This is a genomic window from Agrobacterium sp. SORGH_AS_0440 (assembly GCF_031453135.1).
In the GTDB taxonomy this organism is placed as follows: Bacteria; Pseudomonadota; Alphaproteobacteria; order Rhizobiales; family Rhizobiaceae; genus Agrobacterium; species Agrobacterium pusense.
Genome location: NZ_JAVIYR010000001.1, coordinates 1,355,001 through 1,412,671, shown reverse-complemented (window position 1 = coordinate 1,412,671; position 57,671 = coordinate 1,355,001). Strand labels below are relative to the sequence as shown.

49 protein-coding genes, 1 tRNA gene, 2 rRNA genes and 3 pseudogenes (1 of these 55 only partly in view) are annotated in these 57,671 nt (G+C 58.3%); 24 read left to right on the top strand and 31 right to left on the bottom strand.

Features of this window, described 5'->3' with window-relative positions; all coding sequences use genetic code 11:
• The 4 genes from QE453_RS06490 to QE453_RS06475 all read right to left on the bottom strand — a co-directional run.
• Positions 1 to 1,522: the 5' portion of a thiamine pyrophosphate-binding protein gene (locus tag QE453_RS06490; protein ID WP_309776542.1), read on the bottom strand. The gene continues 260 nt to the left of window position 1, outside the view; the window shows 1,522 of its 1,782 coding nt (coding positions 1-1,522); it begins with the start codon at positions 1,520 to 1,522; its stop codon lies off the left edge, out of view.
• A gap of 181 nt (positions 1,523 to 1,703) precedes the next feature.
• Positions 1,704 to 2,561 carry an SDR family oxidoreductase gene (locus QE453_RS06485; protein WP_022563535.1) on the bottom strand — a complete coding sequence of 286 codons (858 nt, stop codon included), beginning with the start codon at positions 2,559 to 2,561 and terminating at the stop codon, positions 1,704 to 1,706.
• Positions 2,562 to 2,639: 78 nt separating this feature from the next.
• Positions 2,640 to 2,819 carry a hypothetical protein gene (locus tag QE453_RS06480; RefSeq protein ID WP_006698694.1) on the bottom strand — a complete coding sequence of 60 codons (180 nt, stop codon included), beginning with the start codon at positions 2,817 to 2,819 and terminating at the stop codon, positions 2,640 to 2,642.
• Between the two features lie 112 nt (positions 2,820 to 2,931).
• On the bottom strand, positions 2,932 to 4,551 hold the full coding sequence (locus QE453_RS06475; protein WP_004438140.1) for an FAD-dependent oxidoreductase: 1,620 nt from the start codon (positions 4,549 to 4,551) through the stop codon (positions 2,932 to 2,934).
• 651 nt (positions 4,552 to 5,202) lie between these two features.
• Between QE453_RS06475 and QE453_RS06465 the strand changes: the two genes are divergently transcribed.
• From QE453_RS06465 to hutH, 6 genes are all read left to right on the top strand, one after another.
• Positions 5,203 to 6,315 carry an ABC transporter ATP-binding protein gene (locus QE453_RS06465; protein WP_037090984.1) on the top strand — a complete coding sequence of 371 codons (1,113 nt, stop codon included), beginning with the start codon at positions 5,203 to 5,205 and terminating at the stop codon, positions 6,313 to 6,315.
• Positions 6,312 to 6,962 (top strand): ABC transporter permease, encoded by a 651-nt coding sequence (locus tag QE453_RS06460; RefSeq protein WP_004438137.1) that lies wholly within the window; start codon positions 6,312 to 6,314, stop codon positions 6,960 to 6,962. The genes QE453_RS06465 and QE453_RS06460 overlap by 4 nt, the downstream gene beginning before the upstream one ends.
• The gene (locus QE453_RS06455) at positions 6,959 to 7,630 is read left to right on the top strand and encodes an ABC transporter permease (RefSeq protein WP_142186366.1); all 672 of its coding nucleotides are present in this window, start codon (positions 6,959 to 6,961) and stop codon (positions 7,628 to 7,630) included. Before QE453_RS06460 ends, QE453_RS06455 begins: the two co-directional genes overlap by 4 nt.
• 62 nt (positions 7,631 to 7,692) lie before the next feature.
• Positions 7,693 to 8,607: an ABC transporter substrate-binding protein gene (locus QE453_RS06450; RefSeq protein ID WP_044459746.1), complete on the top strand. Its 915-nt coding sequence runs from the start codon at positions 7,693 to 7,695 to the stop codon at positions 8,605 to 8,607.
• A gap of 100 nt (positions 8,608 to 8,707) precedes the next feature.
• On the top strand, positions 8,708 to 9,448 hold the full coding sequence (gene hutC / locus QE453_RS06445; protein ID WP_034498429.1) for a histidine utilization repressor: 741 nt from the start codon (positions 8,708 to 8,710) through the stop codon (positions 9,446 to 9,448).
• Positions 9,449 to 9,536: 88 nt separating this feature from the next.
• On the top strand, positions 9,537 to 11,024 hold the full coding sequence (hutH, locus tag QE453_RS06440) for a histidine ammonia-lyase (protein WP_111813485.1): 1,488 nt from the start codon (positions 9,537 to 9,539) through the stop codon (positions 11,022 to 11,024).
• Positions 11,025 to 11,088: 64 nt separating this feature from the next.
• Here hutH and QE453_RS06435 read toward each other — a convergent pair whose 3' ends face one another.
• Positions 11,089 to 11,835 carry a phosphate/phosphite/phosphonate ABC transporter substrate-binding protein gene (locus tag QE453_RS06435; RefSeq protein ID WP_142186689.1) on the bottom strand — a complete coding sequence of 249 codons (747 nt, stop codon included), beginning with the start codon at positions 11,833 to 11,835 and terminating at the stop codon, positions 11,089 to 11,091.
• Between the two features lie 20 nt (positions 11,836 to 11,855).
• The gene (locus tag QE453_RS06430; protein WP_022563528.1) at positions 11,856 to 12,890 is read right to left on the bottom strand and encodes a fatty acid desaturase; all 1,035 of its coding nucleotides are present in this window, start codon (positions 12,888 to 12,890) and stop codon (positions 11,856 to 11,858) included.
• Positions 12,891 to 13,024: 134 nt separating this feature from the next.
• On the opposite strand from QE453_RS06430, the gene QE453_RS06425 reads away from it, so the two are divergent.
• The 3 genes from QE453_RS06425 to glgX all read left to right on the top strand — a co-directional run bounded on the left by QE453_RS06425 (position 13,025) and on the right by glgX (position 16,727).
• Positions 13,025 to 13,861, top strand: a complete 837-nt coding sequence (locus QE453_RS06425; protein WP_006698704.1) for a helix-turn-helix domain-containing protein — start codon at positions 13,025 to 13,027, stop codon at positions 13,859 to 13,861.
• Positions 13,862 to 14,180: 319 nt separating this feature from the next.
• A complete protein-coding gene (locus QE453_RS06420) occupies positions 14,181 to 14,369 on the top strand; it encodes a DUF2934 domain-containing protein (RefSeq protein ID WP_004438121.1) in 189 nt (62 codons plus the stop codon).
• A gap of 282 nt (positions 14,370 to 14,651) precedes the next feature.
• The gene (gene glgX, locus QE453_RS06415) at positions 14,652 to 16,727 is read left to right on the top strand and encodes a glycogen debranching protein GlgX (protein WP_309776541.1); all 2,076 of its coding nucleotides are present in this window, start codon (positions 14,652 to 14,654) and stop codon (positions 16,725 to 16,727) included.
• Positions 16,728 to 16,837: 110 nt separating this feature from the next.
• On the opposite strand, the gene QE453_RS06410 is transcribed toward glgX, so the two are convergent.
• Positions 16,838 to 18,076: an amidohydrolase family protein gene (locus QE453_RS06410; protein ID WP_262622349.1), complete on the bottom strand. Its 1,239-nt coding sequence runs from the start codon at positions 18,074 to 18,076 to the stop codon at positions 16,838 to 16,840.
• 81 nt (positions 18,077 to 18,157) lie between these two features.
• Here QE453_RS06410 and QE453_RS06405 point away from each other — a divergent pair, with 81 nt between their 5' ends.
• A complete protein-coding gene (locus tag QE453_RS06405) occupies positions 18,158 to 18,556 on the top strand; it encodes a nuclear transport factor 2 family protein (RefSeq protein WP_034498438.1) in 399 nt (132 codons plus the stop codon).
• Positions 18,557 to 18,579: 23 nt separating this feature from the next.
• Here the strand turns inward: QE453_RS06405 and QE453_RS06400 are convergent, their stop codons facing one another.
• Entirely contained in the window at positions 18,580 to 19,284 is a 705-nt protein-coding gene (locus QE453_RS06400; RefSeq protein WP_006698708.1) for a GntR family transcriptional regulator, read from the bottom strand.
• 232 nt (positions 19,285 to 19,516) lie between these two features.
• Here QE453_RS06400 and QE453_RS06395 point away from each other — a divergent pair, with 232 nt between their 5' ends.
• The 6 genes from QE453_RS06395 (at position 19,517) to QE453_RS06370 (ending at position 26,019) form a co-directional block, all read left to right on the top strand.
• Entirely contained in the window at positions 19,517 to 20,356 is an 840-nt protein-coding gene (locus QE453_RS06395) for an ABC transporter ATP-binding protein (protein ID WP_006698709.1), read from the top strand.
• A 3-nt stretch (positions 20,357 to 20,359) separates the two neighbouring features.
• Positions 20,360 to 21,133, top strand: a complete 774-nt coding sequence (locus QE453_RS06390) for an ABC transporter permease (protein WP_006698710.1) — start codon at positions 20,360 to 20,362, stop codon at positions 21,131 to 21,133.
• Positions 21,134 to 21,162: 29 nt separating this feature from the next.
• Entirely contained in the window at positions 21,163 to 22,185 is a 1,023-nt protein-coding gene (locus tag QE453_RS06385) for an ABC transporter substrate-binding protein (protein WP_111813533.1), read from the top strand.
• 63 nt (positions 22,186 to 22,248) lie between these two features.
• Positions 22,249 to 23,853, top strand: a complete 1,605-nt coding sequence (locus QE453_RS06380) for a gamma-glutamyltransferase family protein (RefSeq protein WP_262622348.1) — start codon at positions 22,249 to 22,251, stop codon at positions 23,851 to 23,853.
• Between the two features lie 457 nt (positions 23,854 to 24,310).
• Positions 24,311 to 25,435, top strand: a complete 1,125-nt coding sequence (locus tag QE453_RS06375; protein WP_262622347.1) for a zinc-dependent alcohol dehydrogenase family protein — start codon at positions 24,311 to 24,313, stop codon at positions 25,433 to 25,435.
• A gap of 71 nt (positions 25,436 to 25,506) precedes the next feature.
• Entirely contained in the window at positions 25,507 to 26,019 is a 513-nt protein-coding gene (locus tag QE453_RS06370) for a 2'-5' RNA ligase family protein (protein ID WP_234826073.1), read from the top strand.
• A gap of 50 nt (positions 26,020 to 26,069) precedes the next feature.
• Here the strand turns inward: QE453_RS06370 and QE453_RS06365 are convergent, their stop codons facing one another.
• Positions 26,070 to 26,864 (bottom strand): SDR family oxidoreductase, encoded by a 795-nt coding sequence (locus tag QE453_RS06365; RefSeq protein WP_309776540.1) that lies wholly within the window; start codon positions 26,862 to 26,864, stop codon positions 26,070 to 26,072.
• Positions 26,865 to 26,985: 121 nt separating this feature from the next.
• Here QE453_RS06365 and QE453_RS06360 point away from each other — a divergent pair, with 121 nt between their 5' ends.
• Positions 26,986 to 27,927 (top strand): GlxA family transcriptional regulator, encoded by a 942-nt coding sequence (locus QE453_RS06360; RefSeq protein WP_197483830.1) that lies wholly within the window; start codon positions 26,986 to 26,988, stop codon positions 27,925 to 27,927.
• 68 nt (positions 27,928 to 27,995) lie between these two features.
• Here the strand turns inward: QE453_RS06360 and QE453_RS06355 are convergent, their stop codons facing one another.
• From QE453_RS06355 to QE453_RS06345, 3 genes and pseudogenes are all read right to left on the bottom strand, one after another.
• Positions 27,996 to 29,063 carry a lipocalin-like domain-containing protein gene (locus QE453_RS06355; protein WP_309776539.1) on the bottom strand — a complete coding sequence of 356 codons (1,068 nt, stop codon included), beginning with the start codon at positions 29,061 to 29,063 and terminating at the stop codon, positions 27,996 to 27,998.
• A pseudogene (locus QE453_RS06350) lies at positions 29,053 to 31,462 on the bottom strand (FtsX-like permease family protein). Before QE453_RS06350 ends, QE453_RS06355 begins: the two are co-directional and overlap by 11 nt.
• Positions 31,459 to 32,118 (bottom strand): ABC transporter ATP-binding protein, encoded by a 660-nt coding sequence (locus QE453_RS06345; protein WP_309776538.1) that lies wholly within the window; start codon positions 32,116 to 32,118, stop codon positions 31,459 to 31,461. Before QE453_RS06345 ends, QE453_RS06350 begins: the two are co-directional and overlap by 4 nt.
• Positions 32,119 to 32,444: 326 nt before the next feature.
• On the opposite strand from QE453_RS06345, the gene QE453_RS06340 reads away from it, so the two are divergent.
• Positions 32,445 to 33,596, top strand: coding sequence for a glucoamylase family protein (locus tag QE453_RS06340; RefSeq protein WP_309776929.1), 1,152 nt, complete (start codon positions 32,445 to 32,447; stop codon positions 33,594 to 33,596).
• A 104-nt stretch (positions 33,597 to 33,700) separates the two neighbouring features.
• On the opposite strand, the gene QE453_RS06335 is transcribed toward QE453_RS06340, so the two are convergent.
• From QE453_RS06335 to QE453_RS06325, 3 genes are all read right to left on the bottom strand, one after another.
• A complete protein-coding gene (locus QE453_RS06335; RefSeq protein WP_167497255.1) occupies positions 33,701 to 34,402 on the bottom strand; it encodes an SDR family NAD(P)-dependent oxidoreductase in 702 nt (233 codons plus the stop codon).
• Between the two features lie 12 nt (positions 34,403 to 34,414).
• Positions 34,415 to 34,945: a lipocalin family protein gene (locus tag QE453_RS06330; protein WP_072493660.1), complete on the bottom strand. Its 531-nt coding sequence runs from the start codon at positions 34,943 to 34,945 to the stop codon at positions 34,415 to 34,417.
• A gap of 152 nt (positions 34,946 to 35,097) precedes the next feature.
• Positions 35,098 to 36,030, bottom strand: coding sequence for an AraC family transcriptional regulator (locus QE453_RS06325; RefSeq protein ID WP_309776537.1), 933 nt, complete (start codon positions 36,028 to 36,030; stop codon positions 35,098 to 35,100).
• Between the two features lie 135 nt (positions 36,031 to 36,165).
• Here QE453_RS06325 and QE453_RS06320 point away from each other — a divergent pair, with 135 nt between their 5' ends.
• From QE453_RS06320 to QE453_RS06300, 5 genes and pseudogenes are all read left to right on the top strand, one after another.
• Positions 36,166 to 37,416, top strand: coding sequence for a sugar ABC transporter substrate-binding protein (locus QE453_RS06320; RefSeq protein WP_004438056.1), 1,251 nt, complete (start codon positions 36,166 to 36,168; stop codon positions 37,414 to 37,416).
• A gap of 67 nt (positions 37,417 to 37,483) precedes the next feature.
• Positions 37,484 to 38,347, top strand: a complete 864-nt coding sequence (locus tag QE453_RS06315; protein WP_004438055.1) for a carbohydrate ABC transporter permease — start codon at positions 37,484 to 37,486, stop codon at positions 38,345 to 38,347.
• Positions 38,344 to 39,162, top strand: a complete 819-nt coding sequence (locus QE453_RS06310; RefSeq protein WP_006698723.1) for a carbohydrate ABC transporter permease — start codon at positions 38,344 to 38,346, stop codon at positions 39,160 to 39,162. Before QE453_RS06315 ends, QE453_RS06310 begins: the two co-directional genes overlap by 4 nt.
• Positions 39,163 to 39,169: 7 nt before the next feature.
• Positions 39,170 to 40,216: an NAD(P)-dependent alcohol dehydrogenase gene (locus QE453_RS06305; protein ID WP_004438046.1), complete on the top strand. Its 1,047-nt coding sequence runs from the start codon at positions 39,170 to 39,172 to the stop codon at positions 40,214 to 40,216.
• Positions 40,216 to 41,266, top strand: a pseudogene (locus tag QE453_RS06300) (ABC transporter ATP-binding protein). The gene QE453_RS06305 and the pseudogene QE453_RS06300 overlap by 1 nt, the downstream one beginning before the upstream one ends.
• A 262-nt stretch (positions 41,267 to 41,528) precedes the next feature.
• On the opposite strand, the gene QE453_RS06295 reads toward QE453_RS06300, so the two are convergent.
• The 6 genes and pseudogenes from QE453_RS06295 to QE453_RS06270 all read right to left on the bottom strand — a co-directional run bounded on the left by QE453_RS06295 (position 41,529) and on the right by QE453_RS06270 (position 46,168).
• Entirely contained in the window at positions 41,529 to 42,203 is a 675-nt protein-coding gene (locus tag QE453_RS06295) for a 4-carboxy-4-hydroxy-2-oxoadipate aldolase/oxaloacetate decarboxylase (RefSeq protein ID WP_004438040.1), read from the bottom strand.
• A 99-nt stretch (positions 42,204 to 42,302) separates the two neighbouring features.
• Complete coding sequence (locus QE453_RS06290; RefSeq protein ID WP_004438038.1) at positions 42,303 to 43,139, bottom strand: ABC transporter substrate-binding protein; 837 nt, start codon at positions 43,137 to 43,139, stop codon at positions 42,303 to 42,305.
• 31 nt (positions 43,140 to 43,170) lie between these two features.
• Positions 43,171 to 43,932, bottom strand: a complete 762-nt coding sequence (locus QE453_RS06285; RefSeq protein WP_022563508.1) for an amino acid ABC transporter ATP-binding protein — start codon at positions 43,930 to 43,932, stop codon at positions 43,171 to 43,173.
• Positions 43,929 to 44,688: pseudogene (locus QE453_RS06280) on the bottom strand (amino acid ABC transporter permease). The gene QE453_RS06285 and the pseudogene QE453_RS06280 overlap by 4 nt, the downstream one beginning before the upstream one ends.
• On the bottom strand, positions 44,685 to 45,392 hold the full coding sequence (locus QE453_RS06275; protein ID WP_004438031.1) for an amino acid ABC transporter permease: 708 nt from the start codon (positions 45,390 to 45,392) through the stop codon (positions 44,685 to 44,687). The pseudogene QE453_RS06280 and the gene QE453_RS06275 overlap by 4 nt, the downstream one beginning before the upstream one ends.
• The gene (locus QE453_RS06270; RefSeq protein WP_279872966.1) at positions 45,389 to 46,168 is read right to left on the bottom strand and encodes an SDR family oxidoreductase; all 780 of its coding nucleotides are present in this window, start codon (positions 46,166 to 46,168) and stop codon (positions 45,389 to 45,391) included. Before QE453_RS06270 ends, QE453_RS06275 begins: the two co-directional genes overlap by 4 nt.
• Before the next feature lie 227 nt (positions 46,169 to 46,395).
• On the opposite strand from QE453_RS06270, the gene nac reads away from it, so the two are divergent.
• Complete coding sequence (nac, locus tag QE453_RS06265) at positions 46,396 to 47,301, top strand: nitrogen assimilation transcriptional regulator NAC (RefSeq protein ID WP_004438029.1); 906 nt, start codon at positions 46,396 to 46,398, stop codon at positions 47,299 to 47,301.
• A gap of 44 nt (positions 47,302 to 47,345) precedes the next feature.
• Here nac and QE453_RS06260 read toward each other — a convergent pair whose 3' ends face one another.
• From QE453_RS06260 to QE453_RS06215, 10 genes are all read right to left on the bottom strand, one after another.
• Positions 47,346 to 48,551, bottom strand: a complete 1,206-nt coding sequence (locus tag QE453_RS06260; protein ID WP_004438028.1) for a pyridoxal phosphate-dependent aminotransferase — start codon at positions 48,549 to 48,551, stop codon at positions 47,346 to 47,348.
• A 48-nt stretch (positions 48,552 to 48,599) separates the two neighbouring features.
• Positions 48,600 to 49,367 (bottom strand): 5-oxoprolinase subunit PxpA, encoded by a 768-nt coding sequence (locus QE453_RS06255; RefSeq protein ID WP_279873092.1) that lies wholly within the window; start codon positions 49,365 to 49,367, stop codon positions 48,600 to 48,602.
• 19 nt (positions 49,368 to 49,386) lie between these two features.
• A complete protein-coding gene (locus QE453_RS06250) occupies positions 49,387 to 50,382 on the bottom strand; it encodes a biotin-dependent carboxyltransferase family protein (RefSeq protein ID WP_044459726.1) in 996 nt (331 codons plus the stop codon).
• Positions 50,379 to 51,086 carry a 5-oxoprolinase subunit PxpB gene (pxpB, locus tag QE453_RS06245; protein WP_044459725.1) on the bottom strand — a complete coding sequence of 236 codons (708 nt, stop codon included), beginning with the start codon at positions 51,084 to 51,086 and terminating at the stop codon, positions 50,379 to 50,381. The genes QE453_RS06250 and pxpB overlap by 4 nt, the downstream gene beginning before the upstream one ends.
• Positions 51,083 to 51,499 (bottom strand): acetyl-CoA carboxylase, encoded by a 417-nt coding sequence (locus QE453_RS06240; RefSeq protein WP_153775290.1) that lies wholly within the window; start codon positions 51,497 to 51,499, stop codon positions 51,083 to 51,085. Before QE453_RS06240 ends, pxpB begins: the two co-directional genes overlap by 4 nt.
• Positions 51,496 to 52,878, bottom strand: a complete 1,383-nt coding sequence (locus tag QE453_RS06235; RefSeq protein ID WP_279872974.1) for an acetyl/propionyl/methylcrotonyl-CoA carboxylase subunit alpha — start codon at positions 52,876 to 52,878, stop codon at positions 51,496 to 51,498. The genes QE453_RS06240 and QE453_RS06235 overlap by 4 nt, the downstream gene beginning before the upstream one ends.
• Positions 52,878 to 53,306 (bottom strand): biotin/lipoyl-containing protein, encoded by a 429-nt coding sequence (locus QE453_RS06230; protein WP_044459934.1) that lies wholly within the window; start codon positions 53,304 to 53,306, stop codon positions 52,878 to 52,880. The genes QE453_RS06235 and QE453_RS06230 overlap by 1 nt, the downstream gene beginning before the upstream one ends.
• Positions 53,307 to 53,799: 493 nt before the next feature.
• Positions 53,800 to 53,876: transfer RNA gene (locus QE453_RS06225), tRNA-Met, on the bottom strand.
• A 219-nt stretch (positions 53,877 to 54,095) separates the two neighbouring features.
• Positions 54,096 to 54,210, bottom strand: a 5S ribosomal RNA gene (rrf, locus tag QE453_RS06220).
• Between the two features lie 264 nt (positions 54,211 to 54,474).
• Positions 54,475 to 57,273 (bottom strand): 23S ribosomal RNA (locus tag QE453_RS06215).
• Between the last annotated feature and the right edge of the window lie 398 nt (positions 57,274 to 57,671).

The following is a 57,671-nucleotide window of genomic DNA, read 5'->3' as shown; positions in this document are numbered from 1 at the left end:
CTCTTCCCCCCATTGCATCTGCCGCCGCGGCAAAGTCGATCGGCGCGAGTTCGCAGGCGAATTGCGGGTGGCCGAGGAACATCATCTGCTCCCAGGCGATCTGGTTCAACATTCCATTGCATATGACCAGGATCCTGAGCGGCAGGCGATGCCGCACGGCGGTGGAAAATTCGCCCAGTTGCATTGCAAGGCCGCCATCGCCCACAACCGCATGCACATGCCGGCCGGGACACGCCAGTCCTGCGGCAATTGCATAGGGCAAACCGGAGGCCATCGAGGCGAGTGCACCCGAAACGGAAAAGGCATTTGTGGTCCTAAGATCGATGTGGCGCGCCGCCAACTCGGTATTCTGGCCTGAGTCGGTCACGAGCATTGCGTCCGAACCCATGCGTCGCCCGAAGGCATGAGCCACCGGCTGCGGCTTCAATGGGTGCGAGCGGTCCGAGGTGAGAAGCGCCATCTGCTCACGCCACCCGCGCATCTGGTCCTGTGCGGCTTCAAGAAAAGACCGGTCGCCCTTTTTGTCCAGCATGGCGTTCAGGCGGCGCAATATGTCGCCCGCATCGCCCACAAGGCCACACTGCACCGGATGACGAAGCCCAATGCGTTGCGGGTCGAGATCGATCTGGACTGCCTTGACTGCCCGGGGATCAGGGTAAAATTCGATATAGGGAAAAGTCGATCCGACAATCAGCAACGTGTCGCAGTTTTTCATGATTTCCTGGGATGGTGCAGTGCCCAGGATACCGATACCGCCGGTGGTGTATGGGTCGTCATCATCCAAGGCCGCCTTGCCGAGAAGCGCCTTCGCCACCGGTGCGCCCAGCAGTTCCGCGCTTTGCTTCAGCTGGTCGCGAGCTTCGATAGCACCGCGCCCGGCCAGGATAGCCACCCTTTTTCCGCCGTTGAGCAAGCCGGCGGCCTCTCGGACAAGATTGTCAGCGGGTTCGTGGCGGTAAGAGAACCATTCATTCGGAACGTGCCTCGGCAGGTTTCGCCGGGATCGGCCTTCCTCTTCTGCCGGCTTTTCCTGCGTGTCGTTGGCGACCGAAAGATGCGCCACACCGCGGCGGGCGAGAGCGGTCCGGCAGGCAAGGCTGGCGACATTTTCCATATGTGCCGCGTCGCTGACAACAGTATTGTAGACGCTGACATCTTCAAAGACCCGTGTCAGGTCAACATCCTGCTGCGTGAAGGTTTCGACTAGGTCATGATATTGCATCCCGGTGATCGCAAGGACAGGAACCTGATCGAGTTTGGCATCATAGAGGCCTGTCAGCAGATTGGTGCCGCCGGGTCCCGAGGTCGCGAGACAGACCCCCAGCTTTCCCGTCCATTTGGCGTAGGCCGTCGCTATGAAGGCCGCAGACTGCTCATGCCGGGTCTGGATAAACCTTACGGCGTCCTGACGCTTGCGCAGCGCTTCCATCACGCCATTGATACCATCGCCCGGAAGACCGAAGACGGTATCGACGTTCCATTCGATCAATGTCTCCACCAGAATATCGGCTGCTGTGGTCATTGTCCGTTCCTCGCTCCTGTCGCACCCCACCGATTGCCGTCGGGATGCTCATTTTCCAAGAGAGTCGTATTCGGCTCCACGATACGACGCTGTCGGGGTCATCGCCGCGGCCGAAGCGAGCCCCAAGGCAGCAGACCCGTCACCCAGGCACGCGCCCCTCCACACGGCTTGCCCACCGGGTTCAGATGATCGGCTTGCCGCCGGTCACGGCTATGGTTGCGCCGGACACATAGCTCGACAGAGGCTCAGCCAGCATGACATAGGTTGTCGCCAACTCGGCCGGCTGGCCCGGGCGCTTCATCGGCACCTGCTTGCCAAACTCGGCTACTTTTTCCGCGGGCATGGTGGACGGTATGAGGGGTGTCCAGATCGGACCGGGCGCGACCGCATTCGCCCGGATGCCTTTTTCCGCCAGCAGCTGCGCCAGGCCAGCCGTAAAATTCTGGATCGCGCCCTTCGTGGTCGCATAAGCAAGGAGAGTCGGATTGGGACTGTCGGAATTGACGGAGGCGGTGTTGATGATTGCCGCCCCGGCCTTCATGTGTGGAACGGCTGCCTTCGTCAGATAGAACATTGCGTGGATATTGACGGCAAAAGTCATCTCCCACTCGTCGTCACTGATGTCTTCTATTTCGGTGAAGGTGTTCTGATGGGCCGCGTTGTTGACGAGGATGTCGATGCCGCCCAGTTCCGTACGGGCCTTTTCGACAATCTGGCGGCAATGGGAGGATGACTGGATGTCGCCCGCCACCAGAACCGCCCTGCGTCCGGCTTCCTCTACCAGACGCCTCGTTTCTTCAGCGTCATCGTGTTCGTCGAGATACGCTATCAATATATCGGCGCCCTCGCGCGCATAAGCGATGGCGACTGCCCGCCCGATACCGCTATCGCCACCGGTAATGATCGCCTTTTTTCCCTCCAGTCGGCCAGACCCTACATAGGTCTTTTCACCGTGATCAGGAACAGGTGACATCTCATTGGTACGGCCTGGGATTTTCTGTTGCTGTTCTGGAAAAGGGGGCTGCGGGTAACCGGTCATGGAGCTTTCCTGTCTTTCACAAAATAAACAAAGAAATCCCCGCGGCGCGCGCGGGGATCTTTCGGCTATCGGTAGTCACTAGGAGTTTTTATGGCTCTGCTGGCCGGCCTTTACATGCTGCTCATGCGTGCCGCCGCGGGTTTTGCCGTTGTCACCGCTGCCGGAGGCCGATGCAGACTGCGAACGCTTATCGCTGCCTTTATGGCTCTGCTGGCCTGCTTTCACGTGCTGTTCGTGCGTACCACCCTGATTTGCCATGGTATGTCTCCTCATGTTGGTGATTTATCACTCGCGCGCCTCATGGCCCGCACCAGTCGAACTGCGCGGCCCGAAAGGAGTTCCGAGATTTAACATTTCGTGAGGACGTATTTCAGGGACCGGCGTGGAACGCTGGCTCGCGGCCCTTGAGCTTTTGGCCCAGATGGTCGGCAAGCCGCATGGCAAGCGCCACGGCCGGCAAGGTGGGATTGGCGTGCCCGCCCGTCGGGAACACGCAGCTCCCTGCGACATAGAGATTGGTGACACCGTGGACCTTGCAGTCACTGTCGACCACGCCCGCATCGGCTGTTGCGGCCATCCGGGTCAAGCCGATCTGATGGAACCCGTCATAGGCCTGAACACGAAGAGCCTGCCTCCGCTCTGAAGAGGGGTGTAGAAAGTCGAGCTTCCCTACCCCATTTTCCCGCAGCCACTGATCCAGAAAAGCATGGGATTTTTCGATCGACTCCAGATCTTCCTCGCTGACCCGGTAGTCTATCGCAACAGCGGCGGGCCGATCCTCCACGCCGGCGGGAGCCGGCAGAACCGTGCTGGCGTGATCAGGTATCTGCTCTGCGTGATAACGCAGGAGATAGCGCCGTGCCGGATTCACGAGCGGTTTATTGCGATCGCGGCGGCGGAGGAGCTGGCCGACTGTGGCCTGCAGATCGCGAAAAGCCGTCAACGTAGGGACCAGATTCCGGAAATGCTCGCGATAACGAACGCCTGTGCTCAGGCGGGACCCTGCGGCCTTACCCTTGGCCAGCAGACCATAAAGTCCGGTTAATTGCAGCGCTAGAAACAGGGCGGAAAGACCGGCAGAATGGTGAAGCGCGTTCGATATGGAGATGGTATCGAGCCAGAAGACGGAATTGAGCAGACCCAGACGCTGCTGGACATCGCCTGAAAGCTGGAACCTTCGACGGAAAATTCCACCGGAAGGCGCTCTTTGAAAAGACAGCTGTTCCACCGTGGCGTCATTCTCAAGCTCGATCACCGCAATATAACCGGTAAGATGGCCTTGATAATAATGCCCGAGCGTCGGAGAAATACGCTCGGGCTGTTTCTTGCGTAGTTCGTGAAGCAAGCGGACATTGCCCACGCCGCCGCAGGCCAGCACAAGCGTCGTTACCGGAACACGCATGTCGCCATGCCCGTTGCTGAGCCGGACATCCGTAACCGCCCCCGTGTCGTCGACATCGATTGTCGTTGCGGATGTATCCGAAAGAAAATGTATCAAACGGGATTTTTCAATTCGCTCCCGGCATGTCACGCCAAGGTCCGGCTGGCTGCTCCACCACTCGATAGAGTCAAGATGGACATCTCCTGCCGGTGAAGCACCGACGCCCGGCGACAGAGCCGAAGCCCTGACATTCAGAAAGTACAGGGCATCGGCATAATAGCGGCTTATACTCTCATGACCGATCGGCCACCCGGAATTGGGAACATGCGCACGCTCGAGAAAATCAATGTCATCGAACGGCACACAACGCCCGCCCCACAGTGACGTGGTTCCTCCGAGCCCTCCTGCCGTCGAAGAAGCCAGAGGCGCATGGTGGTGGTTTGTAATGCTGGCAAGCCGTCCATCATGGCCATTTCGGCCCGCCTCCACCAGCAGAACACTTACACCCTGTCTTTCGAGGGCAAAGGCAAGCGCGAGCCCGACCGGCCCCGCCCCAATAACGCAAACCTGAAACGATATCGAAGACGCGCCCGGATTGTATTCGACCATCACCCCTCGCTTCCACGGATCATTTCACACTAACGGATGGTGGGGGGTACCTTGCAACGCCAAGTTTTCACCGTTCACTTCGCGCCACTCGCCCCCCCCCGGGCGGGAGCGCCGTACAGGCTAGCCAGAGAGCCCGCCGGACGCAAACCCGAGTGCGAGAGAAGTGCTTATGCGGCAGCGGCTTCGGAACCATGCAGATGAAGAGCAATTTCAAAGCCGCGCCGTTCCAGCCAACGGGCCACGACCCGGGCGCGAGCTTCCAGCGGCTTATCTACGGCAACGGTGCGAGCGGCATCTTTCATAGGCTACACACATGTCTGCCGCGGAGTTTCCGAAACGAAGCCATCGTTAACCGTCGCCCCCCCGCGCTCAGCCCGCGCAGAATTTTTTCTCGACATCGTGATTGCTAACTGGGGCAGTCCCCCTTTCCACCGACTTGGGCGAAAGACAGTGCGGGGCGATTTCTCTTTCAATTTCAAACGGTCACGTTCCCCACACCCCACGCAAATCGCCCAAAGAATTATCAAAATCGCGACACGCGAAATCTTTAGGCACACCCGCTTGCGAAATCGAAAACTTCGTGATTGTATAGACAACTTGAGGGCAGCAATAGAGGGTGGTCAAAAACCCCGGCTACAGAGGATTGTGTGCGTGATAACGTTCGATCAGGTCAGCAAGCATTATCGTGGCGCGACAACGGCTGTAGACAGGTTGTCGCTCACCGCGCCGACAGGAAAATTGACCATTTTCGTTGGCCCCTCAGGCTGCGGCAAGACCACATCGCTGCGCATGATCAACCAGCTGATCACGCCTTCGTCCGGGTCGATCCTTCTTGACGGCGAACCCACGGACAAGATGGACGTAGCGCTGCTGCGGCGTCGGATAGGGTACGTCATCCAGAACGCTGGTCTCTTTCCCCATCGAACGGTGGTGCAGAATATAGCGACGACAGCGCGCCTGAACGGCACCCCCAAGCAGCAGGCGCTTCGCACCGCGCACGATCTGCTGGAGCGCGTAGGACTGTCGGCTGCCTTTGCCGATCGGTATCCGTGGCAGCTATCCGGTGGACAGCAACAGCGTGTCGGCGTTGCCCGGGCTTTGGCGTCGGATCCGAAATTCATGTTGATGGACGAGCCCTTCAGTGCGGTCGATCCGGTCGTTCGCGCACAGTTACAGGATGAATTCCTGCGTCTTCAGCGCGAAATCGGCAAAACCATCATCATGGTGACACATGATATCGACGAGGCACTGAAGCTTGGGGACCAGGTGGCGGTGCTGCGCACCGGCGGTACGCTGGCGCAAATTGCCACGCCACGGGAGTTGCTCGCGCGGCCGGCGGATGAATTCGTCGCAGACTTCATCGGCCGCGATCGCGGCTACCGGATCCTCGGTTTCGCCGAGTTCAAGGAAGGCATTTCTCTTGGCAAGGAGCCGACGGCGCCCCTCGGCACCAGTCCCGAGTCACTCCGTCAGATTGCCACAGACCGTTGGGTCCTGATAACCGACGCCGCAAATCGTCCGCTCGGCTGGGTGGACGTTGAAAGCACCGGAAATACCGTGCGCGAAGGCGACCTTAATCTCAGCGGGACCCTCGCTGTCGAGGGGAGCAGCCTGCGCCACGTCCTCGACGCGGCGCTCAGTTCACCTTCAGGCCGGGGCGTGATTGTGAGGCCGTCCGGCGAACTCGTTGGCACTGTGACCTTGCCTGATGTTGTGGCCGCGATTGAGGCCGCGCGCAACGGCCGTCAGGGGACGAGGTCATGAGGTTCGACTGGTTATACCGCGAATCCGGCCGCATCGCCGAACTGTTCGCCTGGCACGTATGGCTTTCCGTCATCCCCGTTGTGATCGGACTCATCCTGGCGCTGCCCCTCGGATGGCTCGCGCAGCGGGCAGGTCTTTTTCGCTCCGCAATGCTCGGCGCAGCCGGGCTGCTTTACACCATTCCTTCGCTGGCGCTGTTCGTCCTTCTGCCGCTCGTATTGGGTACACGCATCCTCGATCCTCTGAACGTCGTCGTCGCACTGACGATCTATGCGCTGGCTCTTCTGGTGCGAACCGTCAGCGACGGACTGGAGTCGGTGTCGCCGGATGTTGTCCAGGCCGCGAATGCCATGGGGTATCGCCCGATGCATCGTCTGCTCCTCGTCGAGCTTCCCCTCGCCGTTCCCGTGATTGCAGCGGGCCTGCGCGTAGCCGTGGTTTCGAATGTCAGCATCGTCTCGGTCGCGGCGCTCGTGGGGACACCCCAGCTCGGCCTGCTTTTCACACAGGGACTGCAACTGCGCTTTCTGACACCGATCATTGCAGGCATTATCCTGTGTATTGTTCTGGCGGTCCTTCTGGATGGCATTGTGCTTTTCATCGCGCGTCGTCTCACACCGTGGCAGGCTGGAGGTGCTGAAAGATGATCGACTGGTTTTCAAACCCGGCACACTGGACCGGCAATGACGGTGTCTTCGCGCTTATTGTGCAGCACCTGGTGTATAGTTCCATCGCCCTCTTTTTTGCGTGCCTGATCGGCCTGCCGGTCGGCCTCTATGTCGGCCACACCGGCCGTGGCGTTTTCCTGATTGCCGGTCTCGCCAATGCCTTACGTGCACTTCCGAGCCTTGGCCTGATCGTTCTGCTGGTAATCCTGTTCGGACCCGTCTTTGCGTCAGACATGGCCTTTATTCTCCCCAGCATCGTCGTTCTGGTGCTTCTGGCGGTGCCGCCCATCATGAATGGCACATATGCCGGCGTGGCGGCGGTTGATCCGGCCGCGGTCGATGCGGCGCGCGGCATGGGCAAACGCCCGCTCGACATTCTCTTCGATGTGGAACTGCCATGCGCACTGCCGCTGATCTTTTCCGGTCTGCGCAGCGCGACATTGCAAATCATTTCAACCGCAACGATCGCCGCTTACGTGTCACTCGGCGGACTGGGCCGCTTGATCATCGATGGGCGGGCGCAAAACGACTATTATCAGATGGCAGCGGGCGCCGTGCTTGTTGGCGCTCTGGCGCTGGCCGTCGACCTGACGATAGGCATCATCTCGAAGCTGACGATCTCACCCGGACTGACGCGCCGCCATTAGGCGCGACATGCCCGAAACACCGACGCATTTTCACCCAAGTAAAAAACAAGAGGAGCAGCTGCATGGCATTCAGGATTTTAAAAGCCGCTGGCGCATTGGCCTTCATGGCGCTTTCGGCGACCACATCGTTTGGCCAGACCGACCCGCTGGGCGCGGCCCCGGCGGCGCGAACGGACACCTCGACCATCATCGTCGGCTCTGCCGACTTCCCCGAAAGCCAGCTTCTGGCGACCATCTACGCCAAGGCGCTTGCTGCAAAGGGCATCAAGGTGGAGACGAAACTCAGCATCGGCAGCCGTGAGGTCTACATCCCCGCCCTGCTCGACGGCTCGATCGATCTCCTGCCCGAATATGCGGGTGCGACGCTGAGCTATCTCGACAAAAACGCCACGGCGCACGCACCGGCGGACGTGGCGGCTGCGCTCAAGGCCGCTCTGCCAAAGGGCGTGTCGATGCTGACGCCATCTGAAGCACAGGACTCGGACGGCGTCGCCGTGACACGCGCAACCGCCGAGAAATACAAGCTGAAGACAATTGCCGATCTGGCACCGGTCGCCTCAGAATTGGTGCTCGGCGGTCCGCCGGAATGGAAAACCCGTAAAGAAGGCATCATCGGCCTCAAGGACATTTACGGCCTGGAGTTCAAGTCCTTCAAGTCGCTCGATGTCGGCGGTCCCTTGACGCTGTCTGCGCTGGTGAACGATCAGGTGCAGGCGGCAAACCTTTTCTCGACGGATCCCGCCATTGCCGCCAATGATCTCATCATTCTTGAAGATGTGAAGAACCTCTTCCCGGCACAGAACATCGTCCCGGTTATCGCGACACCAAAGGTCAGCGATGTCGTGACAACGACGCTCAACGCCGTATCCGCAGCCTTGACCACCAAGGATCTCATCGTCATGAACGGTCGACTGGCCAATCATGACAGCTTCGACGTCGTCGCCGAAGAGTGGCTCACGGCTCACAAGTTGAAATGATCATCATTTGCGGGTATGGCCCACCCATACCCGCATACATGCATTTCCCTATGTCAGACGCCGAGATTTCGGGCTGTGACGACCAAGCGACTTGGAACCCATGCACACGGTAAAGAAACAGGTCGAAAATCGGCAGGATGAAGCGGCAATTTCCCCGCCGCTTTACGTCAAACTCAAGGACTACGTTCGCAGCCGCGTCGAAACGGGCGAATGGTCGATCGGCCAGCGTGTACCATCGGAGAATGAACTGGTGGACATGCTCGGTGTCAGCCGCATGACCGCCAACCGGGCGCTGCGCGAACTGGCGGACGAAGGATTTCTGGTCCGTGTCCGAGGCAAAGGCTCGTTCGTTGCAAGCAAAAAGCGAACGTCCCAATTCCAAAGTGTTCCCAATATTGCCGACGAGATCAACCAGAATGGCGGCATTCACACGGCAAAGATCGTTCTGCTTCGCATGGAGACATGCGATGCCGAACTCGCCGAAGCGCTTTCTGTCGATGTGGGCGCGACGGTTGCTCATTCGATTATCGTCCACGCGGAAGATTCCGTCCCGATGCAGATCGAAGATCGTTTCGTAAACCACGGGATCGTCCCGGATTACGTCAATCAGGACTTCAGCACCAGAACGCCGAACGGCTATCTCACCGCCGTGGCACCGATCATCAGGGCTGAACAACATATCGAGGCCGTTACAGCGCAGCCTTGGGAATGCAAGCTTTTGGCGATCTCCAAAGCAGAGCCCTGCCTTCTGGTGCGACGCCGGACATGGTCTGACGTTGGCGTCATCTCGTCGGTGCGCCTGCTCTATCCCGGAAGCCGCTACCGCCTGTACAGCACCTGATACACAGGCAGGCGTACAAACCGGATCAGTCAATGGCAACACAATGTCGTCGTCTTCCGTCTAGACGGCGTTCCCCGAGGAGAACCTCATGACGGTCATGCTGGACAAGGCCCTGAGCTGGCACGATGTCGCCCTTGTGAGCCAAGGCGATCATCTCGTCCTTTCGGACGAAGCCTACCGGCGGATCGAAAGGGCAAGCCGAATTGTCGACGGCATCGTTGAAAACGGTATCCGTGCCTATGGCGTCAACACAGGTGTTGGCGCTCTGGCTGACACGGTGGTCGATCGCGCTGCCCAGGGAAAGCTTTCCCGCAGTATCGTTCTCAGTCACGCCTGCGGCGTCGGCCCATTGCTTGGCCGTCACGAGGTACGCGCAATCATTGCCTCACAAATAGCCAACTTCGCCCATGGTTACTCCGGTGTCCGCAGGGAGATCGTTGCCCATCTGACGAGGTTCCTGGAATGCGACTGTATCCCTGATGTGCCCTCAAAAGGGTCAGCCGGATATTTGATACATAATGCCCATATTGCGCTCGTGTTGATTGGCGAAGGCAGGGCAAAGCTCGGTGGCAAATCATTCAGCGGTCGGGACGCTTTGGCGGAAATGGGCCTTCAACCGCTCGTTCTTGGCGCCAAGGAAGGTTTGAGCCTTGTCAATGGCACGTCATGTGCGACGGGCCTCTCCAGTGTCGCTCTGGCACGCGCAGCACGGCTGCTTGATTGGGCGGATGCTATTGCCGCGCTGACTCTGGAAGCGGTCGGTTGCCAGATGTCGGCCTTCGAAGAAGCCGTGCTCTCGCTACGCTCCTCACCGGGCATGGCAACGGTGGGAAAAGCCCTCAGGACGCGTCTTGAAGGCAGCGGTCTCATCGAAGCGTCGCTTGGCAAGCGTACACAGGATGCCCTCAGCCTGCGCGCCATTCCCCACGCGCATGGCGCGGCACGCGATGTGTTCGATAGCTGCGCGACCATCATCGACCGAGAACTGGCCTCCGTGACAGACAATCCGGCGCTCGCCGGGTCACCGGAAGAGCCCATCGTATGGTCGCAGGCTCACGCGGTGGCCCCGGCCCTTGGACAGGCAGCCGATAGTCTTGCCATCGCACTCTCCCAGATCGCGGCGATGAGCGAACGGCGGATTGACAGGCTCGTCAACCCTCTGGTGAGCGGGCTTCCTCCATTTCTCGCTTCCGATCCCGGCAGCCATTCCGGTTTCATGATCGCGCAATATACCGCAGCTGCGCTGTCCAACGAAAACCGGCGACTTGCGGCGCCCGCTTCCACCGATGGCGGGCTGACCTCCGCTCTGCAAGAAGACTTCCTGGCCCATCCAACCGCCGCCGCCAACAAGCTCCTCGCAATTATCGAAAATGCCGAATATATCCTGTCGATAGAATGGATGGCGGCGACACAGGCGCATGATTTCATTGAATCCGTTGCGGCAAGGGCGCCCGGTACCGACGCGCTCTACGGCCTGCTCCGCACCCATGTCGCCCCTTACTCGGATGACCGGCCGCCTTCGGCGGACATCGAGGCTATCCGATCCCTTATGTCGCAAAACACGCCGCCAAACTGATATGAGGCGGCGCTACAGGCACATGCAAAACCGACTGACGGCCACACTGTTTCCAGCTTCTCCGTCACATCGCGAGTTTAATATCCATACCCTTAGCGCGGATGAAGGGCAGGCCTCTGCGCCGCGCGGTCCAGCCGACAACGTGAAGGCCTGCTGCTGCCGGCTCATATCGTTGGGCAATCATCCAGGATTTGCAATCAATCGCGGCAATATCGGCATCACCGTGGGCAACGGCAATCACCGAAGCGCGGTGCGAGCCGGTCTCAACCAGTTCCCGGAACATATCGAGGCCTTGACCGGCCGCCTGTAAATCGCGTTTGAGGCTGAGATAACCGGACAGGGACCGGTGCTCATTAAACGCCAGCCTTTTCTGACTGAAAAATCCGAGCGGCAGAAATGCCTCGCCTTCCTCGGACGGGGCGACATCGTCGCTGCCTTCACCAATCCGGGCGATGAGGGCACTTGAGTAAGATGAACCCGCGCCGCCTGTGATCCCGTCATAATTGCCTTGACCGATGACCTCGACGTGTTCTTCGAGGCCAAGCTCCATAGGACCCCAGCATGTCTGGGAAACGAGAAGGTTTGGATGGCGCCACAAGACTGCGAGATCGAGGGAGAAAGGATCAAGCGTGGCAGGATCCGGAGCGATGACGGATCCTGCCTCATCACGAATGCCACCGGGAACGGGCGGCATATCTGCGTTGCGCCGGACAAGGCGCTCGGGAGCATCGATGCCTTGCGCAAGAAATCTTACGCGCATTCCCGCCCACACGGCATCGGTCTCAGCACGCAATTCCGGCCAGTCATACATCGGCAGCGCCGCTATCAAGGTCACGTTGAGGCGTCCGATCTCAAGGAATTATCGGGCATCACGTAGGCTACGAAATCAGTTGGCACATAGGCGACGGCCGTTGTTGCGGGAACCAATTCGGGCCGTCCCAATACGGGATGCACTACCGGCTCTTTCGCACGGAAGGCAAAAGCGCGGAAAACCTCGAAGTAATTGGCAAAAACATAGCCCTCGTTCATCGTCTGCCATTCGGCGCGTCTGGCTTTATAAAGCGATGGCAGCTTATACCACGCTGCAGTCGGCAGCTTGTGATGCACGAAATGCAGGTTGTTGTAGAGAAACAGGGGGGCCAGAACAGAGTTCTCGACGATGATCGTCCGCCCGTCCGGCCGCTCGGCCCACTGGTGCTCACAATAGGAGCGGATGGCGATGATGGAAATGCCGAGATAGGCAGCGACACCGATATATTGCCAGAGCGGAATACCGAACAGCAGGGATATGACCAGCAACGTGGGAATGAGACCAGCCATATGCAGGACCCAGGCATAGATGACCCGCCGGTCGCCTTTGGCGATCTTTCGCCACTCTGATATCGTGAATCCGACGACCATCAGCGGCGGACCGATCAGAAGGCGTCCAATCAGCGTGTTGTTCCATCCGAGCAATGTCTTTAAAAATCCAGGCAAAGTCTCCCAGTCGCCCATGGCGCGGTAATAGCTTTCCGGGTCATCGAACGGGTCCGTCAGCCGCTCATCCGCATGGTGCTGCAGATGTGTCCGCTTGTAGCTGCGGTAGGGATAGAAAATGCCAAGCGGGGCAAACACCAGTGCTTCATTGAGCCTTGCGTTGCGGGTCGGATGCCCATGCAGCACCTCGTGCTGAAGTGATGAATGCAACGCGACAGCGATGCCCATCAAGACAAGCGCTGCAAAGGGATAAAGCGGATAGAGGGCGTAACCAGCGCCGGCCCAGAGACCATAACAGACGATCAGCAATCCTATCGTCGGCCACTCGATCCTGAGCGACTTCGGGCGAGGCCGGCTTACTGCGTTGGATTCACTGGCAATGTCACTCATAATATCCCTCGATTAGAATGTAATGAGAGATTTTCACCCCAGGGGGCGGTACACAACGGGATTATGGTTACCAACCGTTGATTTTGATCACAAAAAGTAGAATATGGTGATAATTGTAAACAACGAGGTGAAAAGTGGACAAGCGCGCGCTTTCCAACTTGTTTCGCATCAGGCTGACGGAGCTGGTCTCCCGCTCTGGATTAAGTCATTCGGCCTTTGCAGCCGAAATCGGGATCGACCGATCGGCTCTGTCGCAACTTCTATCAAGCGATTCGGCGCGGCTGCCGCGCGTCGAAACGCTTCTGAATATTGCCGAACGTCATTCCGTTTCACTGGACTGGCTGCTTGGCATTTCGCACGATCCGGGGCTGATGGGCGAACTGCGCCCGAGCTTCGAGATAGAGGAAGGTGGCGAAGACTACACCGACACCCTCCTGATGAAGTGGCATGCAGAGGCCGCGGGCTCCAAGATACGCTACGTGCCGGCCCGTATTCCCGACCTGCTCCGCACGCCACAGATCATCGCATTCGAGGCGAGATCCGCGCATCAAAGCGTCAAGGCGCAAGCAAGCGAAACGGCATTCAGGCTCGATTACAATCGTCAACCCGGCACGGACATGGAAGTGTGTATGCCACGCGAGACACTTGAGGCGTTTGCCCAGGGGAGCGGCATGTGGCGGGGACTGAAAAGGGAGATACGTGCCGAGCAGCTTCAGTACATGTCAAACCTGATCAATGAACTCTATCCGTCGTTCAGATTGTTCCTGTTTAATGAGAAAGAACGGTTTTCCGTGCCCTATACGATTTTCGGATCGCAACGCGCTGCGATTTTCGTCGGCGGCATGTATCTCGTGCTGAACAATGCTGAATCCATCCGAAAGATGCAGCGGCACTTCGATGAGTTGATCCGCTTCACGCGTGTTCACGCGCATCAGACTGCCGACTTCGTCAGGACGCTCGAAGTTTCGTGAAGCGAGCCCTCGGCATCCGCCGTCCAGAAATCATCCGACACAAGGCCTGCAACGCCATCTAAATCCGGACTGAGCCGCCGCGTCGTTCACACTGTGCCCGCCTTTGGGGTCATTCTCACACACTCCGGCTGCTTCCGCCGTTCCGGGGCTCTTCCTGTTCTCACAATACCGGGCGCGCCGTCCGCCTCAGTGAGATCGCCATATTCGCGGACAACAATGGTGACGGTTGCCTGATGCCCACGCGGCGCGACCGGAACTTTCGTTGGTGGCGAAGGTTGGGGCAGGACAATATTGCTTCACACCTCAAAGGGAGAATGAAATGGGCACCGATCGCGAGGAATGGATTTCGAAGCGCGCTTACGAACTGTGGGAGCAGGCCGGTCGTCCGGAAGGTCAGGACGAAGAGCAGTGGCATGCCGCAAGTGCCGAGTGGGAAAGTGAATTCGGTCCGGTCGACGCCCCGGTCCCGGACGGCGCAGCGGAGGAAAACCTGTCACCGCAAACGTAACAGAAGCTCGATTTCACCACAAAACTGCCAGACTGTTCAGGAGCGGCGCAACGTCCTGAACAGTCGCTCATCTCCGGGGCGATAATACCAGCGCCCGCAGGTCTTTGTCTGTTCCGGCCGACATCGGATAACTCACTCGCGAAACCGAATGGCCCATGCCTCTGGCTGCAAGATTGTCGCCATACGGGAGGGAACGTTCCTGACGCATTTGTGTTTCTCATGCGACGAAAACACCGCGTCTCCACTCACCCGCAAGATCCCACCCGTTTTCCAGAGGCATCCATGATCAGCAGAAACTCCCGTATTCTCGCCGGTGACCACCGTCAACTCGGCGCGACTGTGGACCGAGATGGCGTGAATTTCGCGCTGTTCAGCGCCCATGCGGAGCGGGTGGAACTCTGCCTGTTTTCAAACGATGGGACCGCGGAGATCGAACGCCTCGAGCTTCCGGAATACACCAACGAGGTCTGGCACGGCTATGTACCGGGCCTGAAAGAAGGCGCCGTTTACGGTTACCGCGTTTACGGGCCGTTCGAACCCGAAAGCGGGCACCGGTTCAACCCTAACAAGCTTCTGCTCGATCCCTATGCGCGCGAAGTCGTGGGCGACATAGAGTGGGGCCAGCCGCAATTTGCTTACGTGACAGACAGCCCGGACAAGGACTTGTCCTTCGACGACACTGACAGCGCGCCGTTTGTGCCAAAGGCTCGCGTGGTCGCCAGGTCCGACGCGCCAAGGGGTCAACAGCGCCCCGACGTTCCCTGGTCGAAGACAATATTTTATGAGACCCACGTCAAGGGTTTCACGCAGCTTCACCCCGCTGTTCCGGAAGCTCTCCGAGGCACATTTGAGGGCCTTGGGGAGAAAGAGATCGTCGACTACGTCAAGAGTCTGGGGGTTACCTCCATTGAGCTGCTTCCGGTACATTGGTTTCCGGACGACGCCCATTTGCTGGAAAAAGGTCTGAAAAACTATTGGGGATATAATACGCTTGCCTTCTTCGCTCCGGCGAACCGCTACATGGGTCCGCGGGGCATCCAGGGCTTTCGGGACATGGTTCGCGCTTTCCATGGCGCCGGGATCGAGGTCATCCTGGACGTCGTCTACAATCACACCGCCGAAGGCAATGAGATGGGACCAACCCTCTCTTTCAGAGGCATCGACAACTTCTCCTATTACCGCACAATGCCGGACGAACCGCGCTACTACATCAACGACACCGGCACCGGAAACACGGTAAACACTTCCCACCCGCGCGTTTTGCAGATGGTTACGGACTCGTTGCGCTACTGGGCGCAGGAGATGGAGATCGACGGGTTCCGATTTGATCTCGGCACGATCCTGGGACGCGAGCCGGAAGGGTTCGACCAGCGCGGCGGTTTCTTCGATGCCGTCGGGCAGGATCCCGTGCTGTCACGTCTGAAGCTTGTTGGAGAACCGTGGGACATTGGGCCGGGCGGCTATCAAGTCGGCGGGTTTCCGCCAGGCTGGGCCGAGTGGAACGACAAGTACCGCGATACCGTGCGGGATTACTGGAGAAACAGGGATGGCACGACCAGAGATTTCGCCGCCCGTATCCTCGGCTCCGGCGATGTTTATGACTTGCGCGGCCGTCGTCCCTGGTCCGGCGTAAATTTCCTGACAGCGCATGACGGCTTCACGCTCAACGATCTCGTTTCATATAACGACAAGCACAATGAGGCGAACGGGGAGGATAACAAGGACGGTCATGGCGACAACCGAAGCTTTAATTTTGGCGTGGAAGGGCCATCCGATGACGAGGGAGTGATTACTCTCCGCGACCGTCAGAAGCGAAATTTTCTTGCGACGCTTTTTCTTTCTCATGGAACACCGATGCTTCTGGCTGGCGACGAGTTTGGCCGCAGCCAGATGGGCAACAACAATGCCTACTGCCAGGATAACGAACTGAGCTGGGTGCATTGGGAGGATCTACCCGCAAGCGCCGCACAACTGCGCGATTTCGCCCGCAGATTGATTTCGCTGCGTCACGAACATTCGATTTTGAGGCGCGACGACTGGCGCGACGGAATGGTCATAACGTGGTACAACCCGGCGGCCAGCGAGCAGACCCGGGAGCAATGGGATGATCCCGGCGCCACCACCATCGGGCTGCGTGTTCGCCGCGATCACGATGAGGAAGAAGGTTGGGATGATATCCTCATCCTGTTCAATCCCCATGACGGGTCCGTTCCATTCGCTCTTCCGGAGGTAAGCGGAGGATGGGTGGAAGTCCTCACGACAGTCGATCCCGAAGCGACTGACCGAAAAATCGAAGCCGCCGAATATGTTCTTATCGACCGTAGCCTCGTGCTATTGCGTGCGGGAAAACAACCTTAAAGCGGAAAAAGAGCGCTTCGCAGGATAGTATCCTGTTCGGGGCCGGCGCCGGCCCACCGGGACCGCAGGTCGGAGGCGAACCAGAACGACGCAGCGGTGCTCCAAAGATGTCAAGGCCGGAGCACCGTAGCGGCTGGCCTGACAAAACTCTTGCGCCCCCGCTTGAAACCCATGACGGGCTCGCCCAACCCGCCGAAGACCTCGGTCTCGTCTTCGCCTTCCATTACGAGGATGTCGGCCATCGCGCCGACATCCAGCCCGTAACCGTCGATCCGCATCAGCCGGGCTGCATCCTCCGAGACGAGATCCAGGCAGGCCGCGAAATCCTCCGGCCCGAGATGCATCACATTGGCGTAGAGATTGGCCATGCGCAGAAGTGAACAGTCGCCAAAAGGCGTGAACGGGTTGAGTATGTTGTTGCTGGCGATCGATGCCGTGACACCCCGATCCTTGAGGATATGCACGGGTGCTATGCCTCGCACGGCGCGAAAACCGGCTTCCCGGCCGTTCAGATAGAGATCGGTCGAAGGCAGCGCCGTTACCGCGACGCCCGCTTGGAACAACCGCGCGACCCGACGTTCAAATATTGCTTCGTTCATGGTTGCAAGCTTGGTCACGTGGCCGACAGCCACCCGCCCGCCCCAACCGGCTTTTTCCGTCCGGTCGCAAATCTCCTCAAGATGCCCCCAGCTTGGATCGAGGTCAAAGTCCAGATGGAAATCCAGGTCCACGTCATGTCGCGCGGCCAAGGCGAAAAGCCGTTCCATCTGGCCGGACGGATCGCTGTCGGTATAGGGGCAGCCGCCGAGAAGGTCCGCACCTTCGGCAAGCGCCTGTTCGAGCAATTCCTCCGTGCCCGGATCATTGGTCAGCCCTTCCTGCGGAAACACGCAGATGGAAAGATCGAGTGCAAAAGCATAATCCTGTCTCAACCGCTTCATCGCCTCGAAACTGCGCAAGCCCGCCCGCGGATCAACCTCCACATGGGTGCGCATGTGCATCGTACCCTTGCCAATTGCCATCTCTATCGTCCGGGCTCCGCGGGCATAGACGTCCTCGACCGTATAGTCCCGCTTCAGACGGGCAACCGCGGCAATCGCGCCCTTCAGCCCGCCTCCTGCATCGCTGCAACGGCACAAGAGGCACGACTTGTCGAGATGAACATGGGTATCGACGAAACCCGGCAGCACCAGCCTCCCACCGACTGCCTCATCCTTCCGGCCTGCTCCCGTCGCGATCTGACCAATAGCGGCAATGCGGCCATTGGTGACGCCTATATCCTGCAGCGCGGCGCATCCGTTCACGCGTGCATCGCGCAGCACAAGATCGAAGGATTCTTGAAATGACATATTGCAACTCGATGGGTAGTTTGCGTAACAATAACTGTATGCACTTTTGAAGAAACATTCGCAACAGATTTGGAGATTCCCATGAACGAGGCAACAGAACGCGATCTGCAATCGGTGAAGGACTATCTCGCTGCCTCAATGGCGCGCGATCCTGCTCGCGCCGCGACCTATGTCGCCCCGGGCTTCATCTGCCGCTTTACCGGCAATCGGCTTTTTGACACACCGAGCGGCCCAACCGACTTCAACACGGCTCGCTATAAATGGGTGAAGAAGCGTATCGAGCGTTACGACGTCGTGCCTGGCGAAACGGAAACCATCATCTATAGCCTCGGCTATCTCTACGGCGAATGGCCGGACGGCACCCCTTTCGACAACAACCGATATATCGACCGATTCACCGTGCGTGACGGCCTGATCCTGGATACAGACGTCTGGAACGACAGCGCCGAATGGATACTCGACCCATCCGTCGCCCGCTAAACGTCAGAGGAGCCCGGCTCCTTTCAGTCTGCATAAGGCGCCAGGATATCCATCAGGTCGCGTGGCTTGGCGCCTGAGCTTTGCAACAGCGCCCGCGAGGCAACCGCCTCGAGATGCTCGACCATCATCGCCTCAGCCTTCTCCGCCGGCCCGGTGCGGATCACCTCGATCAGGTCAAGATGCTCGCTGACCGCGCAGTCGGAGGAGTGTGGCCGCCCGAAGGCAGCAAGCGACAGGCCTGCACGATAACAGATTTCCGTGACATATCGGATCAGGATAGGCTTGCCGGTCATCTCTGCCAGAAGCACGTGGAAGTCTGTGGCGAGGCGGATCGAAGCGCCTTCAGGCCCGTGCCGGGCCTCATGCTCGGCCTCGACGATTGCCTTCAGCTGCTTGGCCTGCGCGTCCGTCAACTTGCCCGCGAGACGTCTCACCACCTGCTTTTCCAGATCAAGGCGGATGTCAAAAATATCCCGTGCATCCTCGAAGGATGGCGTAGCGACCACGGCGATACGGTTTCGCCGAAGGTCGACGAGACCTTCGGCCGCAAGCTGGCCGAGCGCGTGACGGGCAATAGTGCGACTGACACCGAACCGCTCACCGAGCGCATCCTCCGGCAGCCGGTCACCCGGCTGCAGCGCCCGCTCGATGATGGCACGGCGCAGAGCCGTACAAATCGCTGCGACGCGATCCCCTTCACCTCTTACCGAACGTTTACTGCCGGTCATTGCCAACCCTCTTCTACGGCCAATCGATAAGCGAGGCGACGGGGAAAATCAACTCGGCGCGCTGCCGCATTTAAATGCAAGGCAAATCAAAAATGCCCAAAACACATGCATACAATTAGTGCATTCATTTTACACGCCGGAGATATCGCATGCAGAACAAGACAATTGAACATGCATGTATGTTGGCACGTTGATTGCATACAGTTATCGAAACGCTTTTCACGGTGACCTAATGCTGACTGTGCCTAAACTGACGACATCCGCCGCTCCCGCCGTGGAGCTCTCGCAAGCCGCGGTTTCCTTCGGCCGCAAGGAACAGGCAGTCGTTGCGCTGCAAGAGACGAATCTGCGCATTGCCGACGGGGAATTTGTGGCACTCGTCGGCCCCTCCGGCTGCGGCAAGTCAACGATCATGCGGCTTACCGCCGGCCTGCTGCAGCCGACCAGGGGCGCGGTCATCGTTGGCGGGCGAGAAGTTGGCGCCAAGGCGCTGCGCATCGGCATGGCCTTCCAGAACCCGACCATGCTTCCCTGGCTGACGATAGAGCGCAACGTGATGTTGCCACTCAAGATCGTGAAGCCGTTCCGTGCCGAATACCGAGCGAAGAAAAACGGTGAATTCCGCGACCGGGTCCGCGCCTTGCTTGCAGATGTCGGCCTGGACAAGTTCGCCAGCCATTACCCATGGCAGCTCTCCGGTGGAATGCTCCAGCGCGCCAATCTCTGCCGAGCGCTCGTTCACGAACCCAGCCTGCTTCTGCTCGACGAACCCTTTGGCGCGCTCGATCAATTTACCCGCGAAGAACTATGGGGCACGATGCAGTCGCTCTGGATGAAGCGCAAGCCGACCGTCCTGCTCATCACCCATGACCTGAAGGAAGCAGGTTTCCTGGCATCCCGCATCTGCGTCATGAGTGCGCGGCCCGGTCGCATTATCGATGATAGCCCCGTCGATTTCCGGCGCCCCCGCACAATCGAAATGACCTTCGAGCACGATTTCGTCGCGCTCAACCAGCGCCTGCGCGAACTCATCATCGATGCCCGGTCTGACACCGCTATCCAGGGAGCCTGACCCATGACCTACGAATTGCGCCGCCGCTTCTGGGCCGCCGCTCTCATCCTCGCGTTCTTCGTCCTTTGGGAAATCCTCTGTATCGCCTTGCAGGTGTCCGATCTCGTCGTGCCTCGTCCAAGCCAGGTCTTCCAGACGCTGGTCGAGCGCTTTCCGATCCTCGTGCCACATATAATACAGACACTCTGGACGACGATGGTTGGCTTTGTCCTCGGAGTGGCGGTCGGCGTTGCCATTGGGGCTGCAATCGGCGTGTCGCGCGTGGCTTACGATACGGCTTACCCTTTGTTGATCGGTTTTTCGTCGATCCCCAAGGTAGCGGTTGTGCCAATCTTCGTTCTGTGGTTCGGCTCCGGCTCCGTGCCGGCAATTCTCACTGCGCTCGCCATGTGCTTCTTCCCGATCGTCGTCAACATCGCTACCGGCCTTGCAACGACCGAGCCGGAGCTGGAGGACGTGCTTAAATCGCTGGGCGCAAGCAAGCTCGACATCCTCTGGAATGTCGGACTGCCGCGCACGATGCCCTTCTTTTTCGCCTCGCTGAAGATCGCCGTCACCTTCGCCTTCGTCGGTTCTGTCCTGTCGGAAACCGTGGCCTCCAACCGCGGGATCGGCAATGTCATGATGTCGGCCTCGTCCAATTTTGATGTGCCGCTGGTCTTTGCCGGCCTTTTCATCCTCGCCCTTCTGGGTGTGCTTCTCTACGTCGCCTTCTCCCTTATCGAGGCACGCGTCACGGGCTGGGCCGCCCGCGGCCAGGATTTCACTGCCGCCTGAACATCTACTCAAAACAAATGGAGCCAGACATGCTGAAGAAACTGATCTCGACTCTTGCACTTAGCCTTTGCCTCGGCGGTGTCGCCCGGGCTGACACGGATATCAAGTTCACCCTCGGCTGGAAGACGCAAGGCTCGGACGCCCCCTTCCTGCTCGCCTTGCAGAAGGGCTACTTCAAGGACGAGGGCCTCAATGTCACCATCGATCAGGGCGAGGGTTCGGCGGCAACGGTCACGCGTATCATGTCGGGCGTCTACGATGCCGGCTTCGGCGATATCAATGCCATCATCCAGAATGCCGCCACACGGCCGAACGACGTGCCCGTCATGGTCTACCAGCTTTGGAGCAAGCCGCCCTTCGCCATCGTCAGCAAGAAGGAAACCAACATCACCAAGCCGGCCGATCTGGAAGGCAAGAAGCTGGGCGGTGCGCAGGGCACACCTACAACCCGCCTCGTCAACGTGCTGGGTACGATCAACAAGGTTGACATGACCAAGGTCGCGATCGAGAACATGGGTCCCAACCTGCAGGAGCCGATGCTCATCAAGGGCGATATCGACGGCGCCCTCGTGTTCAACATCACCAGCTGGTTCAACCTCATCAATAATCGCCAGGACCCGGCAAAGGACTACAACTGGCTGTCCTTCGGCGATTATGGCCTTGATCTCTACGCCAACGGCATGATGGTGTCGCAGAAACTCGTCAGGGAAAACCCGAAAGCGGTGGAAGGACTGGTACGCGCGGTGAACAAGGCCACCAGGGAAATCGCCGAAAATTCCAGGGCAGGCATAGAGGCCGTGTTGGCCTACGACAATCTTGCCAAGGAAGAACTCGAACTTGCGCGCATGAAATTCTCCTACGAGAACCTGATCATCTCGCCGGAAGTCGAAAGGCTCGGCCTCGGCGACGTTGATGACGCTCGTCTTGCGCGTTCGATCGATATCGTGGCCGAAGGCTATCAGCTGCCTTCCAAGCCAAAGCCCGAACAGGTATTCACCCGCCAGTTCCTGCCGTCCTTGGACGACCGCAAGCTCGCCTACAAGATCGACTGAGCGAGCCACGATGTGCATCCCTGGCCGGAAGTTTTCGGCCAGTCCGTCAAGAGAGGAAATATCATGTCGCTACGTGTGCCGGAAGCTGCCCTGCCGGGAATGGTCACCAGTCCACATCCCCTGGCAAGCGAAGCCGGCGCAGCGGTACTAAGACGTGGCGGCAATGCTATCGAGGCGGCCGTTGCGATCGCTGCGACACTTGCGGTGGTGATGCCGCATTTTTGCGGTCTGGGCGGCGATGCCGTATGGCTGGTCGCCGACAAGCAGGGCCTCCGCCGGTCCTTTCTGGGAATAGGTCAGGCCGCGGCGGTCCTTCCCGACTATCAGACGGCAATCCCGCTGCGCGGCCCCTCTTCCATGATAACGACCGCCTGCGCGGTAGATAGCTGGGGTCATGCCCTGGCGTTTGGACAGCAGCATTGGCAAGGCCGCGAGCAGCTTTCCGATCTTCTGATGCCCGCAATAGCTTTTGCGGAAAGCGGATACCAGCCGGGCAACACACAAGATTTCTGGCTTGAATTCAGACGCCCCGAAATAGCCCACTGGCCGGGTTTCGCAGCCGCGTTTGATCATCCAGCAAGCATGGGCATTTTCACGCAACGTCCGCTCGCTCGAACCCTTCGGCACATCGCCGAGCATGGCTATCGGTCCTTTTATGAGGGAGAGTTGGCGCGCCGCCTTGGAGAGGCGATGGCTTCGCTGGGCTCGCCGATCACTGCTGTCGACTTGCAGCTCACCCACACCCGCGATGCGGAACCCGTGTCGCAGGACTATCGCGGCGTAACGCTTTTCGCCCCGCCCCCGCCGACGCAGGGGCTTTCCACACTTGCAATCCTTGGCATTCTGTCCCGGCTGGATTTGGCGTCACTACCGCCATCAAGCGCAGCGCGTTACCATCTTTTGGTTGAAGCCGTGAAACAGGCGTTCCTCGATCGCGAGCACATCGCCGACCCGGATTTCGCCGACGGCAACTCTCCCGGCTTTCTTGACCCAACCCGGCTTGAGAAGAAAGCTCAGGCCATCGACCACGAGCGGGCGCTCGAATGGCCTCATGCTTACCAGCATGGTGACACGGTCTTCTTCGCGGCAACCGACGAACAGGGGCGCTGTGCAAGCGTGCTTCAGAGCACATATTTCGACTGGGGCAGCGGCGTGGTCGTTGGCGACACCGGCGTCATCTGGCAGAACCGCGGCGCGGCGTTTTCGGTTGCAAGCGGCCATCCGAACGCCATAAAGCCTGGAAAGCGGCCCTTCTATACCCTCAACCCGGGCATCGCGTTCAAGGATGGATCCCCCTATTTGCTTTACGGAACGCAAGGGGCGGATGGCCAGCCGCAGACATTGTCGCTGGTGCTCACAGGCCTGCTCGACTACGGCATGACGCCCGAACAGGCTTTGGCACAACCTCGTTTTCTGCTTGGCAAGACATTTTCCGACGTGCATCACAGCCTGAAAGTCGAGCAGTCGCCTGACGCGAACATTATCGGGGGACTGACTGCGCTTGGGCATGACGTCTTGCCACTGCCGGCACTGTCGCCGATTTTCGGACAGGCGGGCGTCATCTGCATCCAGGATCAAGAAACGATTCTTGGATCCCACGATCCACGTGGTGAAGGCGTTGCCATGTATGTTTCCACCGATCGAAAATCAGCAACGTGGTTTCCGTGATCAAGCAGCAGCTCTCATGGCGTCCTCCCTGGTCTCAAAGAGTATCGAATGGTTTTCCTGCCATCGGCGCGATTTTCGTGAAGAGCAAATCCTGATCTTGCCACTGTTCTTCGAAACTCGTGATTGAGCGCGCGCTCATTTCGGGATCGAGCGCACCCAGTTCTACCGCCGTATCCGTCGATATCGAGCGGAGTGTTCACAGCGTTGCTCCAAAGCAGGTCTGTAGCATCTGGCCATTGCCGTCGCTTCCACGCGCAAAGATCGCTCGAAGCGCGTATCGCCTTCGACACCATCGCATTCAGATCGCGCTGGCTATAGGGGACAGACGACGCTCCTCGCCGGTTTTTGCACGCCGGACGGGTTGGTCAATCCAATTCAAAACAGTTTATGCCACTCCCTGCATTACTGGTGGACGGATATCGTGTATTTCTGGGGAAAGTCGGTGAAGGAGGGAATAATGCGGGTCAAAGCAGCTGTGTTGCAGAGGATGAATGTGTCTCCTCCTTACCGCGAAAGCAGGCCTCTTGCGATTGAGGAAATCGAACTTTCGCCGCCCGGCCCCGGCGAAGTCCTCATTCGCATCCGCGCCGCCGGCCTTTGTCACTCCGATCTTTCCGTCATCAACGGTGACAGGCCCCGGCCAATGCCGATGGCGCTGGGGCACGAGGCAGCCGGCGTTGTCGAGGCCCTTGGGGATGGGGTCCGGGACCTCGAACCGGGTGATCACGTCGTAATGGTCTTCATGCCGAGCTGCGGGCATTGTCTGCCTTGTGCGGAAGGTCGGCCAGCGCTTTGCGAACCGGGTGCTGCGGCCAACGCAGCAGGAACACTTGTCGGCGGCGCGATAAGGCTGAATTATCACGGTCAAACCGTCCATCATCATCTCGGGGTATCCGCTTTTGCCGAATATGCCGTCGTTTCGCGCAATTCGCTTATCAAGATCGACCGCGACCTGCCATTTGTGGAAGCCGCGCTTTTCGGCTGCGCGGTTCTGACGGGCGTGGGCGCAGTCGTGAATACGGCCGAGATAAAGGCCGGCTCAACCGCCGTCGTCATCGGGCTGGGTGGCGTCGGTCTTGCCGCGGTGCTGGGAGCCCGGGCGGCTGGCGCCAGCAAGATCGTCGCCGTCGATCTTTCAGAGGAAAAGCTTGCGCTTGCCGGTGAACTTGGCGCGACAGCAGTGGTGAGCGGACGCGATGAAGATGCCGTCGAACAGGTTCGACAGCTTACCTCCGGTGGCGCTGACTATGCATTTGAGATGGCCGGTTCCATTCGCGCTCTCGAAAATGCCTTCAGGATGACCAAACGCGGCGGCACGACCGTGACCGCAGGCCTGCCGCCGCCGTCCGCGACCCTGCCGGTGAACATCGTGCAACTGGTTGCCGAGGAGAGGACACTCAAAGGCAGCTATATCGGCACCTGTGTGCCCGTCCGCGATATTCCGCGGTTCATCGCGCTTTACCGTGATGGGCGGCTGCCGGTGAACCGTTTGCTCAGTGCAAGGCTCAAGCTCGAGGATATCAACGAAGGTTTCGACCGCCTGCATGACGGAAGCGCTGTACGCCAGGTCATCGAGTTCTAGGAGCTGCGACGGGATGCCACTGCCACCGAGATCGCTTCGGAAACCCGGGCGACAAGCCCGGATCCGCTAATTTGAAGACACGCCATCCGATGATCCTGACAGCCCGCATCGCAGAGCACGATCTCATGCCCTTCGATCTGCTTCGTCAGCAATATTTCCCGCAGGACCGGAATTTCCTGCGGGCGCATCTGACGATGTTTTACCGCCTGCCGGGCGAATATGTGGACGTAATTGGCGAGAGCCTACGATCCATTGCGAAAGGTACCAGCGTGATTTCGGCCCAAGTCAGCGGTGTCCGTCATCTCGGTGCTGGCGTCGCGTTCACGATCGAAAGCGCGACGCTGAACTCGGTTCGTGGTGCCCTGCGGAGCGATTTCGTCCAATGGCTTGGCTCCCAAGACATGCAGGCGTGGCGACCGCACATCACGGTTCAAAACAAGGCTTCGCGAGCGAAGGCAAACGAGCTTTATCGCACGCTTACAGATGGCTTCTCGCCCCACGACATCACGATTGTAGGGCTTGACCTGTGGAGATATCTCGGTGGCCCCTGGGAAAGGGAGGCCACCGTGCCGTTCACCGATTGACACGCTGCGACGAAGATTCCGAATGTCTTAAACCATAAAGGGCGGACGTTTCAGGCTGCCGCGATCAGACGCGTTGCCGGCCGGGTGGCGGAAAGCTGAGGGCCGAGCGCGAGACGTGCCGCCTCATAGGCGTGCCATAGCTCGACATCCCTGAGCGCGGGAATGGTGCTGGTTTCCCCCTGATCGAGCCCGGCCAACGCGGCATCGACCATATCCTCGGCCTGCATGACGATCTCGTCGGGAAGATGTTCGACCGGCAGGCCTCCAATTGCCCAGAAGTCGGTGCGGGTGGCACCGGGCAGGACGGCCTGCGCCCGGATGCCACGGTCCGCGAGTTCGTGATTGAGCGATGTGGTAAACGCCTGCACAAAAGCCTTGGTACCACCGTAAACGCCGTTGAGCAGTTCTGGCGCAACCGCAACGATCGAAGCGATATTGATCACCGTGCCGCCGCCGCGCGACACCAGGCCTGGCACTGCCGCGTATGTCAGGCGCATCAATGCGGTCACGTTGAGCCGGACCATGGCTTCCATGCGATCGACATCGCTTTCCAGCAGCGTCGTGTGGGTGCCGATACCGGCATTGTTGACCAGCGCCGTGATGTTGGCGTCTTCACGCAGCACTTTTTCAACGCGGGCAAGATCGGCCGTATCGCCCAGATCGGCGGCAAGCACTTGAACCACACGACCCGTCTTGTTCGATATCTCAGAGGCGAGCGACTGCAGCTTGTCCCCGTTTCGGGCTACAAGGACCAGGTCATAACCGCGCGCGGCTAGACGGTCAGCGTAGATTGCGCCGATGCCGGTTGAGGCGCCGGTGATGAGTGCAGTTCCCTTTGTGGTCATTGATCTGTTCCTTGTTCGGGGGAAAGCGCCATCGCTTTCGACACGGACGTTATGGACCAGATGACATTTGTCCGATATGACGTATAAACTACGTTTTTAAGACACAGGATAGGAGGAACGGGTGCCTCATATTTCCATGGTGCTGACGCCGGGTTTCCAGTTTCTCGCGCTGGGCGTCCAAGCTGCTTTCGAGTTGGCCAATGTGTTGAGGGATGAAGCCTATTATACGCTCTCGATCACCTCGGTCGAAGGTGGCCCTGTCATGTCGTCCAGCGGTTTTTCCGTGCCGACCACAAAACTCGATGAGGTGGGACAGGTGGATACACTGCTTCTTCTGGCAGGCCTCCTTCCGCCTCCGCAGCAGGATGAAGCAACGCTTGCCACCTTGCGCGCAATGGCCAGGGCATCGCGGCGGGTCGCAGGGCTCTGCACCGGATCGTTTCTGCTTGGGCAAATGGGATTTCTCGACGGACGGCGCGCAACTACCCACTGGTCCTATGCGCAGGAGATGCGCAGGTCCTTCCCAAAGGTGCGCGTTGAAGACGATCGCATCTTCATCAACGAGGGACCGGTCTGGACATCGGCCGGCCTGACCGCCGGCCTGGATCTCGCAGTGGCACTGATCGAAAAAGATTTGGGACGCGATGTGGCAGGCGCGATAGCCCGAAGACTTGTAATGCATCATCGCCGGGCCGGTGGTCAGTCGCAACATTCTGAATTGCTCCAACTTGCACCCAGCAGTGACCGCATCCAGAAGACGCTGATCCATGCGAAGACACATCTTGCCAACCCTTTGACCGTCGAGGAACTGGCTGAGGTCGCGGCACTCTCGCCCCGCCAGTTCAGCCGTGCGTTTCATGCCGAAACCGGCCAGACACCCGCCAAGGCCGTGGAGCAAATCCGCCTTGAGGCAGCTCGCCTGATGATCGAGGAGACCCGGCACCCGATGGATCAGATCGCGCGCGAAAGTGGTTTCGTCGATCTTCGGCGCATGCGCGATGCCTTCATGCGGCAGTATGGACAACCGCCGCAAACCATCAGGCGGCTTGCAAGGACCGCCTGATTAATAGTCTGAAGAGAGATAAGTGCCCTTTCCCCCCGGGTGAGACCCCGGACGCTTTAGAGCCGAGTTCAATAACCGGTCATTTCCAGGTAGCCTCGTCCCGAGGCCGTTCCCGTAAACTCGACTGGCCCCTCCCAGTAAGGGGTCGAGGTCGCCATCCATGCCTGCTCGTTCAGCGCCGTCGTTTTGATGTTGAGACCCCGGCTTGGAATCTTCAGGTTCCATTCCACCGGAACCGCCTTGCCGTTCACCGTTGCGGTCCGCAAGGGCGAAATCTGTATCTCCCGGGGATCGACCGGCGAGGTCGTGCCATCGGCCGAAATCCAGTTGGCAGACGTATAACCTCCTTCGTCATCTCTCAGCCTGAACGCCATCATCTTTTCGCCGGATGCGAGGTGGAGGGAAAACCAGTCCCATCCCGTCTGATTGGAAGCGAGGGGCTGGGATGACCACTCACGATCGAGCCAAGCTTTGCCTGTCACCTGCAGGACCCGGCCCTCAAGAACGACGTTGCCGCTGACCTCGTAGAAGGGCTGGGAATAATAATAGCTGGCCTGCCCGGCGGCTGATTTGACCGAAAAGCCCCCGTCCCCCTGAAGAACCAACGGGCCGTTCGCCTGAAGTTTGAGCTGATAATGAAAACCTTTGCCGCTGGCGTTCAAATCAATTTTGTCGAGAGGGTCGGCATGTCCAGTCACTGCCGTCTTCATCTCCCAATTATCTATCCATGCCTTAAAAGGAGCGACCCCGACACCCGCCTGTCCAATGCCGCCGCGCGCCAGTCTTTCGGCAACATAATGGCGGCTGGCGGTTGTCACGGCGGCGTGGCCCAGCCAGATCTGCGGATCCGCCCATCCTACCCGCTCGCCGGGCTGGAGCGCCGAACGAAAAAGCGTCCATTGAGCCCCTAGCTGCTCACCGTCGGCGGTCTGGAGATTTGCGGTGACGTACCACCATTCGATCCTGAAGTCCGGATGCGGCCCATGCTCCCGTGGAAAAACCAGCGGCACCCCTCGTCGTGGAACGCTGAAGCCTTCCGCATTCGACCCCAGTCCGGCGAAACCCTGCGCTACCGATGCCGCCGGCGCGAGAAGACAACAGACGAAAAAAAGACGAATGATGGGCCTAGCGTTCATTGGCAAATATCCTGAGAAGGTCCGTGGGTGTCGTTTTCGCCAATCGCCGGACCGGGATCAAAACCGACATGATGGCGGCCACGAGGGCGACAAGGCCCAGTTTCAGCCATTCCATCGGGAAGAGGATCATCGGCAGCCGCCATCCGAACGCTTCCACATTGATGATCACGAGGAGAACCCAGGCCAAAGCAAGCCCGACGGGAATGGCGGCCACGAAAGTTATGAACCACAAAGCGAGTGTGCGGATAAACTCCAGCCACGCCAGATCACGACGGCGAAGTCCGAGCGCCCAGACCGGGGCCAGTTGCGGCAACCGGAGTGAGGCGAGCGTCAAGAGGCTTGAAAACATCGCAAAACCGGCAACGCCGAGCGTCAGGACGTTCAGGGCGCCCGTCACCGCAAAGGTCTGCTCGAAAATGGCTGCGGATTGCCGCTTAAGAGATGCCTGGTCAACGATATTGGCTTCCGGCAGGCCGAATTCGTCCATCAGGCTGCGTCGGAAATCCGCCACCTCCTCCGGCGCAAGGCGAAGGCCATATCGCAGTTTTTCGACATCCGGATAGTGCTCAACAAGTGCATCAATGCCGATAATCACCTGTCCGGACGGATTGCCGTAATCCGAAAATACGCCGACGACGGTAGCGCTCCAGCCACCTGGCAATTGGATTTTCTGGCCAGGTGAAGCTTTGCCGGTCCGCCACAACTGCTCATTGACGATTGCGCCCCGGCCGCTCGCGATTTCATCCCAGGTCGTGGGCGAGCGAAGGATCAACGGCCAATGATCCCTGTAGGTAGGATCATCGGCGACACCAAAAATCTGGACCTGTTCGCCTGAGACGTCACCACGGCTGCTCCAGATGGGCAGAACCGCACGTGTATGTTGAGGAAACCACTGGCGTAGCTTCTCGGCTTCCGTCTCGTCTCGCGCTGTCACGTAAACCTCTGCTGCAAGTCGCTGATCGAGCCAACCCAGAAATGTCTCTCGAAAGCTCGAGACCATCGTGCCGACGCCGATATTGGCCGATAGCGCAAGCAGCAATGCCATCAAAGCAAGGGAGAGCCCGGGCAATTGCTGACGCGTATCTGCAAAGAACCATCGCACCAGTATGTGTCGGGAAACGTGTTCGCCTGCCTTCATGGCAAAGGAGAGAAAAGGAGGAAGAATGAATGCCGCGCCGAGCAGCAGCGCGGCCAGAACCGCAAATCCGGCTAGGAGCCCACTGCCAGTCCAGACAAGCAGGCCGGACAGCACGATCAGAAATGTGCCGATTGTTGCCTGTAGCACCAGCCCCCTGACCGATGCCATTGTCCATGCCCGGCTATGCGCTGCGGACAATATCGGCATCCGCCAGACACGCCATAGATGTTGGAGCGAGGAAAGCCACGTCCCGATCAGCGCCATGCCTAGACCAGCCAGCCACCATTCAGGCCTGATGGAAAGTGAGCCTGAAACGCTCGCCCCGTAAAGCCCACTGAGCGTCGCGGCAACCCCTGGCAGAAGTGCAGAAGCGATGACATAGCCGAGAACGACGCCAAAGGCGCCGGACAAGAGCGCAAAAAGCGTAATTTCAACAACGAGCATCACAGTGAGTGAGCCGAGCGAGATGCCGAGCGATCTCAAGGTTCTGAAGGTACCTCGCCTCTGCTCGAATGACAGACCGGTTGCGGAATAGGCGATAAACAGACCAACGACAAAAGCAAGGAAGCCGAATGCCGTGAGGTTGAGATGAAAACTGTCGGTGAGCCGCGCAACGTCCGATCGCCCGCCCGCTTCTCTTATTGTCAGGTCCGGTGCGGCAACCGCGATTGCCTGACGATCCACTGCTTGTGAGGGTAAAATGACGATCCGGCTGAGATCTCCTTTGCGTTCGAGGATGCGGGCGGCAGTGGAAATGTCGACAAAGGCCGCCCCGTCGGGAATATTGGCCGTCGGTCTGACGGCAAGACCCGCCGTATCCTTTAAGGCGCTGGCCGTCGCCGGTGAGACGATCATAACGCCGGGCGCCGTCATGAAGTCTATAAGGCCGGATCGGTCCGAAGGGGGAAGTACCGATCCATCCGAGGGCATCGTCAACGGGTCAATCCCCGATCAGCCTGATACGCGTCGTCCCGAACCGGTGTTGACCTTCGATGACCGGAGAGACATCCAAGCCGGCCCGGCGAAGTCTGGCGTAGGTTTCCAAGGCTATCATGCCGCCGTCTTTGGCGACCAGCTGATCCAGCTGGTTTTGAGACAATAGCGAGGCCGCCCTGTCATAGCTGGCACGCGCTTCGGAATTGATGGCCTGTACGGCAGACCATAGCGCTGTCGCGAGCGCCACGCCCATGACGAGCATCAAGAATTGCAGTGGTCTGTAGCGCCAGTGCGAGAGCAGCGCACTGAAGGCGGTCGCGTTCATTGCGACACCTTTCCGCCGCTGAGGGCAATGCGCCGATCGAGTTTTGCGGCGAGCCGGCTGGAATGGGTGACGAGCAGAAGCGCGATTTTCGCTGACGTCGTCAGTCGCAGCATGATGTCGATAACGATATCTGCGGTGTTCTCGTCGAGATTGCCGGTCGGTTCGTCGGCAAGGATCAGCGGCGGCCGGGCCGCAAGCGTCCTTGCGATCGCAACCCGCTGCTGTTGCCCTCCCGAGAGCTGCTCGGGATAACGGTCGAGGAGCGCCGCAATTCCCAGGGCTTCGACCAGTGTCTTTTCCCACGTCCGATCAAAACGGCCAGCGAGCTTTGCGTGGAAAGAGACATTGGAGCCGACATCGAGGCTCGGAATCAGATTGAACTGCTGAAAAATCAAACCGACGTCATGCCGGCGAAATATTGCGCGGTCTCTGTCGTTAAGATCGGTGATCGTACGGCCGTTCACCCTGACGGTGCCGCTGTCGGGCAGATCAAGGCCGCCAACAAGATGCAGGAGCGTGCTTTTGCCGCTGCCGGATTCTCCCGTCAATGCAAGGCTCTCTCCCGCGTCAACGCTCAGATCAACGCCATTGACAACCGGTATCGTCCCTTCGGCGGTCTGATAGGTCTTTCTGAGGCCGGAAATTGATAGGATCATGGGAGCTTTGGTCTCTAACTAATCTTATATGATCGGATGTGGTCACAGATTTCAACCAAGCTGACCCGACGATGTTCCCTTGGCGCGAGACAGAAGCCGGCCCCGATTTTTGTCTACCAATACGATGTCCACCACTTCCACGGGTATTTGGAATCAATGACCAAGTCGGATAAGCCTGTTTGCGGATGTGGTTGCGATTTCCTGCGGATCATTCGAGGTTTGAGGTGACGGACGAATTTTCTGCTGAACTTGATGACTTGCATCGCACTACCTTCGACTACTTCTGGTCCGGCAGCCATCGCGAGAGCGGACTTCCCAGGGACCGCATGGGATCAGATGGTCAGACGATCCACGAAATCACATCCATATCGGGGGTGGGGTTCGGATTTCTTGCGCTCATTGTCGGCGTTCACCGGTCCTGGATTACGCGGCAGGAGGCGATCGATCGGGCGAACCTTATGCTGCGATCTCTCGGCGCGGTGAAGCGATTTCACGGCGCTTTTCCGCATTTTGTCCACAGCTCCGGCGGAAAGACAATTCCATTTGCGAAGTTCGATGACGGCGGCGATCTCGTTGAGACTGCACTTCTGGTTCAGGCACTGATCTGCGCCCGCGAGTTCTTCGACGAGCCGACATCGACGGAAATGGATCTGCGCCGGTCGGTTACCCACATCGTGGAGGCAGTGGAGTGGAACTGGTTTACACAGGGAAAGCCCGGCCCTCTCTACTGGCATTGGAGCCCCCGCTTCGGCTGGGCGAAGAACCTGCCGATTGCGGGATGGAACGAGGCTCTGGTCACTTACGTTCTTGCGGCAGGATCGGCCGCGCATGCAATAAACCCGGTCTCCTACCACTCCGGCTGGGCGCGCGATGGCGAGATCAGAAACGGCGCGAGATATCTTGGCGTCAGGCTGCCGCTCGGCGAGCCGTATGGAGGTCCGCTCTTCCTGTCGCAATATTCATTCTGCACTCTCGATCCGCGCGGTTTGGGTGATGCCTATTGCAATGATTATCTCGAGCAGGTCCATGCCCATAGCCTCATCAACTATCGGTATTGCAGCACCCGTTATGCGCCGGAAGACGGATGGGGTCTATCGGCCTGCGACGGGCCGAAGGGGTATGCCGTCAATTCTCCGACCGATGACCATGGCATCATTACCACGACGGCTGCGCTCTCTAGCATACCGTTCCTGCCGGTTCGATCGATACGGGCGGCTGTGCGCTTTCTGCAATGGCGTGGCGGCGCACTAAGGGGTCGTTTCGGCCTGATGGATTCCTTCCAGCCGTCCACCGGCTGGGTTTCAAAAACCCATCTCGCCATCGATCAGGGGCCCGTAGTTGCTATGATGGAAAACCATCGCAGCGGCCTGATCTGGGATTTATTCATGAATGCGGCGGAGGTCAGCCGTGGCTTGATAAAGCTGGGCTTTCACACGGACAGGTACCGGGAAACAGATGATCTCCTGGCGTCGCGGTAACGGAGACCTGCCAGTTCCTATGATCGGCTGCAGCGGACCCCGGAAGGTAGAGTTTAATCACTTGACGGAGGTGTTTTACGCCTCCCTTCGCCGCTGTCACGGCCCTACCACTCTATCCTGCGGCCGTCATAGGCGAAGAACTGCCCTGTCTGGGCGGGCGTAAGTCCATCTATCGTTGCCAGGAGACTTGCTGCGGCGTGTTTCGGTGAAAAGCGCTCCCGGCCCTTTGAAAAGGCCTGCGAGAGATCAGTATCCACCGTGCCCGGATGGAGCGCCACCACGATGGACTGCGGATGGGTACGCGCGATTTCGATCGCCGCGGTTCGGATTATCTGGTTCTGGGCGGCCTTCGATGCCCTGTAGGAAATCCAGCCGCCCAGTCTGTTGTCTCCTATCGATCCGACGCGTGCGGACAGCGAGGCAAAAACGCACCGTTCCTCCCGTTTCAGAAGCGGCGCAAAATGCTTCAGCAGCAGGGCTGGTCCGATCGAATTGACAGCGAACTGTTTGGCCATTTGGGAAGGATCAATCGCCTTGATCGTCTTTTCCGGTCCGACGCCATCGATCGTCAGCGCACCCGTTGCATTAAAGACCAGATCGAACGAGCCGCGCTGATCTGACAGGCGGCTGACAGCCCCGGCGACACTCGCCTCGTCGATGATATCAAGATCACCTCCGCTGCGCGAGAGTGGCAGGGCGAGCGCGCAGCGAGGATCTGTCTGAAGGAGAGACAGCAAAGCCCCTCCTATGCCGCCGGATGCCCCTATCACGATCGCCCTGTAACCATTTGCGAGGGAATGTAGCATCGTCAGGGTCCTTTAGCGCTGAGCTGGAAACTCAAGCTTGTTGACGTCGTAACCCAGCTTGCGCGTTTCTGCGATCATTCTTTGAAGTTTGCTTTTGGAGGGCACGCTTCTGGCGTAGATCCACACGTCATCCGTGGAGGGATTGGCGCTGATGAACCACGATTTGTCCGGGGATTTATACAGGACCCAATAGTTGAAAGTGATGAGGAGAGGATAGCGAACCCGCATCTTTGCATTCGCAGAACCGAAGTCCTCTATCTTGCCGACGCCCCTGATGGTTTTCAGCCGGCCCTGCGGAGTGTCGACCCGGCAGCCGTCTTCCACCAGAACCTCGTTTGCAGCCCTGCCCTGCCGGTATGTCGAATAGCCGGCGACGCAGCCGTCGGTGAGCAGCATCGGCATACGGCCAATCTCAAGCCACTTGCCGCGGTAATGATCGCTCCCAACCGGCACCGGCTTTGGGCTGGCGGCGGAAGCGGATTGCGCCGATAGCGCAACCGCAAGCGTTAGCGCTCCGATCAGCTGCTTGACACCTGTGTGCATGAACTCCTCCTCTTGATGGCGCCCATAGGTCCAGGTATCCGCCCGCCTTTGCGGCATACCCCACAGCGATGAAAGACGAACGCTGGCGGCATAGAACGCATCCGCGTCAGAAAGCGTTGCACAGGCTGGCCAGTTCAGGCCATCGGCAAACCCTATTTCGCTGATGGTCCTGCGATAACGGATTTCGCCCTGATGCGAGCGGCCTTTCTGTAGGCTCGAGGTGTAAGCCCCATCTCCGTCCGAAAGTAACGATTGAAGTTCGACAGGTTGTTGAAGCCCGCCTCGAAACAGACATCCGTAATCGATGTCTCGGTCTCCGCAAGCAGGGTTCTCGCGCGCCACACACGCACCGAACGGCTATAGTCGGAGAAGTTCATGCCGGTAAGGCGCCGGAAGGCACGGGAAAATGCGGAGGGCTCGAAGCCGACCAGTTCTGCCACTTCCTGCATTTGCGCGGCAGGATTCGATTGCAGTATCTGGATCGCCTGATCGATCCTGCGATGTCTGCGGTCAGACACCTGATTATAAACGGATATGAAGTGTTCGCTGGCGAGCAGCCGCTTCTCGGCGGCTGTTTCGATATCCTCGAGGATTTCCAGAAAAAGGCCCAGTCCGCCGCGGTGTCCTGCCGAATGCAGCCTGAGGATCTTCGCCCCGATAGTAAACGCGTCTTCCCCCAGAACCTCGATCCCGCGTTGCGCCAGGGGTTTCAGTCGGTAGAGCACGTCAAACTCCGGACAGACCGAGCGGACGCCGATCAAGGCATCCGCGTCGAACTGGAGGACCATGTCACGGCCGGGCAAGGCCGGCGCGCCCGGTGTAATCCAGTTATGGGGAAGGTTTGTCCCCGTGAGCACCAGATGCCCCGGACGGAACGAACCGATGTAGTCTCCCACATAAGCGAAGCCGGTAGCATCAGGTATGAAGTGAATTTCCCATTCGGGATGATAGTTCCAGATGCAGATCGGGTTGGGATAGTCGTCCCGGCGGATCAGATAGGAAGCGCCTCTGGGCAAGACGATCTGCTCGCGCGTGGCGGTGAAGGTCTCAGATACTGATTGAGGAAAGTCTGATGCAATACGCATTCATCTGCTCATGTTATGGCGCACAAATGTCAAGATAATACCAGTTCTGTGACTGACGCCAACTAGTTTGCGTCCGTCGCTTGCGCAAATCTGGACGCGTCGATGGCACGGGAGTTGCCACCAAGGGAGGACATCATGACACTCAATGCTCTCCGCGCAGGCTGCGCGGTTGTTGCCCTATTTGCCGCGTCCAGCGCGTTTGCCGCCGCACAATGCACGAGCGACGTGCGTGTTCTGGCACAGCCGCGCGACGGACTGACCCTTCTCGAAAAATATGTCGATGAGTTCGAAGAACTATCTGGCGCAGGCTTCGAGATCAGCTATCTCAACGAGAATGATCGCCGCGCAAAGTCGCAGGCCGACGCCTCGACAGTCGGTAGCTTCAACGTCTATTACGTTGACGAAGCCAATCTGGCGCTTTTTGCCTCGTCAAAGTGGATCGTTCCGCTCGAAGGCTTTTACCCGGCAGAATACGACTACAAGGACTTCGACGCAGGCATGCGCGCCGCTGCGACCTACGACGGCAAGGAGTGGTTTGCACCGGTACAGGGCGGCGGCGACCTGATGGTCTATCGCACCGACCTTCTGGAAAAGGCGGGCATCGCCCCGCCAAAGACATGGGACGAATATTTTGCCGCCGTGAAGAAGCTGCATGACCCGGCCAATGGCGTCTACGGCACTGCCCTGCGCGGTCAGCGCGGTTCAGGCGCCAATGTCTGGCGCTGGATGCCCTTCTTCAAGGCAAATGGCGGCGAGTGGTTCAAGGATGGCAAGCCTGCCTTCAATTCCGATGCGGCCGTAAAGGCGACCGAGACCTATCTCGAGCTCTTCAAATATTCCGCACCGGGCACGCAGACCGGCTCCTGGGACGAGTCCACCGGCGCTTTCCGCTCCGGCAAGGTGGCGATCATCATCGAATCCGCACCTCTTGGCGGCATGTCCGTCGATAAGGCCCAGAGCCAGGTTGCGGACAAGGTGGCATTCTCGGTTCCGCCGTCGCCGCTGCCCGGCGCCGGTTACGCCCATGGTTTTGCGATTGCTTCCAAGGCCAACAAGACTGACGAGGAGAAGGCCTGCGCCGGTCTCTTCGTTGCCTGGGCGACATCCAAGGAACAGGAAGCACGCCGCCTCGCCGCCGGCCAGCCGGGCGAACTGACGCGCACCAGCACCTACCAGAGCCCGGAATATGCCAAGACCTTCGGCCAGAACCTTGCCGATGCCATGGCCGCGACCGGTGAAAAGACCACCGTGACCTTCTGGCAGGATGCGCGTTGGCAGGAACTGGGCAACCAGTGGGGCATCATGCTCGAAGAGCTGATCACCGGCAGCCGCACCGATATCAAGGCGACGCTCAACGAACTCGAAGCTTTCGCCGCCAAACTCTGACGCCTCCCAAGCCGTCTGACGGGCGCGTCCAGTGACGCGCCCCCTTTTCCCCACCCGAGGACCTGCCATGCGCCGCGGCCGCTCGCTGCCTTACGTCTTTCTTGGACCCACTCTCAGCATCCTGATCGTTCTGGCGCTCGTGCCGACGGTCTACGCCATCAACATCTCCCTGCAAAACCGCACGCTGTCTGCGCCCGACGCGGACTACGTCTGGTTTGCCAATTATGCCGCGCTGTTTTCAGATGCACGTTTTCTGAACGCGCTTTGGGTGTCCTTCAAGTGGGAGGTCATCAGCGTCTCAATGACCATGGTGACCGGGCTTGCTCTCGGGATTGCGATGTTCGAGGCCGCAAGCCCTCGCGTACGAAACGTTCTCTGCGTGCTTTTCATCATTCCCGTTCTTTTGCCACGGGTTTGCGCCGCTTTCGTCTGGAAATTCGCCTTTCATCCGCTCTACGGCGCCTTGACCTGGCCGGTCAGGGAACTCACCGGCATTACGCCCGATATTCTGTCGACACCCCTCGGCGCCCTTCTTGCCGTTGCCTTCGTTGATGTCTGGCAGTGGGGTTTGTTCTTTGCAGTCATCATCCTGAAGCTTCTGGAATCCCTGCCGCCGCAGCCGCTGGAAGCCGCACGTATCGATCGCGCGAGCCGCTTCGAAATCCATCGTTTTGTAACGCTTCCGATGCTGAAAGCGCCCTTGATCAGCCTGCTCCTCGTTAAGGCTATCGAGAGCCTGCGTTCCTTCGATCTCGTCTACGTCATGACGCGCGGTGGTCCCGGCATCTCTACCGAGACACTGGACATGTACGCCTATTCGCAGGGCTTCATCGAAGCCGGCAAGATTTCGTACGCCTCCTCCATGGCTGTCATCATGATGGTCCTGACCATCGTCACCTTTACCTTTACGTGGAAGAGGCTGAACCGATGAAAGTCTCCACTTTCTTCCTCAGGGTGTTGCTGGTTCTGGCCGCCGCACTTGTCGTGCTGCCGCTGCTTTGGACCCTGCTCAACGCTTTCAAGACCAATGCCGACCTACTGGTATCGACGCCCAAACTCGTCTTCCAGCCTGTCCTCGACAATATGAGCTATGTGCTCAATCGCCGTTCGGTCGCGCGCGCGCTCACCAACTCGTTGATCATCTGCTCGAGTGCGGTCGTCCTCGGCGCAGTACTCGGTGTGCCCGCCGCCTATGTGATTGCCCGATTCAAGAACAGGATCACGGCGGAAGCGCAGTTTTTTGTCCTGTCGCTCCGTTTCCTGCCGCCCGTCGCAATCGCCATTCCCATGCTGGTCATCTGGCTTGGTCTTGATCTCTACGACACGAGACTGTCGCTGATCGTGACCTATCTCATCGTCACCGCTTCAATAACCATATGGCTTTCCGTGCCGGCTTTTGAGCGCGTCAGCCTTCACGTTGAAGAGGCTGCCCGGGTGGATGGACTTGGTCCCTATGCGACGTTCTTCCGCATCGCCCTGCCAATTGCCCGTTTCCAGGTCTTTGGCGCGGTCGCCTTCTCATTCGTTCTTGTATGGAACGAGTTCCTGCTTGCCATGATGCTCACGACCTCGAAGGCGAAGACCCTGCCGATCATCGCGTCCGAAATGTCGCAGCTCGGCATGAACGTGCCGTGGGGCATCCTCAACGCTGCCGTCGTCCTCTTGTCGCTGCCGCCACTGATCCTGCTCGGCGTGCTTGCAGGTGGCCTCAATGCCGCATTTTCCAAGAAAACTGATCAAGGTTGACTGACCCATGAAAGCACTTGTCCTCGAACGTGTCGGCGAACTTTCCCTGCGCGACATCGAAATTCCTCAGCAATTGGGGCCGGATGACGTTCGCATTCGTCTGCATACCGTCGGTGTCTGCGGCAGCGACGTGCATTATTATACGCACGGGCGCATCGGTGACTTCGTCGTCAATGAACCAATGGTGCTCGGCCACGAGGCCGCGGGGACTGTCATCGAGACCGGAGCCAATGTAACGCATTTGAAGCCGGGCGACCGCGTCTGCATGGAGCCCGGCATTCCCGATCCGAAATCTCGCGCGTCGCGACTCGGCCTCTACAATGTTGATCCCGCTGTCACCTTCTGGGCGACGCCACCGGTGCACGGTGTGCTTTGCCCCGAAACGGTTCATCCGGCGAGTTTCACCTACAAGCTGCCGGACAATGTCTCCTTTGCCGAAGGGGCGATGGTCGAACCATTTGCCGTGGGCATGCAGGCGGCCGCCCGGGCCAACATCACGCCTGGCGATACCGCGGTCGTTACCGGCTGCGGGACGATCGGCATCATGGTGGCGCTCGCCGCTCTGGCCGGTGGCTGCTCTCGGGTGTTCATTTCGGACATTTCCGCGACCAAGCTCAAACTTGCCGAAAGCTATGGCGGCATAACCGGTGTCAACCTGAAGGAGGTTGATCTCGTTCAGACGGTCAATGAGGAAACCGAAGGTTGGGGGGCGGATATCGTCTTCGAATGCTCGGGCGCGCCGGCTGCGGTCCGCGATCTCTTCAAGGTCGTCCGCCCTGGCGGAACGGTTGTTATCGTCGGCCTGCCGCCGGAGCCCGTCGCCGTGGACCTTGCAGCAGCCTGCTTCCGCGAATGCCGTATCGAGACGGTTTTCCGCTACGCCAACGTATTCGATCGCGCATTGGCGCTGATTGCCGCCGGCAAGGTTGACCTGAAACCATTGGTCTCCGGCACCTATGCCTTCGATCAATCGATTGCCGCTTTCGAGAGGGCGGCCGAAGGCCGGCCTGAAGATGTGAAGCTGCAGATCGTGATGAATGGGGAGACGCATTGATGGCCACCGTCGAGTGCCGGGGAATCCGGAAAGTCTATGGTTCGCTGGAGGTCATGCGGGATTTTGACCTCAAGATCGATAACCACGAATTCGTCGTCTTTCTCGGACCGTCAGGCTGCGGGAAATCCACCATGCTGCGGATGATTGCCGGGCTTGAGGAAATTTCCGGCGGAGATCTTCTCATAGGCGGCGAGCGGATGAACGACCGCGACCCCGGCGACCGGGGCATCGCCATGGTGTTTCAGAATTATGCGCTGTACCCTCATATGAGCGTACGGGACAACATCACCTTCGGGCTCGAGAGGGCCGGTATTGGAAAGTCTGCAATCGATCAGCGTCTTGCACCCGTGGTCGATGCGCTGGGACTTGGCGTCTACCTTGCGCGCAAGCCCACGGAACTGTCGGGCGGACAGCAACAGCGTGTGGCGATTTGCCCGCGCCATGATCAAGACGCCGGAAGTTTTTCTCTTCGACGAGCCGCTTTCGAACCTCGACGCCAAGCTCCGGGGCAGTCTGCGTGTTGAGATCGCACGGCTCCACAGGGACCTGAAAACGACGAGCATCTACGTCACTCATGACCAGCTCGAAGCCATGACGCTTGCCGATCGTATCGTCCTCATGAAAGACGGACGGATCGAGCAGATGGGCACGCCTGAAGAGATTTACCAGACACCCCGAACCATCTTTGCCGCAGGCTTCATCGGCACTCCGAACATGAATTTCCTGCAATTGCAGATGACGCCGGAGGGCGTCGGCGACGATCTCGTGAAGTTTGCTGCCCCTGCTGGTCTGCGCTCCGGTGAGGTCACCGTCGGAATCAGGCCGGGATCATTCCGCTTGAACCAAGATGCCAAGGCGTTTCGCGGAACCGTTGAGCGCAATGAGTTCCACGGCGAGACACGCCTTATCTGCCTCAAGAATGATCGCCACGAGATCAACATTTCCGTGCCCGCCGAGATACGACCAGCAATTGGCGAAATAATCGGAGTCGAAGTCGCCTCTTCTGATATTCACGTCTTTGATCCCGGATCGGGCCTGAGACTGAATTAACCGTGGTGAGACTGGCCCAGGATGGCGGCGTGCCGCGCAATGGAACGCCTGTGATGCAGCTCAGGCGGTCCATCGGGTTCCACTTTCTCCCATCCATCCGTCGGTCGATCGCCGGAAAAGCACCCGGATTTCAACGAAGTGACGCGGAAAGAGCGCAAAGCGAAAGCGTCGTCGGAATCTCCGACGTGAAACGGCGCGCTGGTCGCCTGCGCCGTTCAGTTGCTGGAGCTTGGTGCACTCGTGGCTTTCGTTGCCTTCCCGGTCAGATATCGACGAGAAGACCTTTGGCCTTCAAGACAGGCTCAAGATTACTGACTTCAATAACGGATTTTCCCTGCTTGTAGGCCTCGATATAGCCCGCCTCGGCATCTTCGCGAACCCGGGATAGCCGGGCGGTTTCCTGGGCGTCTTCCCGACGCACGACCACGAGACCATCGGCATCACCGACGATGATGTCTCCGGGATTGATAATCTCACCGCCAACGATGATGCTGTCGTTCACGGCGGCAATGGTTTCCTTTACAGTTCCCTTGATGCAGACGCTGAGCGAGAATACCGGAAAGCCAAGTTCTCTCAATTGCAGGGTATCGCGGACACCGGTGTCGGTAACCAATCCGCCGATCCCCTTTGCCAGGCAGGCATTGGCAAGCACATCGCCGAAAGAACCGGCTTCTTCATACTCGCCTGCGGAAACGACGATGATATCGCCCGGTGTGGCGTAGTTGATAGCAAGCTGCAACATGATGTTGTCGCGGGGGGCGCATTTGACCGTAAATGCGGGTCCGCACAGCTTCATCCGGTGATCAACGGGTTTAAGCCGCGATGACAGCGCGCCCCTGCGTCCCTGCGCCTCATGAATGGTGGCTGGCGAAAACTGCGAAAGTGCTTCGATGTCGGCCTTGCCCGGCCGCTCTGCTATATCTTTTATGTGGATCATAAGACCTCCCACGGTAAGGCCTGCGGCGAGAGCATCCCGCCGCCTGCAATGAATGTTTCGTCTGGTGGAGTTCTTGCCCGAGAGCAACTCGGGGCAGGATCAGGGAATGGGATCGAACTTCAGTTCGGACAGCGGAACGACCTTGTCGGTGCGGGCCATTTTGTATTCAGTATTCGGGCCGAGCCACTTGTCCCAGATCTTGTTGATCTCGCCGTCAGCATCCAGCTTGCGAAGCACTTCATTGACCTTCGCAGTTAGCTTCGGATTATCCTTCGCCATACCGATGCCGATCGGCTGATACAACATCGGCTCCTCGATCATGCGCATTGGCTTACCCTTGGTTTTGGACTCGTTGACGAACTTGGTCGTCGTCATGGTGTTGGCTACCATGCCGCGTGCCTTACCCTGCTGAACGGCGAGGTAGGCGGAGGCTGTGTCCTGGAACGTCAAGGGCTCCGACTTGTTGAGCTTGATCGACATTTCCGAGGTCGAGCCCTTCGTCGAGGCCACACGCTGACCTTCATAATCGGCCTTCTTTTGTCCGGCATCGTCAACGGGAACGATCAGCATTTCCTTGGCGAGGTAATATGGATCGCTAAACTGGATCTGCTCGGCGCGGCTTTGCGTGTAAGCAAGGTTGGCGACGGTAATGTCGACACGCCCGAGCTTGACCTCTGGGACACGCGCCTCGACCGAAACCGGCTTGATTTCAGCCTTCACGCCCAGTTCTCTAGCAATCGCATTGCAGAGGTCGACATCAAATCCGGCCATTTCGCGAGTTTTGGGGTCGGGCGCAGCAAAGGGCACAACGTCCGCAAAGGTGGCGCAACGCAGCACCTTGTTGTTCAAGATGGTGTCCAGCTGGTCGGCTGACGCGGGTGCGGCAAGTGCCGTACCGGCGATGATCGCTGTGAGTGTCAGGCATTTCCAGTTCATGTCTCGTTCTCCTCTTATGGTTGATTATGTATCAGTGGCGCAGGTCGGCCAGAAACCGCTGCGCACGCGGATGGCGTGGTGTGGTGAAAAACTCCTGTGGCGTCGTCTTCTCCAGGATTTCACCGGCATCAATGAACCAGATGCGGTCTGCGACATCTCTCGCAAAGCCCATTTCATGGGTGACGCACAGCATGGTCATGCCTTCGGCGGCAAGGCCCTTCATGACGGCCAGTACCTCGCCGACCATTTCGGGGTCGAGTGCACTGGTGGGCTCATCGAACAGCATCACCGGCGGCTCCATGGCAAGAGCGCGAGCAATCGCGACACGCTGCTGCTGGCCGCCGGATAGTTGCCCGGGGTAAGCTCCCGCCTTGTCGGAAAGGCCAACGCGTTCGAGAAGCTGCAACGCCTTGGAGCGGGCAACATCCGCCGACACGCCTTTGACGCGGATGGGTGAAATTGTGATGTTCTCCAGCACCGAGAGATGCGGGAACAGATTAAAACTCTGAAAAACGAACCCGACGCGGCTGCGCAGCAGATTAAGCTCCCTGGTTTTCGTCGCAGCGTGAATATCCTGGCCATCGAGCGTAATTGAACCGCTATTGATTTCCTCCAACCGGTTGACCGTGCGGATCAGCGTGGATTTGCCGGAACCGGACGGGCCGCAGATAACGACAACTTCGCCCCGAGCGACGTCGGCGTCGATATTCTTCAAAACCTGATAGTCGCCATAGCTTTTGCAGACATTAGCAATGCGGATCGTCTGCTGTGTCGAGGATGCTGACGTGGTCATGGCTGCTCCGTGATGATTTTGGCTTGAGCCATTGCTGCCTGTTGCGTGCGGGCCACGACGCCGGCGCGGCGTCTGGCGATGCGGCGTTCGACCGAATTGGCGAGATAGGTGAGGCTCCAGCAGATCGCGTAATAAACGACGGCGAGGATCAGGAAGACCTGGAATGGCTGCGTGAGAAGCTGGTTGTTCACCTGGCTTGCCGCGAACGTCAGGTCTGGCACATTGATGACGTAACCCAGCGTCGTGTCTTTGATTGTCGCGACGAAGGTGGAAATCATGCTCGGGATCATGTTGTACAGCGCCTGCGGCAGAATGATGAAGCGCATCGCGCCCATATAACTGTGGCCGAGGGCTCTTGCGGCATCCAACTGGCCTTCCCCCACGGCTATGATCCCTGCTCTTACGACCTCACTGAGGAACGCTCCCTGATAGACGACCAGCGTCACCAGCATGATCATGAAGCTTGGCACGTCCGCCCCGGTCCAAAGCGGAATAAGGAAGTAGGTCCACAGGATGAGCATCAGCAGCGGTACGCCGCGGGTAACGTAAACGAGCGCCGTGACCGGCCACCGCAACAGACGCCATTTGGTCAGACGCGCAAGCGCCATGAGAATGCTGACGGGGAACGCCAGGACGATGGCAAGCGCCGACAGGATGACCGTATTCGCAAGACCGCCCAGCGGACCGTTAGGATACTGGCCGATCAGCAGCAGCAAACCAATGATCTTGAATAATGGTAATGATGTCGCCGATCATGCGCGGGCCCTCGTCGCGGGATCGAGCCGCATGGAAAGATAAGCGCCGGCCGCCATGATGAGCAGTGAAATCGCAAGGTAGAGCACCGTCCCGACGAGGTAGATCTCGAACGTCTGGAAACTGAGATTTTCGATTTCCTTGATGGCGTGGGTCAGTTCAGACGCACCGATCACCAATGCCAGACTGCTGTTCTTGAAAAGCGAGACGCTATGATTGATAAGGGGTGGCAAGGCATTCCGCACCCCTTGCGGCATGATGACGAAACGCATCGCAGACAGATAGCTGTGGCCGAGCGCTTTTGCTGCCTCCATCTGGCCGGGGCCGACAGAGCGGAGGCCGGAACGCAAATCTTCGCTGAAGTAAGCGGCCTGACAGAGGCCAAGTCCCACAACCGCAAAAATCGACTCTGCATTATGATTTATTAGCCAGTTCGATAGACCCGACGGGAGCAGGGTGAATATGCCGAAGTACCACAGCATGAGCTGCACCAGCGTCGGGACATTGCGGTGATACGACACATAAGCCGCCACGAGGCGGTCACCGAAACGGAAGGGTGAGAACCGGATGCACAGGAGAATAAGCGCCAGGGCCATGGCCAGCGACCACGACCCAAAGAAGATGACAAACGTCATCTCAAGACCGTGCGCCAGCATTCCCAGATATTCGGGATTGCTGAGTATTGCCGAAAGATCAAAGCCGTTCACGGCTTTTGCTCCCCGGCGTTGCAGGCTTCATTGACGTCCTGCGGTCTGGCCGTCTGCAGACCGCCCATCACCTGCAGGGTGGGCGTGATTTCCATATGGCCGATATTGACGGCAACCGGTGCGGCGATAGCAAAAGCAATCGCATCCGCAATGTCTTCCGGCTTTGGCAGTTCGAAACCGTCGATGAAGCGTTCACGCACGCTCGGGTCGTCGCCATGGACATGATTGAAGATATCTGTCGCAACGCGGCCGGGGCAGACTTCTGTTACACGGACGCGTTTGCCGAATGCGTCGATCCGCAACTGGTTCGACAACATGGCAACACCCGCCTTCACCGCATGATAGGTGGAATTGCCGCCGAAATTGTAGTTTCCGGCAATCGAGGAAATATTGATGACGTGCCCGCGGTCACGCTCCACCATGCCGGGCACCACCAGCCGGCAAAGATGCAGGACGGCACGAAGGTTTACATCGACAAGGAGATCGATATCTTCGGCGTCGGCCTGAAGAAATTTTTTGGGCCGATCGACACCGGCATTGTTGACCAGAATGTCAAACTGCATGGTATCGACAAGCGCGCTAATGGCGGCGCGGTCGGTGACGTCGATGGCGTGCGCTACACAGCCAGTGCGCTTTGCCAGATCGTGGAGAGCAGCGGCGCTGCGGGCAACCGCGTGAACTTCGATATTTTCCCTGCGAAGTCGTTCAACGACTGCGGCGCCGATACCGGAAGAAGCGCCCGTGATGAGTGCGGTCTTGTAGTCGGAGAAAGGCATTATGATCCCCTTTTTGTTGTCATGGACATTAGCGAAGCTTTTTGTGCTTGCCTAAGACCGATTACTTTTGAGGTAATAAGCAAGTTTTATGGAGTGTCTGAGAGGCCTTCCTGTTTGAAATATAACAACGATCCCGGAGTCTGCGCTCTTTCCTCCGAGGCCGTGGCCACATTGCAAATCAGGGGATTGGATGTAAGCTGCTTCGACAACAATACAGTCGCATCAGCATGGACATCAGACGCTTAAAATCCTTCATCGTAATCGTTGATAGCGGCAGCATCACCCGGGCGGCCGACATCTTGCATCTCGCCCAACCGGCACTTAGCCAGCAGCTTGCAGCGCTGGAGGATCACTTCGGCCAGAAACTGCTGATCCGCAGCCAACAGGGCGTCACCATGACGGATGCGGGTCAGGCCGTGTATCGACATGCACAAATCATTCTGCGCCAGATGGAACAGGCACAGGCTGACGCCGCGGCGGCCGGCACCTCGATTGCCGGACGCGTCTCCGTAGGTCTCGTGCCTTTCAGCAGCGCAGCAACCCTTTCAATTGACCTGCTCGCCGAGACCCGGAAGCGGCATCCGGGCATCCTCATCCACCTGACGGAAAGCGTCGGGCAGGCATATAGCCAAATGATCATGAACGGCCGCCTGGAATTGGCGTTAATCCACGGAACAGGGCCCATCAAGGGGGTAAAGTTCCAGCCCCTTCTCACCGAAGAGTTCTTTCTGGTCGCCCATCGCGATTTTGGATTCGATGCCGATGCAAAGCCGGTGCCCATCGCATCGCTGGACGGTATGCCGATGCTGATGCCACCGATCTACAATTTCGTCCGTCGCGCCGTGGAAACTTCGTTCACACGAAGCAGGATCAATCTCAAGGTCGTCGCCGAAATCGAAACGGTGAGGACGCTGGTCCAGGCTGTCGCCATGGGTCTAGGCGCAAGCATCATGCCCAAGGCGATTGCCGATCGGATTGTTTCCGAAAGCAATCAACCGATCGTCTGCCGGCCATTATCACCGCGGATCGAAGAGACATTGTCGCTCTGCATGTCCGACCAGACCTCGCTGTCGGAGCCCGCCTTCGCCGTGAAGGATATATTGATGGAACTGGCGGAGAAACTGAAGCTCTGACCGCCGGGCTCGTTGCCCCGCAGAGCGGGGCAACGGCATCGTGATTACCGCATGTCGTGGCAAAACTGCGCAATGCGGGCACATCCCTCCTTCAGCATATCCATGCTCGTTGCATAGGAGATGCGGAAATACGGGCTCATGCCGTAAGCCGCCCCCTGGACAGTGGCAACGTGGTGTTCATCAACCAGTGCCATGACGAAATCGACATCGCTTTCAATCTTTCGGCCACCCTTTGTGGTCTTGCCGATGAGGCCGGCCATGTTCGGATAAAGATAAAAGGCGCCTTCCGGCCTGTGGCACCGGAGACCGTCAATCGCCGCCAGGTTGCTCAACACGAAGTCACGGCGTTCACTATAGATGGCAGCGCGTTCCTTCAGCAGATCCTGCGGGCCGTCCAGTGCGGCAATAGCCGCAGCCTGCGAAACGGTCGCGATACCGCCGCTATTCTGCCCGTTGACATTGCTGATCGCCGAAATCAGCTCCCTGGAGCCGCTGGCGCAATAGCCCAGCCGCCAGCCGGTCATCGCATAGGCTTTAGAAACACCGTTCATCGTCAGAACACGATCGTAAAGGCGGGGCTCTACATCGGCGATGGTACCGAACTCAAACCCGTCATAGACAAGATGCTCGTAGATGTCGTCAGTCAATATCCAGACATGCGGATGCCGCAACATCACATCGGCAATCGCCGCCATCTCGCGCCGGGAGCAGGCCGCACCCGTCGGATTGTTCGGAAAGTTCAGGAGGAGCCATTTGGTCCGGGGAGTGATCGCGGCTTCCAGATCCTCCGGACGAAGCTTGAAACCCGTTGCCTCGACACAGGGAACGGCCACCGGCACGCCGCCTGCAAATTTGACGATGTCCGCGTAGCTGACCCATGACGGGCTTGGGATGACAACCTCGTCGCCGGGATTGCAGGTTGCCAACATCGCATTAAAAATCACCTGCTTACCGCCGCCCGATACAATGATCTGGCTGGCATCATAGATAAGGTTGTTGTCGCGCTTGAACTTGCGGGCAATCGCAGCCTTCAGCTGCGGTGTACCGTCCATTGGCGGGTATTTTGTCTGCCCACTCAGTGCGGCCTCATGCGCCGCCTCGACTGCGTGTGCGGGCGTCGGAAAATCAGGCTCGCCGGAGGAAAGGCTGACCACCTTTATACCCTGCGCCGATAGTTCTCTGGCGCGCTGCGTCATGGCGGCGGAGGCGGAAACGGAAACGTTTTTCAGTCGATCGGCTGTAGAGGGCATCAGGGTGATCTTTCACTGGGATATGGAACCGGGGCCACGTAGAGCCCATTAGGATGCAAGTTCGGAGGCTGGCGCGAGAATGGCGCCAGAGGCGAGGATTTCGCTGCGCACAATACCTGCAAGCTCCAGCGAACCCGGCGTGTCGCTATGGACAAGAATAGAGCGGGCGGGCATGGGGATGATTGCGCCGTCGATTGTTTCGACGGTCCGCTCTTTCAGGAAACGCCGAACGCGGGTACGCACCGAAACCTCATCCTTCACGAGAGCACCAGGAAGCCCGCGCGCGACGAGGCCGCCTTTGGCGTCATAGGCACGGTCAGCAAGAAATAACGCAAGCGTCTTCAGACCGGTGCGCCTGGCAGCGCGATCGATTTCGCTTCCCGGCGTTACGAACACCACGAGCTTCGGGTCTACTGAAAAAACCGCACTCATCATCACATCCGCCAGCACCGGGTCACGATTGACCATGTTTCCCATTGCCGCATGGAAACTGAGATGACCAACGGTCATGCCCTCGCCCCGCGCAATAGCAATGAGCGCGCCAAGCTGGTAAAGCATCTGCTGACGCAGCTCATCCGCCTGGAAAGAGATTTCGCGCCGGCCGAAGCCGGCCCTGTCGGGCAAGCCCGGATGCGCACCGATACCGACGCCGTTCGCCTTCGCCAGTCGAACCATCCGCGCCATGGTATCGTGGTCGCCTGCGTGAAAGCCGCAGGCGATATTTGCCGATGAAACCAGCTTCATCATCGCCTCATCATCGCACAGCCGGTAGGGTCCAAAACCTTCGCCCATATCCGAATTGAGATCGATCTTCATCATGGTTTCTCCGATTTCGTCAGGCCATCGCTTTCAAGGCACGCTTCACCATCGGCGCAGTTTGCCTGATATCCTCGATATACGCGGCAACCGCCTTCTCCACCCTGCGCGCTTCGTCATGGCTCGACCTGACAAATCTGATCGTCGCGCCGGGCCGCGCCTGCCCAAGCCGCCAGAGATCTGCCTCGATCACACCGGCGATTTTCGGGTAGCCACCGGCAGTATTCGCGTCACTCATCTGGATGATCGGCTCACCGCCAGGTGGAACCTGAACGACACCGGGCACCACACCATGCGAGCGCATTTCCACCGTCATAACGGGCTTAATCGGGTCGCCGGTTAGCCGATAGCCGGTACGATCGCTCCGTGAGGAAATACGCCATTCCCGGCCCCAGAAGGCCTCTGCGTCTTCGCCAAAAAGATGGTGCTCGCCGGCGGGGATGGCACGGACCTGCAGCACACCTTCGAGGACAGGGGGAAAGGCATCTGCCATTGCCCGCAAGGGCGTCACCGCAGCAAGTCCATCCGTGGGCAGGGGCAGCCCGTCCCCGTCCGCGCCCAACAGCAGAATGTCGCCCGTGGTCAACGATCTGCCTTCGACACCGCCGAAGTTGCCCCGCAAGGCAGTGCTGCGCGACCCCATCAACAGCGGCACGTCCACGCCACCTGCGAAGGCGATGTAGGCACGCGCCATCTTCGGAGGGTGGCGCAGTTCCAGAACGTCTCCTCCATGGGCCTGCCGGGCAGACCAGGACAACTGCTCTTTTCCGTTAAGCAGATAAACACCGTCTGCCCCGGTGACCGCGAATACGCTCGGTACTGTAAAGCGCAGCTTGAACGGAAAAGTCTGCACCTCGACGGTGGCGGAGCCAGCCGGATTGCCAACGAGGATGTTACCGATGCTGGCAGCGAGCGGATCCATCGCGCCGCCAGCCGAAACGCCGATATCCCGAAAGCCGGGGCGGCCGAGATCCTGTACGGTGTTGAAGGGACCTGTCTCGACAATCTCCATCATAGCTCGATCCTTTCAGGAATGAAGCGAACAATATCGCCAGGGGCGAGCAGTGCCGGGGTTGCCGAAGCCGGATCGAACATCTGCAAGTCGGCATAACCAATGGAATTCCAGCCATTGGGACCCGTCAGCATTGCCACCCCGGTCTGCATGCCCCCTATCGTGACGCAGCCCTTTTCCATTCTGATTGATGGCACCGTCTTTCGCGGCATGTAGATCCGGGCGTCCAGACCATGGAGATAACCAAAACCCGGAGCGCTCCCCAGCGCGAAGACGCGATACGTAGCCTGATGATGAATGCGGACGACCTCCCGGTCACTTAACCCTGAAAAATCGCAGAGGGCCGCGAGGTCGGTCGCATGTTCCCCGCCATAATGAACGGGAATCTCGTGCGTTTTACCCGCGAGATCGAGAGCTGTCGCATTGTCCCACGCATCGAGGAGGCGCTCTACAATGGCCTGCGGATTTTCGGGTGTGTCCTCTAGAATGGTCAACAGGTTGGTCATGCCTGGAATGACCTCAGCCACCTCAGGCCAGACGCCCACCACCCGGGACAACGCCCAGATCAAACGCTGCGCAGGCAGGTCGAATTCACCCGGCGCCTCGAGAAGAAAAGCCCGCGAGCCGATAAACGAAATCCTGGCCTGTCCCGCTGCAAGGGGCCGAACCTCATGGCGCGACGAGAGGTTGTGTGATGGAACGCTCATGACTGAAGCTCAATTTCGAAAAGGGGGTCTCCGAAGCCCACGAGCGCACCATGCTCCGCAAGCTGACGGGTTACGGTACCAGCCCGACCGGTGGTAACGGGAACAAGGATGTGGCCAATGCGGACCGAGCCCAACGCCTGGCCGATTTTTTTGTTGGATATAAATGGATCTTCGCCATCGGCTTCAGATGCGTGAAAATGGCCGGCAATCGGAGCTTTGACGACGGCTCTGGATGGTTCGGTTTTCTGTGAAGGCAACGTCGCTGAAGACTTTGCCGCCTTGCCGCATGAAGAAACGACAAGGCGAATTTCGCAGCCGGGAGCGCTGATTTCCAAGCCGTCTACCCTGGCATCCGCCAGCATCTCGGTCAGCGCCGCCAGAACAGCCGGATCGGTAAAATCAAGCTTGCTCATGATGCGCTCCAGGCTTCAAGCCATTGCTCAAGATAATGAATGTCCGTTTCCCCTTCTGAAAAACCGGGATCCTGAAAGAGGGATTGAAGAAGAGCTAGATTGCTGGAGATACCGTCCAGGCGCGTCTCGGCCAGCGCATGCCTCATCTTCGCCATGGCCTCGGCGCGGCTCGGTGCATGCACGATCAGTTTTGCGATGAGAGAGTCGTAATAGGGCGAGACCCGGTAGCCGCTGTGGATGTGTGTATCGACCCTGACGCCGTCCCCTTCGGGCCACGAAAGATCGGTGATCACACCGGCGGAAGGGAGAGCTGTCTTTGGGTCCTCCGCGTTGATACGGCACTCGAAGGAGTGCCCTTCGCAAACTATATCTATCTGGCGCAGCGGTAGCCGCTCATCCTGCGCGGACCTAATCTGCGCCTGCACGATATCGATGCCGCTCGTCATCTCAGTGACGGGATGCTCGACCTGAAGGCGCGTATTCATCTCGATAAAGTAGAACTTGCCATCTTCGTAAAGAAACTCGAAGGTGCCGACCCCGCGATAGCCAATTTGTCGACAGGCTTTCACGCAAGCGAGCCCGACGGGCTCGACGATCTCCGCGGTGATGCCCGGCGCAGGCGCCTCCTCCACCACCTTCTGATGGCGGCGTTGCATGGAGCAGTCGCGATGGCCGAGCCATACAGCGTTACCATACCTGTCGCACAATACCTGGATTTCGATATGTCGCGGATGCAGGAGGAATTTTTCCATATAGAGGTCGGCATTACCGAACGCCTGCCGCGCCTCTTCGCGTGTGACGGTGAACGCCTCATTCAACTCACTTGGGCCATGTACCACACGCATTCCCCGCCCGCCGCCGCCACCAGCGGCCTTGATGATGACCGGGTAGCCGATATCCGCAGCAATCTGGGAAACAAGCTCACCGTCATCGGGCAAAGCCGCGTCAGGGCCGGGCACACAGGGAACGCCTGCAGCGATCATTGCACGCTTTGCGGCAATCTTGTCTCCCATCGTCGCAATGGCGCATTCATCGGGGCCAATGAAGACCATTCCCGCATTCTCGACGGCCCGCGAGAAAGCGGCGTTTTCAGAGAGAAATCCATAGCCGGGATGAATCGCGTCCGCGCCGGTAAGGCGGGCCGCGAGGAGGATCGCGTCCCTATTGAGATAGCTCTTGCTCGCATTGGCCGGGCCGATACACAGAAAACCGTCTTCCGTCTGGCTACAGGAGGCGTTCCTGTCCGCTTCCGAGCAAACTGTGACTGTCTTTAAACCCAAGGCGTGGCAGGCTCGGCGAATCCGAACGGCTATCTCCCCACGATTGGCAATGAGTACTGTATCGAAGAGCGGGCGGGGAACGGCAGAATGCTCGCGCATCAGGCGATCTCCGCCAGAAGTTCATCTACGTCTACCTCGCCACCATCCGTGGCAGTAAGGTAAGTAACGCGGCCCGCGCATGGCGCAGCAATCTTATTGAAGACTTTCATCGCTTCGATAATGAAAAGTGTCTGTCCCTCTTCCACCGTGTCGTCATGTTCCACAAAGGGACCTTCGCCTGGAGCGGGAGCGCGGTGGAGAATGCCAAAAACCGGCGCGCGGATTGCCCTGCCCCGAACGGTACGTTCTTCCAACATCTGCGCGATAGACGGTTGCACGTCCTCGTTCTGTCTTTCTGGCGTCGCTTCAGCGACGTCACCTACCGTTTTAAATATGCGCACCGTGACACCGTCTTCTGTCACGAACAGACTACTAACGGGCGACTTTCCAACAAAATCGATCAATGTTTTTATTTTTGGCAGGTCCATTATCATACTCAACAGCGTTGGGAGCCGCTTGATCGAACCACCGGGCATGGCGGGTCGTCATCGGCACACATGCCAACTTACGCGAAGGATACACCGATGGGGTCAAAGGAATTTTTGATGGGTGACAGGAATTCCACGTCGCTGTTCGAGTTGGATCGTAGTCCACCGCGAAGGCGACAGAGGTCTGAATCATTGCGGGTTGCAGAGCGGAGCCGCTGTCCCGGTCAAAATTTCGGAAGACCCGCGCTTTTTAAGGATTGACGCGGGAGACCGGCCGGATTGCTTGCCGTAAACAATTCAAGTCCTACTTAATGCACCATCTCGCCCGCTGCCGCCTACTCATCTGACATCCGCTCGTCCCATTCCGGACTCGCCAGCGTCTTGATATTAACCTGGTCGCGCGCACAGGCATGCCGGACCATTCGGCCGACTGCATCCACTTTCCGGATGCAGTGAGACTATGCTTTATCTGTTTTGTTTTGGATTGTTGTTTTGGTTGCGGGGGCAGGATTTGAACCTGCGGCCTTCAGGTTATGAGCCTGACGAGCTACCGGGCTGCTCCACCCCGCGTCCAGCGCATTCGGCAAGGCCGAATGTCGCGGTTACGTCGTTGCTTTAGCGACGACGGATCTTTGCCGGAGTAAATTGCGGAGCAATTTATCTCCTGTAAGGGACGCACTTGGCGTTTTCCTTAAGTTTTGTCTTAAACTGCAAAAGGCCGCTTTTGGCGGCCCTTTTTTTTCGGCTGGGCCGAGGGATGTGATGAGAAGATTTTGATGCGTTTTGCAGACCTGGCAGCGACCTACTCTCCCGCGTCTTGAGACGAAGTACCATTGGCGCTGGGGCGTTTCACGGCCGTGTTCGGAATGGGAACGGGTGCAGCCGCCCCGCGATAACCACCAGGTCGGCAAAACGCAACATTGTTCATGTTTTCACATGAACGTTGTTTTCGAGAAGCTGGAGAGCTCAAGGCTCTGTTTAATTTACACGTCGTTTCTGTGACTTATCCGTATGTTGCCTTGCTCGAGGTCGAGCGTGGCGCCCATACAGGACGCTAGTCCGTCGCCAATCGTTTGGCGCGCCGTCTGCAGCGTAGTGGCCGAAGGCCACGTCAGCGTGAAGACAGAACAGATCATCAAGCTCCGCTTGATGAGCATGAACAATGGGAACGAAGAAGTCGATCGAGCTATTAGTAACGGTAAGCTTCACACATTGCTGTGCTTCCACACCCGTCCTATCAACGTGGTCGTCTTCCACGGCTCTGATAGGGAACACTCGTTTTCAGGTTGGTTTCCCGCTTAGATGCCTTCAGCGGTTATCCATTCCGTATATAGCTACTCTGCTATGCCCTTGGCAGGACAACAGATCCACCAGAGATACGTCCATCCCGGTCCTCTCGTACTAGGGACAGATCCTGTCAATATTCCTACACCCACGGCAGATAGGGACCGAACTGTCTCACGACGTTCTGAACCCAACTCACGTACCGCTTTAAATGGCGAACAGCCATACCCTTGGGACCTGCTCCAGCCCCAGGATGCGATGAGTCGACATCGAGGTGCCAAACAACCCCGTCGATATGGACTCTTGGGGGTCATCAGCCTGTTATCCCCGGCGTACCTTTTATCCGTTGAGCGATGGCCCTTCCACACGGGACCACCGGATCACTATGACCGACTTTCGTCTCTGCTCGACTTGTCAGTCTCGCAGTCAGGCTAGCTTATGCCATTGCACTCGACGACCGATTTCCGACCGGTCTGAGCTAACCATCGCGCGCCTCCGTTACTCTTTCGGAGGCGACCGCCCCAGTCAAACTACCCACCATACACTGTCCCGGATCCGGATAACGGACCGCGGTTAGACATCCACGAAGATAAGGGTGGTATTTCAAGGATGGCTCCACAGAAACTGGCGTCCCTGCTTCAAAGCCTACCACCTATCCTACACATGCCTTGGCGAATGCCAGTGTAAAGCTATAGTAAAGGTGCACGGGGTCTTTCCGTCTGACCGCAGGAACCCCGCATCTTCACGGGGAATTCAATTTCACTGAGTCTATGTTGGAGACAGCGGGGAAGTCGTTACGCCATTCGTGCAGGTCGGAACTTACCCGACAAGGAATTTCGCTACCTTAGGACCGTTATAGTTACGGCCGCCGTTTACTGGGGCTTCAGTTCAGAGCTTGCACCCCTCCCTTTAACCTTCCAGCACCGGGCAGGCGTCAGACCCTATACGTCGTATTGCTACTTCGCAGAGCCCTGTGTTTTTGATAAACAGTCGCTACCCCCTGGTCTGTGCCACCCCATCATACTTGCGTACAAAAGGGTCACGCTTCTTCCGAAGTTACGCGTGCAATTTGCCGAGTTCCTTCAACATAGTTCTCTCAAGCGCCTTGGTATACTCTACCTGACCACCTGTGTCGGTTTCGGGTACGGTCTATACGGTGGAGCTATTTCCTGGAACCTCTTCGCCGCCCAACCAATCCAATAAGGTTGAACAACACACGAGATCCGTCACTACCACCAGGCCCACGAATATTAACGTGGTTCCCATCGACTACGCGTGTCCGCCTCGTCTTAGGGGCCGGCTAACCCTGCTCAGATTAACTTTAAGCAGGAACCCTTGGTCTTTCGGCGAGGGAGTCTCTCACTCCCTTTATCGTTACTCATGTCAACATTCGCACTTCCGATATCTCCAGCAGCCCTCACGGGTCCGCCTTCACAGACTTACGGAACGCTCCGCTACCACTTGCATTGCTGCAAATCCTCAGCTTCGGTGCATGGCTTTAGCCCCGTTACATTTTCGGCGCAAAGACCCTTATTTAGACCAGTGAGCTGTTACGCTTTCTTTAAATGATGGCTGCTTCTAAGCCAACATCCTGGTTGTTTTGGGATCCTCACATCCTTTCCCACTTAGCCATGACTTGGGGACCTTAGCTGGAGGTCAGGGTTGTTGCCCTTTTCACGACGGACGTTAGCACCCGCCGTGTGTCTGCCGACTAGTACTCCTCGGTATTCGGAGTTTGGTTAGGATCAGTAAGACGGTGAGTCCCCATAGCCCATCCAGTGCTCTACCCCCGAGGGTATTCGGTCGACGCTCTACCTAAATAGATTTCGCGGAGAACCAGCTATTTCCGAGTTTGATTGGCCTTTCACCCCTAGCCACAAGTCATCCCGAACTATTGCAACAGTTATGGGTTCGGCCCTCCAGTTGGTGTTACCCAACCTTCAGCCTGCTCATGGCTAGATCACTCGGTTTCGGGTCTAATGCAACTAACTCAATCGCCCTATTCAGACTCGCTTTCGCTGCGCCTACACCTACCGGCTTAAGCTTGCTAGTTACACTAAGTCGTTGACCCATTATACAAAAGGTACGCCGTCACCCTTGCGGGCTCCGACTGTTTGTAGGCATCCGGTTTCAGGTTCTATTTCACTCCCCTCGTCGGGGTGCTTTTCACCTTTCCCTCACGGTACTTGTTCGCTATCGGTCATGCACGAGTACTTAGGCTTGGAGAGTGGTCTCCCCATGTTCAGACAGGATTTCACGTGTCCCGCCCTACTCAAGGACAATGACTGTTCTACGCGTAAGGGGCTATCACCCTCTATGGCCGACCTTTCCAGATCGTTCCGCTTTATTCATCATTGCCACTGGCCTGGTCCGCGTTCGCTCGCCACTACTTGCGGAGTCTCGGTTGATGTCCTTTCCTGCAGGTACTTAGATGTTTCAGTTCCCTGCGTTCGCTTCTTACCCCTATGTATTCGAAAGTAAGATACCTTATCACAATGCTTGGAAACCCAGGCCGTTCGTTAAAACAGACTGGATTTTCCAAGCATTTAAGGTGGGTTGCCCCATTCGGAGATCCATGGATCAAAGCTTATTCGCAGCTCCCCACGGCTTTTCGCAGCGTATCACGTCCTTCTTCGCCTGTGCATGCCAAGGCATCCACCAAATGCCCTTAATTCACTTCTTCGTTCTCATTGTCTATGCTCATCCATAGCCGTTCCAAAGGAACGGCAACCTGATTACCTTTTACAATCAAGTCCTTCCTGATGACATCGACGTGTCGGTATGGTCTTCATTGAGGGCACGCCGGTGCACCTCGAAGCCATACCATTAAGACCAGCTTCTCGAGATATCATCCGGTGATGCGCGGTCAGGCAACATCAATCCAGCATTCCCATCAGATGAAGGCCTAAACCTTCAAACAACAAAAATGCCTCGGACAAGCTTTCCTACCTACCTCCAATCCCTCCACCAATTCCGGCCGACTAAGCCATCTCAAGGTTTCACAGGGACTGGGCTCGGACGTTTCAAACCACAAGGGCTCAAAACACCTGGAAGCTTCCAGACATATCTTCTCTTCACAAT

Coding starts and splice junctions, on each gene's coding strand:
- QE453_RS06230 (WP_044459934.1), bottom strand. CDS start 53,306: ATGGACCTGCCAAAAATAAAAACATTGATCGATTTTGTTGGAAAGTCG.
- QE453_RS06355 (WP_309776539.1), bottom strand. CDS start 29,063: ATGAACGCTAGGCCCATCATTCGTCTTTTTTTCGTCTGTTGTCTTCTC.
- QE453_RS06260 (WP_004438028.1), bottom strand. CDS start 48,551: ATGCCCTCTACAGCCGATCGACTGAAAAACGTTTCCGTTTCCGCCTCC.
- QE453_RS06405 (WP_034498438.1), top strand. CDS start 18,158: ATGAACGAGGCAACAGAACGCGATCTGCAATCGGTGAAGGACTATCTC.
- QE453_RS06420 (WP_004438121.1), top strand. CDS start 14,181: ATGGGCACCGATCGCGAGGAATGGATTTCGAAGCGCGCTTACGAACTG.
- QE453_RS06315 (WP_004438055.1), top strand. CDS start 37,484: ATGCGCCGCGGCCGCTCGCTGCCTTACGTCTTTCTTGGACCCACTCTC.
- QE453_RS06365 (WP_309776540.1), bottom strand. CDS start 26,864: ATGACCACAAAGGGAACTGCACTCATCACCGGCGCCTCAACCGGCATC.
- QE453_RS06320 (WP_004438056.1), top strand. CDS start 36,166: ATGACACTCAATGCTCTCCGCGCAGGCTGCGCGGTTGTTGCCCTATTT.
- QE453_RS06455 (WP_142186366.1), top strand. CDS start 6,959: ATGATCGACTGGTTTTCAAACCCGGCACACTGGACCGGCAATGACGGT.
- QE453_RS06335 (WP_167497255.1), bottom strand. CDS start 34,402: ATGCTACATTCCCTCGCAAATGGTTACAGGGCGATCGTGATAGGGGCA.
- QE453_RS06450 (WP_044459746.1), top strand. CDS start 7,693: ATGGCATTCAGGATTTTAAAAGCCGCTGGCGCATTGGCCTTCATGGCG.
- QE453_RS06435 (WP_142186689.1), bottom strand. CDS start 11,835: ATGTATGACTGGCCGGAATTGCGTGCTGAGACCGATGCCGTGTGGGCG.
- QE453_RS06380 (WP_262622348.1), top strand. CDS start 22,249: ATGTCGCTACGTGTGCCGGAAGCTGCCCTGCCGGGAATGGTCACCAGT.
- QE453_RS06400 (WP_006698708.1), bottom strand. CDS start 19,284: ATGACCGGCAGTAAACGTTCGGTAAGAGGTGAAGGGGATCGCGTCGCA.
- QE453_RS06430 (WP_022563528.1), bottom strand. CDS start 12,890: ATGAGTGACATTGCCAGTGAATCCAACGCAGTAAGCCGGCCTCGCCCG.
- glgX (WP_309776541.1), top strand. CDS start 14,652: ATGATCAGCAGAAACTCCCGTATTCTCGCCGGTGACCACCGTCAACTC.
- QE453_RS06285 (WP_022563508.1), bottom strand. CDS start 43,932: ATGACCACGTCAGCATCCTCGACACAGCAGACGATCCGCATTGCTAAT.
- hutC (WP_034498429.1), top strand. CDS start 8,708: ATGCACACGGTAAAGAAACAGGTCGAAAATCGGCAGGATGAAGCGGCA.
- QE453_RS06485 (WP_022563535.1), bottom strand. CDS start 2,561: ATGACCGGTTACCCGCAGCCCCCTTTTCCAGAACAGCAACAGAAAATC.
- QE453_RS06410 (WP_262622349.1), bottom strand. CDS start 18,076: ATGTCATTTCAAGAATCCTTCGATCTTGTGCTGCGCGATGCACGCGTG.
- QE453_RS06325 (WP_309776537.1), bottom strand. CDS start 36,030: ATGCGTATTGCATCAGACTTTCCTCAATCAGTATCTGAGACCTTCACC.
- QE453_RS06305 (WP_004438046.1), top strand. CDS start 39,170: ATGAAAGCACTTGTCCTCGAACGTGTCGGCGAACTTTCCCTGCGCGAC.
- QE453_RS06395 (WP_006698709.1), top strand. CDS start 19,517: ATGCTGACTGTGCCTAAACTGACGACATCCGCCGCTCCCGCCGTGGAG.
- QE453_RS06475 (WP_004438140.1), bottom strand. CDS start 4,551: ATGGTCGAATACAATCCGGGCGCGTCTTCGATATCGTTTCAGGTTTGC.
- QE453_RS06375 (WP_262622347.1), top strand. CDS start 24,311: ATGCGGGTCAAAGCAGCTGTGTTGCAGAGGATGAATGTGTCTCCTCCT.
- pxpB (WP_044459725.1), bottom strand. CDS start 51,086: ATGAGCGTTCCATCACACAACCTCTCGTCGCGCCATGAGGTTCGGCCC.
- QE453_RS06295 (WP_004438040.1), bottom strand. CDS start 42,203: ATGATCCACATAAAAGATATAGCAGAGCGGCCGGGCAAGGCCGACATC.
- QE453_RS06240 (WP_153775290.1), bottom strand. CDS start 51,499: ATGAGCAAGCTTGATTTTACCGATCCGGCTGTTCTGGCGGCGCTGACC.
- QE453_RS06250 (WP_044459726.1), bottom strand. CDS start 50,382: ATGATGGAGATTGTCGAGACAGGTCCCTTCAACACCGTACAGGATCTC.
- nac (WP_004438029.1), top strand. CDS start 46,396: ATGGACATCAGACGCTTAAAATCCTTCATCGTAATCGTTGATAGCGGC.
- QE453_RS06290 (WP_004438038.1), bottom strand. CDS start 43,139: ATGAACTGGAAATGCCTGACACTCACAGCGATCATCGCCGGTACGGCA.
- QE453_RS06340 (WP_309776929.1), top strand. CDS start 32,445: ATGGGATCAGATGGTCAGACGATCCACGAAATCACATCCATATCGGGG.
- QE453_RS06390 (WP_006698710.1), top strand. CDS start 20,360: ATGACCTACGAATTGCGCCGCCGCTTCTGGGCCGCCGCTCTCATCCTC.
- QE453_RS06270 (WP_279872966.1), bottom strand. CDS start 46,168: ATGCCTTTCTCCGACTACAAGACCGCACTCATCACGGGCGCTTCTTCC.
- QE453_RS06330 (WP_072493660.1), bottom strand. CDS start 34,945: ATGCACACAGGTGTCAAGCAGCTGATCGGAGCGCTAACGCTTGCGGTT.
- QE453_RS06385 (WP_111813533.1), top strand. CDS start 21,163: ATGCTGAAGAAACTGATCTCGACTCTTGCACTTAGCCTTTGCCTCGGC.
- hutH (WP_111813485.1), top strand. CDS start 9,537: ATGACGGTCATGCTGGACAAGGCCCTGAGCTGGCACGATGTCGCCCTT.
- QE453_RS06255 (WP_279873092.1), bottom strand. CDS start 49,367: ATGAAGATCGATCTCAATTCGGATATGGGCGAAGGTTTTGGACCCTAC.
- QE453_RS06460 (WP_004438137.1), top strand. CDS start 6,312: ATGAGGTTCGACTGGTTATACCGCGAATCCGGCCGCATCGCCGAACTG.
- QE453_RS06480 (WP_006698694.1), bottom strand. CDS start 2,819: ATGGCAAATCAGGGTGGTACGCACGAACAGCACGTGAAAGCAGGCCAG.
- QE453_RS06235 (WP_279872974.1), bottom strand. CDS start 52,878: ATGCGCGAGCATTCTGCCGTTCCCCGCCCGCTCTTCGATACAGTACTC.
- QE453_RS06310 (WP_006698723.1), top strand. CDS start 38,344: ATGAAAGTCTCCACTTTCTTCCTCAGGGTGTTGCTGGTTCTGGCCGCC.
- QE453_RS06345 (WP_309776538.1), bottom strand. CDS start 32,118: ATGATCCTATCAATTTCCGGCCTCAGAAAGACCTATCAGACCGCCGAA.